Here is a 57671-nt window from a genome sequence, read left to right as displayed (position 1 = left end):
GCCGACGAGCCGGGGCCCTGAGCCGTGCTCGCGCTTCTGGCCGTCCTGGGCGCGGTCGCGGTGCTCCTGGGGTGCGGCGCCGGCGTCGTGCTGGACCGGCTCTGGGCGTCCGGGGTCCATCCCGGGACCGCCGCGGCCTGCTGGTTCGCGGCGCTGGCGGGCACCGTCGCGGCCGTCGCCGGGATGATCGCGGTCGGGCTGCTCTGGCCGCCCACGCCCGGCCACGGGATCGTCGAGTGGCTGCACGGCTGCCTGCCCCACCATCCGGTCGCGGCCCTCGTGCTGGGCGGGCTGGCGAGCGTGCCCGTGGTCTGGCTGTGCTGCGCCAGGGTGGCGGGCGGCGTGCCGCGGCTGCGCCGCGCGCTGCGGCAGCGCCGCGACCACCGCGAGGTCCTGCACATGGTGGCGCGCGAGGACGCCGACCATCCCGACGTCCTGCTGCTCGACCACCCCATCCCGGTCGCCTACTGCCTGCCCTCGCGGTGGCGGCCGATCGTCGTGAGCACCGGCGCCCGCAGGAGGCTGTCGCCCGCGCAGCTGGAGGCCGTCCTCGAACACGAGCGGGCGCACCTGCGCCAGCGTCACCACGCCCTGCTGCTCCTGCTCGACGCGGTGCACGCCCTCCTGCCGTGGCCGCCGACCGTCCGGCGGGCCAGGGCCCGGATCCCCGTCCTGCTGGAGATGGCGGCCGACGACGCGGCGGCCCGTGCCGGCGGGAGCCGGCCGCTGGCCGAGGCCCTGCGGCAGATCGCCACCGCGCCGGAGTTCGCCGGCGCGCTTGCGGCCTCCGGGCAGGGGCCCGGCGCGCTGTCGCGGCGGCTGGCCCGGCTGGAGGGGGCGGCGGGACGGCAGGCGACGGGACGGCCGGGCCGGGCGGTGCGCCCGGTCGCGTGGACGCTGTCCGCCTGCGCGGCGGCGGTGCCGTTCGCCGCGGCGGTGGCCGCCCTCGCGAGGCTGGTCCCGCCCTGCTGAGCGGCCGCCGTCACGGCTGTGACGCAATGTGAGAGTCGTGCACTCAAGTGGCATTTGGGGCCGGAACCTCCTACCCTCCGTAGGAGCCAGTCCCGGGTCTCCTACCGGGCGCCTGCCGGTCGGGGCGGGCGAAACCTGAAAGGACCGTGCATGCTGCCAGGCGCCGACGGCGTGAACTCCCGGCTCCCGCGCCTGTTCAGGGCGGCGGCGACAGGGGCGGCGGTGGCGGCGGCGGTGTTCCTGGCGCCGGCCGCGGCGTCGGCCGCGCCGGAGCCCTCGCGCCGCGAACTGACCGAGCAGCAGCGGCGGCTCACCGACGACGCCGAGCGGATCACCGAGCAGTACAACGGGCTGCGGGTCCGCCTCCAGCAGTCCCAGCGGGCGGCCAGGGCCGCCGCGCAGAACGCCGGCCGCCAGCAGAAGGCGCTGGAGGAACTGCGCGGCCAGGTCGCGACCATGGCCGCCGAGACCTACAAGAACGGCAGCACCGACCCCTCGGCCGCGTTCGCCTCGGCCTCCGACCCGCAGGCGGTGCTCGACCGCTCCGCGACGCTGGACTACTTCGCGCGCCAGAACGGCACCCGCGTCGCCCTCCTCCTCCAGAGCATCCAGGCGGCCCAGCGCGCCCAGAAGTCGGCCACCGACCGCGAGCGGCAGGTACGGCGGCTGGCCGCCGACTCCCAGCGCAAGAAGCAGGAGCTGCAGGACAAGCTGGCCAAGGTCGAGCGGAAGCTGAACATCGGCGCGCCGCTCCCCAAGGCCGGGGCGGCCCCCGCCGTCGCCCCCGACGGCGCGTCGGCCAAGGCCATGGGCGCCGTCAAGGCCGCGCTCAGCCAGCTGGGCGTCCCCTACTCCTGGGGTGGGGGCAGTCCGTCGGGTCCCAGCTACGGCATCGCCCAGGGGGCGAACATCAAGGGCTTCGACTGCTCCGGGCTCACCCTGTACGCCTACGCCCAGGTGGGCATCGGCCTGCCGCACTACACCGGAAGCCAGTTCAACGCGGGCACGCGGGTGTCGCGCGCCGCCCTCAGGCCCGGCGACCTGGTGTTCTTCCACGCCGACCTGCACCACATGGGCATGTACATCGGCAACGGCAAGATGGTCCACGCCCCCCAGACCGGCGACGTCATCAAGGTCAGCCCGATCTCCGGGCGGCCCTTCGCCGGTGGTGTCCGCATCGCCTGACGGCCGCCATGAGAGAGTGGTGACGATGTTGGAGCGCTTCCCCCGTCGCCTCGTCGTCCCCTCGGCCATCGCCCTCGTCGTGGTGCTGCTGCTGGGGCTCGTCGCCGTGCGGGCCCTGATGGTCGCCGGGAAGGTTCCGGGAGGCACCAGGGTCGCGGGCATCGACATCGGCGGGCTCGCGCCGCGGGCGGCGGAGGCGAGGCTGGCCCGGGAACTGGCCGACGACGCCGAACGGCCCATCGCGGTGACGGCCGCGGGCCACCGCTTCACGATCTCGCCGGCGGAGGCCGGCCTGGCGCTGGACGCCCCTGCCACGGTCGCCGCGGCGGGCGGCGGCGCCCCCTCTCCGGCCGACCTTCTGCGGCCGTGGATCGGCGCGCGCACCGTCGAGCCCCGCGTCAAGGCCGACGCGGCCAAGCTGAGCGCCGCGGTCGAGGGCATCGCCAAGGAGGTCGACCGGCCGTTGCGTGAGGGCGGCATCCGGTACGCGGGCCTGCGTCCGGTGGCGGTGGCGCCCCGTCCGGGGAACGAGATCGACCGCGCCGCCGCCCAGCGCGCGATCAAGGAGGCGTTCCTCGACCCCCGCCCGCAGGTCACGGTTTCGCCCCGGCCCACCGCGCCCACGGTGTCCGCGGAACGGGTCCGGCAGATCGCGCAGACCACGGCCAAGGCGGCGGTCGCACGGCCGTTCCTGCTGACCGGCCCGGGCGGGCGCAAGGCGACGGTGCCCCCGGCGGACATCGCGCGCGGGCTCCGCTTCGTCGCCGACGGCCGCGGTTCGCTGCGTCCTCAATTCGACGCGACCGCCGTCGCCAGGGCGGCGGACAAACGCTTCGTCCCGGCCGCCCAGGCGCCCCGCGACGCGACCTACACGGTGAAGAAGGGACGGCTGCAGCTCGTTTCCGCCCGCACCGGCCAGGGCGTGGACGCCGCCGCGCTCGGCCAGGCGATCACCGGCGCGCTCGCCTCCGGCGGGAGCCGCACCGTGCCCGTGCGGGTGGTCACCACCCCGCCGCGGATCACCGACGCGCAGGTCCGCGCGCTGGGGATCAAGGAGAAGATCAGCACGTACACCACGCAGCATCCCTGCTGCGCGCCGCGGGTGACCAACATCCAGACCATCGCCCGCATCGTCGACGGCCACATCGTCCGGCCCGGCGAGATCTTCTCCCTCAACGGCCTGGTCGGCAGGCGCGACCGGGCGCGCGGCTTCGTGCCCGCCCCGATGATCCTCAACGGCCGGTACGTCAACGACGTGGGCGGCGGCGTGTCGCAGTTCGCCACCACCATGTTCAACGCCGTGTTCTTCGGCGGGCTGCAGGACGTGCAGCACACCCCGCACTCGTTCTACATCTCCCGGTATCCGGCGGGGCGGGAGTCGACGGTGTCCTACCCGCAGCCCGACTTCCGGTGGCGCAACGACTCCCCGCACGGCGTGCTGATCAAGACCGCGTACACGAGCACCTCGATCAGCGTCACGTTCTGGAGCACCAAGCGGTACGACATCGAGTCCCAGTCCTCCGGCCGGTACGCCGTGCGCGGTTTCGAGACGACCACCGACTCCGGGCCCAAGTGCATCCCGATGCCCGGCGCCGAGGGCTTCAAGATCGACGTCTGGCGGATCTTCAAGAAGGACGGCCGGGTCGTGCGGCGGCAGAAGTTCCACACCGTCTACCTGCCGGAACCCAAGCTGACCTGCGAGGAGACCCCGGGCCGGTGACCCGGCCGGTGGCCCCGCCGGTGGCCCTGGCACGGGCTCGGATATCGTGATCCGATATCGGTGCGCGTAAGCACGCCAGGTCGTTCCGCTCCGATCCACCAGGGGGCCGCCATGGGACGCTCGCCCGCCGCCACCGGGGGTGCCCCGCCGGAGTTGCGCCGCCGGCTGGGGGTGCCCGACGCGGTCGTCATCGGCCTGGGGGCGATGATCGGCGCGGGCGTCTTCGCCGCACCGGCCCCGGCGGCACGGGCGGCCGGCGCGGGACTGCTGCTCGGCCTGGCGCTGGCCGCGGTGGTCGCGTACTGCAACGCGACGTCCTCGGCGCGGCTGGCCGCCCGCTACCCGGCCTCGGGCGGCACCTACGTCTACGGCCGCGAGCGGCTCGGGGAGTTCTGGGGGTACCTCGCCGGGTGGGCGTTCATCGTCGGCAAGACCGCCTCGTGCGCGGCGATGGCGCTGACCGCCGGCCTCTACCTGTGGCCGGGGCACGCGCACGCGGTGGCGGTCGCCGCCGTGGTGGCGCTGACCGCGGTCGACTACAGGGGCGTGCAGAAGTCGGCCTGGGTCACCCGCGTGATCGTCGCGCTGGTCCTGGCGGTGCTGGCCGCCGTGGTGGTGACCGTGCTCGCGTCCGGTGAGGCGGAGGCGGCCCGGCTGGACCCGTTCGCGGACGCCTCGTTCGGCGGCGTGCTCCAGGCCGCGGGCCTGCTGTTCTTCGCGTTCGCCGGGTACGCGCGCATCGCCACCCTCGGTGAGGAGGTCCGCGATCCCGCGCGCACCATCCCGCGCGCCATCCCGCTGGCGCTGGGCGTGACCCTGGTCGTGTACGCGGCGGTGCTGGTCGCGGTGCTGGCCGTCCTGGGCGCGGACGGTCTGGGACGGGCGACCGCGCCGCTGGCCGAGGCCGTGCGCGCCGCCGGGGTGCCTGAGCTCGCGCCGGTCGTGCGCGCGGGCGCCGTGGCGGCCGCGCTCGGCTCCCTGCTGGCGCTGATCCTCGGAGTGTCCCGCACCACCCTGGCCATGGCCCGCGACCGGCATCTCCCGCACGCGCTGGCCGCCGTCCACCCCCGGTTCGGCGTGCCGCACCGCGCCGAGCCGGCCGTCGGGGCCGTCGTGGCGGTGCTGGCGGCGGTCGCGGACCTCCGGGGCGCGATCGGCTTCTCCTCCTTCGGCGTCCTGGTCTACTACGCCATCGCCAACGCCTCGGCCTGGACCCTCACCCGGGCCGAGGGCCGTCCGGCGCGCGTCATCCCGATCGTGGGGTTGGCCGGGTGCCTGACGCTGGCGTTCGCCCTGCCGGCGTCGTCGGTGCTGACCGGCTCCGCGGTGCTGGGCCTCGGCGCGCTCCTGTACGGCGCTCGCTACCGGCGTTCGCGTCCGGCGCCGGAGGAGGGCGACGGCCGCGGCGGCCGGTGACCTCGATCAGCGGCGGTGGTCGTCGCCGAGCACCTCGCGGGCCAGTTCGGCGAGCGCGGCCCGGTCCTCGGCGAGCGCGGCCCGGCCCGCGTCGGTCGCGCTGTAGACGCGCCGCACCCGGCCCTCGACCACCTGCTGGCCGGAGGTCAGCAGCCCGTCGGCCTCCAGGCGGTGCAGCGTCGGGTAGAGCGTGCCGGGGCTGATCTGGTAGCCGTGCGTGGCCAGCTCGCGGGTCATCCACGCGCCGTGGATCTCGCCCTCGGCCGCGTGGTGCAGGATGTGCAGCCGCACCGCGGCCCGCTGGAACTCCCGCATGCCCGCTCCGTACTCCTCCGGCGCGCGTCGATGACGAACCCGATATCGGGTGTCGATGTTACCCCGCAGCGGCAACGGTGTTTCGGTCGGGAACTAATCCCTAGTAATCCTATCGGGTTTATGCTAATTTCTCCCTTATGTCCCAGGCAGCTGACTTCTTCGGTCGGCGGTATCTCGATCTGTGCCGCCTGTTCGGCGCGCGCTGTCGCTGAACGCTCCTGACAACCGGTCCTCCGGAGCCGCCCAGGCCGTGCGCGTGCACGGCCGGTGATCCGCGCCCGCCGGGGTACACCCCCCGGCGGCGGACCGACTGCCACCGGCGCCCAACGAGAAGGAGATCCATGCCTTTCCGCGACAGCACGGACGTCCCCGCCCGCGACACGGCGGCGGGCGCCTGAGCCGATGCCGATCCATCTGCACTGGTACCTGCCCACCAACGGCGACAACCGCGACATCGTCGGCTCCGGCGACGGCTCGCAGAAGACACTGGCCGCCGTGCGGTCGGGCTTCCGTCCCCCGACCGTCGAGTACCTCGGCGGCATCGCCCGCGCGGCCGAGCAGCTCGGCTTCGAGGCCGTGCTCACCCCGACCGGGACCTGGTGCGAGGACGCCTGGATCACGACCGCCGCGCTGTCGGCCGTCACGACCCGGCTGAAGTTCCTGGTCGCGTTCCGTCCCGGGCTGGTCTCGCCGACCCTGGCCGCCCACCAGGCCGCGACGTTCCAGCGAGTGTCGGGCGGGCGGCTGCTGCTCAACATCGTCACGGGCGGCGACGCGGCCGAGCAGCGCCGCTTCGGCGACCACCTCGACCACGACCGCCGCTACGCGCGGACCGAGGAGTTCCTGACCGTGCTCCGCGGGGTCGGTGGTGCCGCCGAGCCGTTCGACTTCCACGGCGAGTACTACGACATCGAGGGGGCCGCGATCCCGTTCGCGCCCTACGAGCCGCCGGCGATCTTCTTCGGCGGAGCCAGCCCGGCGGCGGAGCGGGTGGCGGCGCGGACGGTCGACACCTACCTCGCCTGGGGGGAGACGCCCGCCCAGATCTCCGAGCGCCTCGACCGGGTGCGCGGCCTGGCCGAGGAGGCGGGGCGCTCGGTGTCCTTCGGGATCCGCTTCCACGTGCTCGGCCGGGACACCGCGGCCGAGGCGTGGGCGGAGGCGGACCGGCTGCTCGACCGGATCGACGAGTCCCGGATCCGGGAGACCCAGCGGACGCTCGCGGCCAGCGAGTCGGTGGGGCAGCGGCGGATGGCCGCGCTGCACGGCGGCGACCGCCGCAACCTGGAGGTCTACCCGAACGTGTGGGCGGGGTACGGCCTGGTCCGCGGGGGCGCCGGCACGGCGATCGTGGGCAGCCACGAGGAGGTCGCGGAACGCATCGAGGAGTACCACGCCCTCGGCATCGACCACTTCATCCTCTCCGGGCAGCCGCATCTGGAGGAGGCGTACCATTTCGCCGAGGGCGCCGCCGCCGAGCTGCGGAGCCGCGGGCTCGTCGCTCCCGCCGGCGCGGGGCCGGGCGCGGCGGAGGGCGGGCGCGGATGAGCGTCGAGATCATGGTGCTGACCACGTCCGACGAGGTCAACGCCGGGCTCCGGGTCTTCCTGCGGGCCATGATCCACCTGCCGTTCCACGCCATCGACGCGACCGAGATCACCGAGCCCGGCCGCTTCCTGGGCGCGCTCGACGGCGGCGAGGTCGTCGGCGGCGCGGACTCCTACACCAGCCGGCTGGTCGTCCCCGGCGGCGCCCGGGTGCCGCACGCGGCCGTCACCCACGTGGGCGTCCTGCCGACGCACCGGCGCCGCGGCATCGTGAGCGCGCTCATGGCGCGGCAGTTGCGGGACGCCGCCGCGCGCGGCGAGGTCGTGGCCTCGCTGCGGGCGACCGAGGCGGTCATCTACGAGCGGTTCGGGTACGGCGTCGCCAGCTCGGCGCGGTCCGCGCGGGTGGCGGTGGCGCGGGCGCGGCTGCGGCCGGAGGTCCCGGCGGGCGGCACGGTCAGGCTGGTCGACCGGGAGGTCACCACCGAGCTGCTGGACGGCGTCCACGCGCGGGCCGGGTGGACCGGCGCGATCGACCGGCCCGCCGGCTGGTGGGAGCTGCGGCGGCGGCTCCGCGAGGCCGACCAGGTGCCGCACTACGCGGTCGTCCACGGCACCGGCGGCGTGGACGACGGGTACGCGCTCTACCAGCCCCGCGACATTGCTGGCCGGCCCGGCGGCTCCGAGCGGACGGTGGGCGTGACCGACTTCGTCGCGCTCGACGACGGCGCCCGCGCGGGCCTGTGGCGCCACCTGCTGTCCCTGGACATGGTCGACACCGTCGAGTTCGACGCGCTGGCCCTGGACGATCCGCTGCCGCTGGCGGTCGTCGACCGGCGCGCCGTCGAGCTGGGGCCGGCCCGCGACGAGACGTGGCTGCGCCTGGTCGACGTCGAGGCGGCGCTGCGGGCGCGCGCGTTCGGCGAGGGCGAGCCGGTGGTGGTCCAGGTGAGCGACCCGCTGCTGCCCGAGAACGACGGCGCCTACGAGATCGGCCCCAAGGGGGTCGCGCGCACGGTCGCGCCCCCGGACCTCGGCGTCGACGTCGCCACGCTGGCGGCCGCGTACCTGGGCGGGACGCGGTGGCGGCAGCTGGCGGCGGCGGGCCGGGTCGACGTCCACGACCCGGGGGCGGTGCGGCGGCTCGACGTGCTGTTCGCGGTCGACGCGCTGCCGTTCTCGGGCACCTTCTTCTGACCCGCCGCCACCGTGGCGAGCGCCGCCGATGACGGCGGTCGCTCCCGTTCCCCCTGCCCTCTTCCATGGAAAGTAGAGATCCGCTGTGACGCAGCCCGACCCGTTGATCCTCTCGGCCTTCACCATGTCGACCGTCTCGCACGGCAACGCCGGCCTGTGGCGGCATCCGGACGACCGGACCGCCGGCTACACGGAGCTGGCCTACTGGCAGGACCTCGCGCGGCGCCTGGACGCGGGCGGGTTCGACCTGCTGTTCATCGCCGACGCCGTGGGCCAGCTCGACGTGTACGGCGGCAGCGCGCGCGAGGCGCTGGCCCGCGCCGTCCAGACGCCGGTGACCGACCCGCTGCTCGCCGTCTCGGCCATGGCGGCCGTGACCGAGCACCTGGGCTTCGGCGTGACGGTGTCGACGACCTACGAGTACCCGTACCTGCTCGCCCGGAAGCTCAGCACGCTCGACCACCTGACCGGGGGCCGGATCGGCTGGAACATCGTCACTTCCCTGCTCGACAGCGCCGCGCGCAACATCCTCGCCCGCGACCGGCAGATCGCGCACGACGAGCGCTATGCGATCGCCCAGGAGTTCCTGGAGGTCGCCTACAAGCTGTGGGAGGGGTCCTGGGAGGACGGCGCGGTGCTCCGCGACCGGGAGGGCGGGATCTTCACCGACCCCGACAAGGTCCACGCCATCGGGCACTCGGGACGGTACTTCTCGGTGCCCGGGGCGCATCTCGTCGAGCCGTCGCCGCAGCGCACGCCGCTGCTGCTGCAGGCCGGGACCTCGCCCGCGGGCCGCGAGTTCGCCGCCCGCAACGCCGAGCTGGTCTTCGTCGCCGATCCCCGGCCCGAGGTGCTGCGCCGCAACGTCGACGACATCCGGAGCCGGGCGGCCGGCCACGGGCGCAGGCCCGAGCACGTCAAGTTCATCACCTCGGTGACCGTGGTCGTGGACGACACCGACCGGGCCGCCGAGGCCAAGGCCCGCGACCTGCGCCGGTTCCGCGACACCCGCGGCGGGCTGGTGCTGCTGTCGGCGCTCAGCGGCGTCGACTGGTCCGAGCACGACCTCGACCGGCCGATCGAGGAGTTTCGACACCGACGCCAGCCGCTCGGTGCTGGCCTCCGTCGCCGACCCGGTCGCCCGGAAGCGGCTCACGCTGCGCGACTACGTGGACGGGCTCAGCGGGTTCGGCGGCGAGGCGCTCGTCGGCGGCGCGGCCACGGTCGCGGACGCGCTGGAGGCGTACGCGGACAAGACCGGTGTCGACGGCTTCAACTTCGTCTACCTGGTGACGCCGGGCAGCTTCGACGACCTGGCCGAGCATCTGATCCCCGAGCTGGTGAAGCGGGGCCGGGCGCGCGAGCGGGGCGGCGCGGCGCCGCGCACCGTCCGCGACGCGCTGTTCGGCACGGGCCCCGGCCTGCCCGGCGACCATCCGGCCACCGCCTTCCGCCGTCGTGCGCAGCTCCAGCACCAGGACCCCGATCAAACGCGCCGCGCTCGCGTGGACCGCCGCGACCGCCGGCACGCCGTTCGACGCCGAGGCCGTGCGGTTCAACGTGCGCCGCTGCACCGACCCGGCCTTCGAGTATTACGACAAGGTCAGCGCGGCCACGATGTCGCGGGTCTACCAGGACCTCAACTCGTTCAAGGTCATCGATGGCCGGGACGGTGCAGCACACCTTCAAGCACCGTTCCTAAGGGCTGTGCCTAAGTTGCTCAGCCGCGCGCCCCGAACGGTCTTGGACGCACTGGTCCCCGGCGTACTCGGGCTCCGGGGCGGCGACACGCATCCTGTGCGTGGTCCGTTCCCGGGAGGCCGGTTCCCTGCGCGACCTGGCCAAGTGGGTCCGACCAGAGGCGACGGGGAGGCCCCAGACCATCACTCCGGTGGAAAGGGGGCCCCGCACGCTGACATCGAACCCGGCGTCCCAGATCGCGCTACTGAAAGTACAGGGGCCAACACAAACCGTCAAGCCGGATCGCTTGATCACCCGCACATTCACGCAACCCACCTCACCGGCGAACAGTTCGCACCCCTTCGTCGACTACCTCCGCCAGATCCCCAACAGCGGCAACGCGGCGTCCGGCTTCTTCAGCCCGGCCGCGCTGAAGAAGCACGGGCAGGACGGGCTCGCCGACCACCCGGTGGGGACCGGCCCGTTCAAATTCCAGGAGCGGGTGCGCGGCGACCACACCACGCTCGTGCGCAACCCGGACTACTGGGGTCCCCGCCCCCGCCTGGACAAGGTGATCTTCAAGCCGATCGGCGACGACCAGAGCCGCGTGTCCGCGCTGCGCAGCGGATCGGTCGACCTCATCAGCCGCGTCCCCCCGGACTCGGTGGCGACGCTGGAGAAGGCCGGCTTCGCGGTCCCGGAGAACAGGAACGTTCCACACGCCATCTACTACCAGTACAACTTCAAGAACCGGTTCCTCCAGGACAAGCGCGTGCGGCAGGCGATCATCCACGCCATCGACCGCAGGCAGCTGGCCGCGAAGATCTACAAGAACCACGCCCAGGCGTCGACCTCGGTCCTCAACCAGGGCAACGAGGCCCACGACCCGTCCGCCGTCGACTACCGGTTCGACCCCGCGGCGGCCAGGAAGCTCATCGCCGACGCCGGCTACCGGCCCGGCCAGATCACGTTCACCATCCTGAGCGACACCACCGGCCAGCCCACGGCCGAGTACATCCAGCAGGGCCTCAAGGCCGTCGGCATCGAGGCCAAGGTCGAGTCCTTCGAGTGGATCACCTACGGGACGCGCACCGCCAACCTCACCCCGGACGACGGCCTCTACCTGGGCGAGTGGGGCTACCTCGCGCCCAACTGGGTCCAGATCGCCTACAACCACAGCGTCGCCGACAAGGGCGGGGACAAGTACTCCGACACCAGCGCGGCCACGAGGAAGGCCATCGAAACGGCCGCGCACAACCCCGACCCGGCCAAGGCGAAGGAACTGTGGCAGGCGGCGGCGCAGACCTGGGCGAAGGACGCCACGTCCTTCCCGCTGCTGTCGTTCAACCGCTACTACGGCATCGCGCCGCGCGTCGGCGGGTTCGTCTGGCCGCGGCAGAACCACTACGACCTCACCAAGGTCTGGGTGGCGGACTGACGATGGCGCGGCACATCCTGTGGCGGCTGGTGAACGTCGTCCCGCTGCTCTTCGTGATCAGCCTGCTGGTGTTCTTCATCGCGCAGGCCGGCCCGGCCGACCCCATCAAGGGCGCGCTCAGCCAGAAGATGTCCCCGGCGCAGATCGAGGAGATCCGGAGCGCCTACGGGCTGGACCGGCCCGCCTGGGCGCAGTACCTCAGCTGGCTCCAGGACATGGTCACCAACGGCGGCGGCCTCTCGCTCAGCGTGCGCAGCCCCGTCTCGGAGATCGTGTTCCCGGCCTTCAAGAACACCCTCATCCTGGGGGCCGCCTCGACGCTGCTGTCGGTGCTCCTCGGCGTGCTGATCGGCTTCGCCTCCGGCATCCGGCACGGCCGGCTCACCGACCGGGCGGCGATGCTTTTCGTCCAGATCGGGAGCAACCTGCCGATCTACTGGTTCGGCCTGATCATCATCTGGATCACCGCCGTCCAGTGGAACCTGCTGCCCGCCGGAGGCATGCACGACCTGCGCGGCGACGGCGGCCCCGGCGACCTGCTGCTGCACCTGGTCGCCCCCGCGTTCGCGGCGTCGCTGGTGTCGATGCTCATCATCGCGCGGTTCGTCCGGGCGGCGGTCATCGAGAGCGAGCAGTCGGACTACATCCGCACCTACCGGTCCCAGGGGTTCGGCCGCGCCGCCATCCTCGGCAAGCACATCGGCCGCAACATCCTGCCGCCCATCGTCAACACCACCGGGCTCACGGTCGGCTCGGTGATCACCGGGGTGGTCTTCGTCGAGACGATCTTCTCCTGGCCCGGCATCGGCGGCGTCCTGCTCAACGCGATCGCCGGCTCGGACTACCCGGTGATCCAGTCCGGCATCCTGCTGGTCGCCGTGACGTTCGTGGTCGTCAACCTGGTCACCGACGTCCTGCTCGACCTGCTGAACCCGCGACTCCGGCACGGTGGCCCATGAGCACCTCCACCCCCGCCGCCGTGATCGCCGACGTCATCGGGCCGACCCCGCCGCGGCTGCGGCGGTCCGCGCTCGCGCGGCTCGTGCGCAACCGGGAGGCGGTGCTCGGGCTCACTGTCCTCGCCGTCGTCGTCGCCGTCTCGGTGCTGGCCCCCTGGCTGGCGCCGCACGACCCGAACGCCGGCGACGCGGGGAACGTCCTGGCGCCGACCGGATCGCCCGGCCACCCGCTCGGGACCGACGAGCAGGGCCGGGACGTGCTGAGCCGCGTCCTGCACGGCGGCCGCGGCGCGCTGGTCGTGGCCGTCGGGTCGGTGGCCGTCGCCCTGGTCGCCGGCACCGCGATCGGGCTCTTCGCCGCGTTCGCGGGACGGCGCACCTCCGGCCTGCTGATGCGGGCCGTCGACCTGATGTTCGCGTTCCCGGTGATCCTGGTGGCGCTCTCGCTCGCCGCGATCATCCGGCCGGGACCGTGGGTGCTGGTCGGCACCGTGATCTTCGCCGCGGTGCCGTACATCACCCGCATCGTGTTCGCCGAGGCCAAGGTCGAGCGCGAGAAGGACTACGTGGAGGCCGCCCGCTCCCTGGGCGCGTCGGAGGCGTCCATCCTGTGGACCGAGGTGCTGCCCAACCTGGTCTCCTCCGTCGTGATCTACGGGACGAGCCTGGTCGGCGTCAACATCGTCTTCACCGCCAGCCTGAGCGCGCTCGGGCTGGGCGTCCAGCCGCCCGACCCGGACTGGGGCCGCATGATCTCCGAGGGCGCCAAGGTCCTCGTGAACGGCAGCCCCGGCGTCGCCACCTTCCCCGCCGTCGCCATCCTGCTGGTCTCGCTGGCCTTCAACTGGCTCGGCGACGGGCTGCGCGACGTCCTCGACCCGTGACGATCCCCGAAGGCCATCAGCTATGAAACCCGTACTCACCGTGCAGGGCCTCGGCGTCGACTTCGCGCTGCCGGGCGCCGTGGTCAACGCGGTCCGCGGCGTCGACCTGGAGATCCGGCCCGGCGAGGTGCTCGCCCTCGTCGGCGAGTCCGGGTCGGGGAAGAGCGTCACGGCCGCCGCCGTCCTCGGCCTGCTGCCGCGCACCGCGCGCGTCACGTCCGGGAGCATCCGGTTCCACGGCACCGAACTGGTCGGCCTCCCCGAGCGGCGGCTCAACCTCCACCGCGGCTCCGGCATCGGAATGATCTTCCAGAACCCGGTGACCTCGCTCGACCCGTCGTTCACCATCGGCACCCAGCTCGGCGACACGGCCCGCCTCCATCTCGACCTCTCGCGGAGCGCGGCGGCCGGCGTCGCGCGGACGTGGCTGGAGCGCGTCGGGATCCACGATCCGGACCGCGTGCTGCGCTCGTACCCGCACGAGCTGAGCGGCGGCATGCGGCAGCGCGTCATGATCGCGCTCGCCGCGCTGTCGGGCCCCGACCTGCTCATCGCCGACGAGCCGACGACCGCGCTCGACGCCACCGTCCAGAAGCAGATCCTGGACCTGCTGCTCGGCCTGTCCGCCGAGACCCGGACGGCGGTCCTGCTGATCACCCACGACTTCGGCGTGGTCGCGCACACCAGCACGCGGGTCGCGGTGATGCGCGAGGGCGCGGTCGTCGAGACGGGGGAGACCGGGCAGGTGCTGAGCGCGCCGTCGCACCCGTACACGCGCACGCTGATCGACTCGGTCCCCGAGATCGGACGGCGCCGCGCCGAGGGGGAGCGGCGGCTGCTGGGCGGCGCGGCCTCCGTGCCGCGCGTCCACGCGACACCGCGCCCGGACGGGCCGAAGACGGCGAAGGGGGAGCCGATCCTCGAACTCCGGGACGTGTCCAAGGAGTTCGTGATCGGCGGCCTCGGCACTGGGCGCCACAAGGCCACGGTCCGCGCCGTCGGCGGGGTGTCCCTGAGCGTCCGGCGGGGCGAGACGTTCGGCCTCATCGGCGAGTCCGGCTCGGGCAAGTCCACTCTCGCCCGGCTCGCCGGGGCCCTGCTGCCGCTGACCGGCGGGTCGGTCTCCTTCGACGGCGCCGACGTCGCCGCCGCCGACGCCGGGGGCCGCCGCGACCTGCGGCGCCGCTTCCAGTACGTGTTCCAGGACGCGGCCACCGCGCTCAACCCGCGCGTCAAGGTGGGCGACCAGATCGCCCGGCCGCTGGTGCGGCTGGGCAAGGCCGCGAACCGGAAGGAGGCCGCCGCGCTGACGGGCCGGGCGTTGGAACTGGTCGGTCTCGACCCGTCCCACGCCGACCGCTACCCCCGCGAGTTCTCCGGCGGGCAGCGCCAGCGCGTGAGCATCGCGCGGGCCGTCGCCCTCGAACCGGACCTGCTGATCCTGGACGAGCCCACCTCCGCCCTCGACGTGTCCACCCAGGCGACCATCCTCAACCTGCTCCTCGACCTGAAGGACGAGCTCGACCTCACCTACCTGTTCATCGGCCACAACCTGGCGGTGATCGAGTTCGTCTGCGACCGGATCGGGGTCATGCGGCAGGGATCGCTGGTCGAGACGTTCCCGGCCGGCGAGCTGTTCGCTCCGGAACGGGACCCGGCCACCCGCGCCCTCCTCGACTCCGTCCTCCCGATCGGCGCCGCCGCCACCAGCACGAAAGGTTCACCATGACGACCACGGACACGACCGCCGCAGTCCCGGCGGCGCGGGCCTACCTGCGGCCGGCCACGGCCACCGACGCCGAGCTCACCGACCGGTTCCAGCCGGTGTTCGACCGGATCGCCGAGGGGAACGTGGCGCGGGAGCGGGACCGGATCCTTCCGCACGAGCAGGTCGGGTGGCTCAAGGAGGCGGGCCTGGGCGCCGTCCGGATCCCGGTCGAGTTCGGCGGGTCCGGCGCGTCGCTGGAGCAGACGTTCGCGCTGCTGGCCTCCCTCGCCGAGGCGGACGCCAACGTCGCCCACATCTGGCGGAACCACCTCGCCTTCGTCGAGGACCGGCTCAACGCCGCGCCGTCGGAGTCCAACGACAGGTGGCTGCGCCGCTTCCTGGACGGCGAGTTCGTCGGCGGCGGCTGGACGGAGGCCAATAACGGGACCTTCGCCGACCTCAAGACCACCGTCCGCGAGGACGGCGACCGGTGGCTGGTCTCCGGCGCCAAGTTCTACGCCACGGGCAGCCTGTACGCCGACTGGCTGGACGTCCTCGGGAAGGGCGACGGGGACGCGGTGCTGACCGCGCTCGTCCGCCGCGACGACCCCGGCGTGGAACTCGTCGACGACTGGAAGGGGTTCGGCCAGCGCACCACGGCGAGCGGCAGCGCCAACTACACCGACGTGCCCGCGGTGGCCGGCGACGTCTTCCCGGCCGGGGAGCGGTTCGTCTACCAGGGGCACTTCTACCAGACCGCGATGCTGTCGGTGCTGGCGGGCATCACGCGCGCCGTCCTGCGCGACGGGACGAGCGCGCTGCGGGCGCGCGGCCGCAACTACCCGCAGGCGCTGGACCCGGTGCCGTCCTCCGACGCCCAGTTGCTCCAGGTCATCGGCCAGGTGTCGGTGGACGCCTTCGCCGCCGGCGCCGCGCTGGCCCGGTCGTCGCGCACCCTCGACCTGGTCGCCGAGGCGCTCGGCACCGGCGACAAGGAGGCCCGGGAGCGCCGCGTCCTGGAGGCCGAGGTCGCCACCGCCCAGGCCCAGCTCGCGATCATCGACGCGGCGCTGCGGGCGACGACGACGGTCTTCGACGCGCTCGGCGCCTCCGGCGTCTCCGAGACCCTGCTGCTCGACCGGCACTGGCGCAACGCCCGGACCCTGGCCTCGCACAACCCGCGGGTCTACAAGGCGCGCATCCTGGGCGACTGGCTGGTCAACGGCACCGACCCGGTCCCGAACCTGGCGGCCGTCGGCCGCGGCGGCCAGGGCGACTGACCCGCGATGCGCGGGCACCCGCCCCGGCCCCGGTGTCCGGCGGACCGCGTCAGGCGGGCCGCGCGACCGCCGGCCCGGCCTCGCCGGGCGTCGGCGCCGCGGCCCTGAAGTGCTCGCGCAGCGTCCCGGTCTCGTACTCGTGACGGAACAGCCCCTTCGCCCGCAGCAGCGGCACGACCTCGTCGACGATCACCTCCAGGCCGTCGACGAGGCGGTCGGGCTGGAGGTTGAAGCCGTCGATCGCACCGGACCGGAACCAGTCCTCGATGTGGTCGGCCAGCTGCTCGGGCGTCCCGACGAACCCCGCGTGCCCGGACCCGGTGTAGCGGGTCTGCCGCAGGTACTCGCGGACGGTCGGCTTGGTGCGGCGGATCTGCTTGATGATCGACTCCCGGAACCCGATGCTCCCGGTGAAGGTCTGCCGGTCGATGGGGCCGGAGAGGACCTCCTCGGGGAAGGGCTCGTCCAGCGGCAGCGTCGAGGCGTCGAAGCCGATCGCCTGGGACAGCCACTGCGTGGAGTAGGCGGCCGGGCCGAGGTCGTGCAGTTCGTCGCTGCGGCGCCGGGCCTCCTCCTCGGTGCTGCCGAGGCTGAGCAGCAGGCCCGGCAGGATCCGGACGTCGTCGGGACTCCGGCCGGACTCCACCGCGTACCCCTTGACCTGCCGGTAGTGCTCGATCGCGCCCTCCTTGGTCAGCTCGGCGGCGAAGACGCCCTCGGCGAACCGCCCGGCGAGCCGCCGTCCCTTCGGGGAGCCGCCCGCCTGCAGCAGGACGGGCCGTCCCTGCGGCGACGGCGGCACCCGCAGCCGGCCGACCAGGTCGAAGAAGTCGCCGTGGTGGGCGACCGTCCGCCCGGTGCGAGCGGACTCCCACAGGGCGAGCACGAGCTCGACGAACTCCTCGGCGCGGTCGTAGCGGTCGTCGCGCGCGGGCACGTCCGGCAGCCCGAAGTTGGCGGCGGACGCCGCGCCCCGGGTGGTGACGATGTTCCAGCCGGCCCGGCCGCGGGAGAGCACGTCCAGGGACAGCAGCCGCTCGGCCAGCTCGAACGGGTCGTTGAACGTGGTGGACGCGGTGACGACCAGGCCGACGTGCTCGGTCGCGGTCGCGACGTGGGCCCAGTTGACCGTGGGCTCCAGCCGGCCGGCGTTGGCGTCGTGGGACGGGTCGCCCAGCGCGGGCCCGTCGGCGAGGAAGATCGCGTCGAGCGTGCCGCGTTCGGCGAGGCGCCCGATGGTGCTCCAGTACCCGGGGTCGACGAACGCGTCGTCCGGCAGCCGCGGCGACTGCCACGCTGCGGGCAGGTAGCCGAGGACCAGGACGTTGACGCCGAGCAGGACATGGCCGGTTCGCGGTGGGGACACGGGCTTCCCTTTCCCTCATAAACTCCACTAAGTCTATCGATAATATCGAGAATTGGAGAGATCCCATGTCAGAGGACTTCGGCGCGCGGATCCACCTCGCCCTGGCGCTGTCCGGCGACCAGGCGCTGACCGTGCTCGCGGACGACGCCCTCCTCGCGCGGCTCGACCGGGCGCCCCTGGCGTTCACCGTCGTCGGCGCCGACCGCCTCGCCGCCCGGGAGGCGGACGGGGAGGCGGACGGCGCGCGCACGATCGACCCGAGCACGGCGACGGCGGTGCTGGCGGGCCGGACGGTCGGCGCGGCCTTTCTCGCCGCCGCGTCGCCGGCGCGCGACCACCCGTACAACCTCGCGCGCCGGATCGCGTCCGCCGGGCACCTCTCGCGCGGGCGCACCGGGCTGGCGGCCGGTTCCGCCGACCCGTTCGTCGCCGACGGCGCCGGCCGGTCGCACGGCGGCGGCCCCGTGCTCACCGCGCGGCCGGGGGCCGCGGCGACGCGGGACCTGGTGCTCGCCGTGCAGAAGCTCGAACAGACCTGGCCGTACGACGCGATCGTCGCCGACCGGGAGCGGCGGATCTTCGCGCGCGGGGACCGCATCCGCCGCGCCGGCCACGACGGCGTCTTCCCGACCGCGGGCCCGCTCACGCTGCCGTCGACGCCCGAGGGCTCGTCCCCGGTCGCGTGGTGGGCGAGCGCCCCGGACGAGCTGGAGGCCGCCGCCGAGGTGGCCGACGTCGTGATCGTCCCGGAGGGGGACGACTGGGCGGCGGGCGCGCGGGCGGCGCTCGACGCGGCCCCGCGCCGCCACTTCACCGACCCGGCGCAGCGCCCGCTGCTGTTCACGGTGATCGACGTCGCGCCCGGCACGGCGGCCGGCGAGCTCCGCACCCGGATCGACGCGGCGGGCGCGGCCGACGGCATCGTGCTGCGCCCGGCGGGCGCGGACCCGGGCGAGGCCATCGGCCTGGCCACCGACCTGGGCGGCGGCGACCGTCCCGACGTCCTGTCACTGCGGGCGCGGCTGGGGCTGCCCCGGACGGCCGACCTCCTGCCGGAGGGCCCCGGAGTGTTCCCCGAACCCGCCCCCCAGACCTGACGCCGCGCCGGGCGGGTCAGCCGGTCCCGGCCAGCGCCGCGAGGCGGCGGGCGAGCAGGGCGGCGGTCTCCCGCAGTTCCGGAGGCTCCAGCACCTCCGCCTCGAAGCCCAGCCGGGTCACGTGCACCGCGAGCCAGTCCAGGTCGAAGCCGCCGAGGACGAGCACGCACCAGCCGTCGCGATCGTCCTCGACCCGCCCCACCTGGGGCGGGACCAGCTCCCGCACCCGGTCGGCCGGGGCGCGCAGCCGCACGCGGGCCAGATGCCGGTACGGCGCCTCGGCCACGGACCGCTGCACGTAGGCGACCGGGTCGGGGTGCTCCCTGGGCCGGAAGCGCCAGGTCGTCGCCGCCGCCTCGCGCATCCGGTCCAGCCGGAAGGTGCGCCAGCCGTCGCGGTCGACGTCCCAGGCCATCAGGTACCAGCGGCGGCCGGTGGCGACCATCCGCACCGGCTCCACCGCGCGCTCGCGCTCCGCGCCGTCGCGGCCCGCGTACCGGAACCGCACCCGCACCGCGTCGCGGCAGGCCCGCGCCAGCGTCACCAGCAGTTCCGGGTCGATCTCCACCCCCGGGCCGACCAGGGTGTCGGTGGCGCCGTGCACCGCCCGCACCTCGGCGCGCAGCCGGGGCGGCATCACCTGGTCGAGCTTGGCGAGCGCCCGCAGCGCCGCCTCGCCCGCCCCCGCGACCGTGCCGCCCGACGCCATCCGCAGCGACACCGCGGTCGCGGTCGCCTCCTCGTCGTCCAGGAGCAGCGGCGGCAGCCGGGTGCCCGCGCCGAGCCGGTAGCCGCCGCCGACGCCCGCCGTCGCGTGCACGGGGTAGCCGAGGGCGCGCAGCCGCTCCACGTCGCGGCGCACCGAGCGGTCGGTGACGCCCAGCTCGGCGGCCAGCTCGGCGGCGGTCCAGGACGGCCGGCGCTGCAGCAGCGCCAGCAGCCGCAGCACCCGCTCGGTGGTCGCCTCGACGGTCACGGGCCCATCGTTCCACAGGTCAACGGAACATCGCGGAACGATCCTGTCCGCTATTGGCGGCAGGCTGGGCCCATGCCCGACCAGGTGCTTCACATCGACCGCGAGCTGATCCACCATGTGGCCGGGGTCCGCCTGCTCCGGGACCTCCACCCGCACACCCACCGACCCGACCGCCGGGAGGCGAGCTGACATGGCCCGCGACGTCCAGATCACCTTCGACTGCGCCGACCCCGCCGGGCTGGCCGCGTTCTGGGCCGAGGCCCTCGGCTACCGGGTGCAGGACCCGCCCCGGGGCTTCGAGTCGTGGGAGCAGGCCCTGGAGGCGATGGGGGTGCCGCCCGAGAACCGCAACGACGCCTCGGCGGTGGTCGACCCTGAGGGCACCGGGCCGCGGCTGTTCTTCCAGAAGGTGCCCGAGGGCAAGCAGGCCAAGAACCGCGTCCACCTCGACGTGCGGGCCGCCCCCGGGCTGGAGGGCGACACGCGGATGGCGGCCCTGGAGACGGAGGCCGAGCGGCTCGCGACGCACGGCGCCGTCCGGATCCGGCGCCACGAGCCCGCGCCCCCGCTCGGCGCCGGCCACATCGTGATGACCGACCCCGAGGGCAACGAGTTCTGCCTCGACTGACCGGCCGGCCGGCGGGCGCGGGTCTCAGACCCAGATGGCGCAGGGCAGGCCGTCGGAGAACACCTCGGGCGGATCGGGCATGCACTCGGCGTCGCCGCGCGCGATGCGGCGGGCGGTCCACGCGGCGGCCGCGGCGTCCAGCACGTCGTCCACCCCGGCGGCGGCCCCGGGCCCGCCGAGGTCGGCGGGTAGCGTGATGCCGTGCGCGGCGAGCAGCGCCATCCGCTGGTGCGCGCCCGCCCATGACTTCTTGCCGGCGACGGGAGGGCGGCCGGAGAGCTCGGCCATCCTGGCGAAGCTCACTTCCGGATGCGCCTCGGCCACGCGGAGCCGGGTCTCGCGGACCCACGCGTCGACCTGCAGGATGCCGGTCCTGAGCGCGTAGGCCTGGGCGGAGATGCCGGTGCCGTTGATCTCGCGGCTCCTGGCGTTCGCGGACGCGAGGTCGGGGGCCGCGAGGGCCTGCCTGACCGGGGTCATGAAGACCGACTGCCACCGGGGCCGGGCCGCTTCGCGGGCGCGCAGGTCGGCCTGCCGCCGGCCGGTGTCGGGCAGGCCGATCGGGATGTCGATCGCGACCACGTCGAGCGGCGCGCGCCCGGCGGCCGCGGCGACCAGGTCACCGATCGCACGGGCGTGATGGGCGGCCGGCGCGCCCCCGCCGAGCACGATGCCGAGCCAGCCGTTCCTGCACGCGTCCACGCCCAGCACGCGAACGTCGTCCATTCCCCCATCGTGTCAAGGAAAGGGCGCGACCGGTCCCGGCCGATCTTGGCAGGATGGTCCGGGGCGAACGACGACCGACCGGGGGAAGAGGCACGATGACGGCGACCGTCACGCTGGTCGTGGTGTCCGGCGCGCTGCGCGGGGAGGAGTTCGCGTTCGGCGAGCGGGACACGTGCGTCATGGGGCGCGCGGCGGACTGCTCGCCGCGGCTGCCCAACGACCGGGAGCACCGCACGATCTCCCGGCACCACTGCCTGCTCGACATCAACCCGCCGGACGTCCGCGTCCGCGACTTCGGCAGCCGCAACGGCACCTTCGTCAACGGCGTCAAGATCGGGCAGCGGGCGGAGGGGCTGACTCCCGAGGAAGGCGCCGGCGGCCACTACCCCGAGCACGACCTGCGCGACGGCGACGAGATCGAGCTCGGCGACACCGTCATGCGCGTCCGGATCGACGTCCCCGAGCCCGCGCCGGGCGAACCGCCCCGGAGGCGCGAGACGCTCGAACTGGACGAGCCGCGCGGGGCGCGCGGCGCGGGATGCGCCGTGTGCGGGCGTTCCACCGCGGAGCGCCTGTGCGGAGCCTGCCGGGACGATCCCGGCATCGTCGTCCGCCACCTGCTGGACGAGGCCGGCGACGACCCCGAGCTCGCCGCGCTCGACGGCTGCACCCTGGTCGGCGAACTGGGCCGGGGCGGCATGGGCGCCGTCTTCCGCGCCCGCGACCCGCAGGGCGCCGACCTGGCCCTCAAGGTGATGCTGCCCCGGGTCGCCGCCAGTGCCGCCGCGCGCCGGCGGTTCCTCCGCGAGGTCGAGCTGACCGGGAGCCTGCGCCACCCCAACATCGCCCGCCTGCACGCCTACGGCAGCGCGGACGACATCTTCTTCTTCACCATGGAGTACTGCGCGGACGGCAGCATCGACCGGTTCGGGGCGGGGGCCCTTCCCTTGGACGACGCGGTCGGCCACATCCTGCAGGCGCTGGACGGCCTCGACCACGCGCACCGGCAGGGCGTCGTCCACCGCGACCTCAGCCCGCAGAACATCCTGCTGCACGGCGGGGTCGCCAAGCTGTGCGACTTCGGCCTGGCCAAGGCGTTCGACCAGGCCGGTCTGAGCGGCCTCACCCGGACGGGCAGCGCGGCGGGCAAGCCGCGGTTCATGCCGCGCCAGCAGGTCGTCAACTTCAAGAACGCGGGGCCCGATGTCGACGTGTGGTCGATGGCCGCCAGCCTCTACTGGCTGCTCACGGGCTACACCCCGCGCGACTTCTCGGTCCTGAAGGACCCGTGGCAGATCGTCCTGCAGGACCCGGCGGTGCCCGTCCGCGACCGGGCGCCCGGCGTCCCGAAGGCCCTCGCCGAGGTGGTCGACCACGCCCTTCGGGAACGCCCCGCCATCGGCTTCTCCACCGCCGCCGACTTCCGCGAGGCTCTCGGCAAGGCCCTCTGACCCGCGACGGTCGTCAGTCGTGGCCGCCCTCCTGGACGGGCCGGCACGGGATCACGGCCCGGACGCTGAATCCGCCGCCGGGCAGGGCGCCGGCCACGAGATCGCCATCGAGCATCCGCATCCGTTCGCGCAGGCCGTTCAACCCTCGTCCCCCCGCCGGGAGCGGTTTCCGCGGCTTCGGCGCGGTGCCGGAAGGGCCTTCGGTGGTCACCTCGATCTCGATGTGCTCGTCGCCGTGCCGGAGTTCCACCGCGGTCGGCCGCCCGGTCGCGTGCTTGATCGCGTTGGTGAGCGCCTCCTGAACCACCCGGTAGGCGGCCAGTTCCACGTCCACGGCCCGCGGCCGGGGTTCGCCATGCTCGGTCCACGCGACGGGCTGGCCGGACAGCCGGGCCTGTTCGACGAGGTCTCCCACCTTGCCCAGGGCGGGCGCCCGCCCGCCGCCCGCCGCCGACACGCTGGTCGCCTCCAGCACCCCGAGCAGCGAGCGCAGCTCCGCCAGCGCCCGCCGCCCGGTGCCGCTGATGGCCGCGAGCCCCTCGGCGGCGCGGTCGGGCGCGGTGCGGACGAGGAACTGCGCCGCGTCCGCCTGGACGACCATGGCGGTGACGCGGTGGATCACGACATCGTGCAGCTCGCGGGCGATGCGGGCCCGCTCGGCGTTCGTGGCCACCTCCGTGGGCGTCGTGCTCATGGGGGACCTCCGTCGCTACGGCCGCGGCCGTTCGGCGGCCACACGCAAGGTTAGGAAGACGGGCTCGTCCGCGGGTCACCCGCTGATGGACGGTTTTCTTAGCTCTCGCGGGGGATGCGCGGCCGGGGAGCAGGAGATCAGCAGGCGGGGGCCGGGACGGTGCCGCGCGAGGTCGTCGGGAGGAACTCCAGCCGGAACGAGGAGGCGCGCGGCAGCAGGATGGCCGTCCCGTTGCGCCGCGTCCAGGCCCGGGACAGGAAGACGTACTGGTCCCCGGACCGGATCACCAGCTTCAGCCCGTCGTACCGGAACCGGTAGGCCGACGCGGGCTCCGCGCAGCGGACCTCCCGGACGCCCGGCGCGGTGATCCGCAGGCTCTTCTCGCTGTAGATCACCACGTCCGGGTAGTCGGCCAGGTTCGCCACGTACCGGCGGGCCCGGCCCTCGCCGACGGCGGACGAGTAGAGCTGCGCCGCCCAGAACAGGCTCAGCGAGACCAGCGTGAACACCACGATCCACTCGACGACCGCGGCCGGGCCCTCCGGGCGGCGGTGCAGGTGGTTGGCGTACGCCAGGAGCAGCACCCCGCCCCCCAATGCCAGCGGCGGCACGACCAGGAAGCGGGTCAGCGGCGTCGTGGTGAAGGCGCTCACCAGGCCGGCCGAGGCGAGCACCAGCCCGGCGGCCGCCATGCAGACGCGCAGCACGCGCATCAGCCGGGGCCGCGGCCCCGCCGTCAGCCGGGCGCGGAGCTCGGTGTGCGCCCAGAAGACGACGAGCGCGCCGCAGGCCGTCACCGTCAGCGGCGCGAACAGCGCGTCCAGGCTGCGGAGCAGGTAGTCGGTCGTGGTCAGCCCGAGGGCGGTCGAGTGCACGCCGAAGTAGTTGAAGAACCAGTAGGCGTGCGACCACCCGAAGTAGTAGAGCAGCGCGGTGAGCAGGGTGGTCGGCCCGACGACGGCCCCCAGCGAGGTGCCGAACCGCCGCAGCCCGGACGCCTGGGGCGTCTCCGGCGGAGGGGCGCCCGTCGCCGTCACGAACTCGGCTCGCCGCTGGGCGCGACCGGGGGATCGGTGGGGGGATCGGTGTCGGTGACCGGCGGCGACCCGTCCGGTGACGGCCCCTCGCTGCACAGCTCGTCGCCTTCTCCGGGCCGCCCGCCGGTGATCAGGGTCACGGTCTCTCCCGGCTGGACCGTCTCTCCCTCGGGCGGGTCGGTCTCCAGGTAGATGCAGTCGGGGTACTGCTGGTTGGGGCCAGGCCGGGCCACCACGGTGACGCAGGTGTCCGATCGTCCGGCGGCACGGCACTTGTCCCGGAAATAGGCCCTTGCGAACGCCAGGACTTGCTCGATCGGTTTCCCGTTGAGGTTGATGTCCGGCATCTTGAAGGGCGCGCCGGGCGCGTTGCCGCCGCCTCCCGACCCGCCGCCGCCCCCGCCTCCGGCGCCGCCGGCCTCACCGCCGGGCGCGCCCGGGGCCTGCCCGCCGCCCCTTCCGCCCGGTTCGGTCGACAGCGCACCGCCACCGTCACCGCAGGCGGACGCGGTGAACGAGAGCGTGAGCACAAGAATGAGAATCGGTGGCAGCGCTCGCACGGTCGCCATGCCGGCCTCCCCGTTCGCCCGCGGATCGGGCCCCCGTAGGGATAATCCGCTCGGCGAACCGCGCTGACCAGACGCGGATGTGATCGAGGGGTGACCGTTAGTGGTCACCCCTCGCGCGGGGCGGGGGTCAGGCGACCGAGCCGGCGGTGATGAGGGGCAGCTCGTCCACCGTGACCAGTCCCGGCGCGGCGGCGACGACCGCGGGGATCGCGTTGACGGCGGGGTTGGCGGTGTGGGCGTTGCGGTCGACGGCGTCGTCGGGGTCGAGGTACTCCACCCGCATCCGGACGCCGGGCACGCCCACGATCTCCACGCGGTGCCCCTCCTCGATGGGCCAGTTCGGCTCCATGGCGTCGCCGAGCCGCCACAGCAGGCCGATCTCGATGAGCGTCCGGCCGCCGACGATGCCCTTCCAGATTCCGTTGATCCCGCACACCGTGCCCTGGGGGAGCCGCATCCAGCCCAGGTCGATGTCCTCGGCGGCGACGCCGAACTGCGGGTCGTAGCGCACCTCGTCCAGTTCCACGCCGAGGGCCTTGGCGACGACCTCGACGGCGTCCATGAACACCAGCTGGCGCTCGCGGGCCAGGTCGCCGATGCCGGGGGTGTCGGGGGCCTTCCCGAAACCGAGCGCCGACCAGGTCTCCTCCGAGGCGTAGTGGGAGCAGTCCGAGGCCTCGAAGATGGAGATCCGCTCCACCTCCCGGCAGGCGGAGGCGGCGGTGAGCGCGATCGCGCCGATCAGCCCCGGGCTGATGCCCGTGCCGTAGAGCGAGGCGCCGCCGCGCCGGGCGGCGGAGTGCAGCCGCTCCATCTCCGCGTCGCCGTAGGAGTGGCCGGTGATGAAGTTCGCCGTGGAGATGACGTTGATGCCCGCTTCCAGCAGGCGCACCATCGCGTCGATGTCCCAGAGCAGGGGCATGTACAGGACCACGTCGGGCTTGAGGGCGACGATGTCGTCGATCTCCGCGGTCGCGGTGATGCCGAGCGGGCCGGTGCCGAGCAGCTCGCCGACGTCCTTGCCCGCCTTCTCGGGGCTCCACGCGAAGCAGCCGGCCAGCTCCAGCTCGGGGTGCTTGAGCACGGCCCGCACCGCGGCCTTGGCCACGCCGCCCGTCGTCCACTGAACCACACGGATCGCCATGCCGATTCTCCTTCGCCTCGCGCCCGCCGGAGCCGCCGGCATCCGGCCTCCGGGCGAGCGTAAGCCGAAAATCTGACCTCGGTCAACATTTTGTGGCCCGGTGACATGGGTATTCTGTGGGCTGTGGAGAGCGATACGCCGACGGCTCGTCCTGGGGGCCGTGCTGACCACGGTCAGCGCCGTGCCAACCTGACCCAGTCCCGGTCCCGCGAGACGAAGCGCTCGCTGGCGCAGGCGGCGATCGCGCTGTGGCGGACCAAGGGCTTCGCCGACACCACCGTCGCCGACATCTGCCAGGCCGCCGGGGTCTCCAAGGCGCTGTTCTACTTCTACTTCCCGCGCAAGGAGGACGCCCTGCTGGAGGCCGGGGTGGTCTCCACGCGGGAGGCGCGCACGACGATGCGGGAGCTGCTCGGCGGGCCCTACGACCTGGCGGAGGTGATCGTCGAGATCCTGGCCGCGCTGGAGCGGAGGATGAGCCGCAGCCCCCGGGACCTCATCATCGAGACCATCCTGGAGGGCCACCGGGCGGAGCACCGGGCCCTGGCCGAGGGCCGCTCGGACGAGCACCACGCGACCAGGTTCATGTTCCTGGAACTCCTGGAGCGCGCCGCCGCGGACGGCAGGCTGCCGCCCGGCCTGGACGTCCTGCACGTGGCGCGGGTCGCCCAGTCGCTCATGGAGACCGGTGCCCGGCACTGGGCGGTCGGCGAGTACGGCGACCGCGGCTTCGCCGAGGTGGTGAGCCGCGACATCCTGGCGTACCTGGCCGGCTGCGGCGTCGCGCTGGAGACGCCGCGATCTTGACCGGGCGCCCGCCCCGGTGCTAGGCAGATGCCCAGCAGAGATCGACAGGGAGGCTGTGCCATGGACGACCTCGAAGCGATCAAGCAGTTGAAGGCGCGCTACTTCCGGACGATGGACACCAAGGACTGGGCCGGGATGCGGCAGGTCTTCACCGACGACGTGACCATCGACACGACCGATTCGGGCGGCGGCGTCATCACGGGGGCCGACGCGTTCATCGCCTTCCTCCAGGAGGTGCTGGGCGACCGGCCCACGGTGCACGCCGGCCACATGCCGGAGATCGAGCTGACCTCGCCGACCACGGCGACGGGCATCTGGGCGATGAAGGACATGCTCCGCTGGCCGGACGGCAGCGAGATGCACGGCTACGGCCACTACCACGAGACCTACGTCAAGGCCGGCGGCGTCTGGCGCATCTCCTCCTCCAAGGTCACCCGCCTGCGGGTGGACGACGTCCCGGCCCCCGCTAGCCGGTGAGGCCGAAACCGGCGCTGGTCAGGAGCGGGGCGAGGGTGTCGATCGTGATCGCGAAGGACGCTCGCTCGGAGCGGGCCGGGGCGGACAGGACGCCGATCACCTCGCCGACCTCGTTGAGCAGCGGGCCGCCGGCGCTTCCGGGCGGCACGCGCAGTCCCACGCGGTAGAGGTTCAGGTCCTGCTCCGGGAACGACTCGAAGGCGTCGACGACCCCGGAGACGAGAGACCCGCCGGAGACGATGTGGACCGGGTCGCCGATGCGGACGAGCTTGGCGTGGCCGAGCCGGAGCGGCGGCGACGGCACGGGCTCGGCCAGCTGGAGCAGGGCCGCGTTCAGGTGGGGGGAGTCGGGCGTGAACACGTGCCCGACCTGGAGCGGGACGCCGGTGCCCGTCTCGACGGCCTGTCCGTCCTGGGCAGGGCGGCCGGTGAGCACGAGGCGGTCGGAGATCAGGAAACCGCCGCCGCCTGAGGGCACCCGCAGGAGCGCGGGCCCGATCCGCCGCAGGAACTCCTCCGGCCGGGCCGGGTCGAGGACGGCGGTCCCCAGCCGTTCCGCGTTGGCGGCGAGCGTGCGGCGGTACTCGGCGGCGGCGCCGGTCTCGGCCAGGCAGTGCAGGTGGCGGCGCACGTCGTCGGGCCCGGCCGGCGGCTCGTCCAGCTCGGCCAGGGCTTCGAGGGCGCGGACGTGGTCGCCGGCGGCGTGGTGCCCGCGGAACCGCAGGAGCGGGTCGGCCTCCAGGGCGGCGACCCTGGCCAGGACGCTGTTCCACAGCGTGACCTTCGCCAGCCCGGGGCGTACGCGTTCGAGGTGGTCGGCCAGGCGGGTCCGCAGGTGCTCCCCTTCGGCGGGGTCGGCCGGTTCTGCCCGCTCGTCCTGACCGGCCTGGCCGGCCAGGTACTCCTCCGCCTTGGCGGCGAGGTCGAGCAGCGGCGCCCGCGCCGACAGCAGCTCGGTCTCCAGCTCCGTGGCGGCCGGGCTGTAGATCTCGGCGAGCACCCGCTCGGTGCCGGGATCCAGGCGGGCCCGGGACGTGCGGTGGCCCTCCAGCCGCCCGCGGAACTCCCTGAACAGCGGCTCGGCGTCGCCGCGGCGGGCCTCCCCGACCAGTGCGGTCAGCTCCTCACGCAGCTCCGCCAGCCGGCGGCGCCGGGCCTCCCGTTCGACCTGCCGCCGGTGCCGCTCGGTCATCCGCGCGATCTCGCCGGGGGAGAGCAGGGTCGTGTCGGCCACCTTGATGGAGTTGCGGTTGCCGGTCAGCCGGTCCCTGGCCGTGACCTCCAGGACGCAGCTGCTGTCGATGGCGAAGGTCACCTCGATCTCCGGCTCGCCCTTGGGGGCGGGCGCGATGTCGCCCAGCTGGAACTCCCCGATCTTCGACGCGGGGCGCAGGTCCCCGTTGTAGATCTGGATGAGCACCACGTCCTGGTCGTCCCGGGTGGTGGTGTAGGTGCCCTGCCGCTGGGTCGGGATGGAGGTGTTGGCCTCGATGAGCGAGGAGAACTCCTCTTCGCCCGGCGACGGCGCGACGAGCAGGCCGAGCGCCAGCGGCGTCACGTCGATGAGCACCTGTCTGCCGTGGACGCCGCTGAGCACGGCGGCCTGGAAGGCGGCGCCGACGGCCACCGCGGTCCGCGGATCGGCCAGCACCTTCCGGCGCAGCCCGAAGACGTCCTCGACCACCCCCGCGACCTGCGGTGCGAGCATCGGCCCGCCGACCAGCACCAGATGCTCGGGACGGTCCAGGAGGGACTTCTTGAGCCGCTCGCAGGTCTCGCGGAGGGTCCGCAGGGGGCCGGCGAGGATCTCGGCCAGCTCGTCCCGGCCCAGTTCCAGGCGGAAGCCGGGGTCGCCGTTGAAACCCGGCAGCGGGTAGGCGGCGTACGGCTGGTCCGAGAGGCTGATCTTCAGGTACTCGACCGCGATCTCGAACCGCAGCCGCTCCTTGCCCTTCTCCGGCACCCGGACGCCGTCGCGCGCGAGCCGCCGCTCCACGGCCTCGGCGATGACGGCGTCGAAGTCCTTGCCCCCGAACCCGTTGTCGCCGGTCACCTGGTGGACCTCGTAGACGTCGTCCTCGACCGACAGCGCGCTGAGGTCGAGCGTCCCGGCGCCGAGGTCGACCACCACGACCTCGCCGGTCAGCCGCCGCTGGCGGGCCGCGGCGATGCAGGCGGCGGTCGGCTCGTGGATGAGCCGTTCCAGCTCCACCCCGGCGATCCGGCAGGCGTTGCGGGTGGCCTGCTTCTGGTTGTTGCGGAAGAAGGCGGGGATGGTCAGGATCGCCCGGGGGCGCGTCAGCCGCGGGTCGTGCTCGTCGGCCAGCCAGTCCAGCCACTCGCTCCGGACCTCGCCGAGCTCGGCGCGGGCCAGCTCGCCCGCCCGTTCCAGGACGCGCTCGGCCAGGAAGTCCTCCACCATGCGCCGGGCATGGGCGATCAGGCGGGCCGCCACCTCCTCGGTCCGGTAGACGCGGTCGCGCATCCGGTACTTGGTGGCCCCGCCGATGCGCCGCTTGGCGGCGCCGATGAAGCCCTTCACCCAGCCCGCGAGGACCTCCTCCCCGGACACGCCGACCCGCTCGTTGCCGTCCTCGTCGACGGTGAGGGTCGAGGCGAAGAACGGGCGGCCCTTCCAGCGGCAGAGCACCGGCTCCCCGGTCTCGCCGTCGTAGATCGCGACGGCGCAGGTCGTGGTGCCCAGGTCCAGCGCCCAGATGCGGGCGTAGCGGGCGTCGACCTCCTCGCGCGCCCGGGCCAGCCAGGCCGCGGCGCCGTCCTCGAACGGCCCGCGGCCCTGGGCGCCGAGCGTCTCCAGGGCCCGCCGGACCTCGGCCTCCAGGTGCGGGGGCAGCAGGGAGCCGTCACTCAGCCGCCGGAGCTCCTCGAAGCCCGCGGTGGCCCGCCCCTTGCGCTCGACCGCGCGCAGGCACAGCTCGGCCAGCCGTTCGGTGGCGCCCGAACGGCGCAGCGCCTCGATGAGCCGGTCGTCCTCGACCGCGTCGTCCCCGAGGCTCGCGATCAGGCAGCGGGCCGCCTCGGCGGGCCGGCCGGCGCGCAGGTAGAGGTCGGCCGCCGCCTCCAGCGCGCCCGCCTCCGCGTGCAGTTCGGCCGCTCCCACGACGTCCCCGCCCGCCTCGCGCGCGTCGGCGCGGGCCCGCCAGCCGCCGGGGTCGTCCCGGAGGACGCGCTCGGCGTCGCCGGGCCGCCCGGCCTTGAGGTAGAGGCCGTGCGCCCGGTAGAGATCGGCGGCCCGCTCGGCCTGCTCGGCGGCGGCGAACAGCTCGCCCGCGCTCTCCTCGAAGCGGCTCCACTCCTGGTGGACCGCCTCCGTGGCCTCTTCGGACGCGGCCCGCTCGGCTTGTCCGGCGAAGTGCCGGCGGCCGGTCATGACGACGGCCTCGCGCCGGGCGGAGGAGTCCCGGAGCCGCCCGGCGATCTCCTCGGCGGGCTCGGTCACCTCCTCCAGGCGGGCGACCACGGCCCGCGCGCGCCGGGCCGCCTCGGTGTACTCCGCCCGTCCGACCAGCGCGTCGATCTCGGGCCAGGACGCCGCGGCGAGCCGTCCGAGCCGGTCGGGCCGATCAAGGGGGCAGGTGGCCAGGGCCTCGTGGAGACGCCCCAGCCGCTCGTGGCATTCGCTCTCCCGGTCCCGCAGCCCGGCGGCCCGGAAGTGCGGCAGCGCCTCCTCGTGCTCGCCGCGGTCGAACAGCAGCTCGCCCGCGCGTCCCTCCAGGGCGGGCAGGGCCTCGTCGCCCTCGCGGCGGGCCAGCGCGATCCCGGCCCGGACATCGTCGACGCGCGGCGACCGCAGGCAACCGTCCAGCGCCTGGCGGCGCCGCGCGGCCGTGTCCGCGAGGTGGACGGCCCGCTCGCCGTGGCCGAGAAAGGCGTGCACCTCGAACAGATCGGGCAGCGAGGACTCGGGCAGTCCGGCGAAGAACGCCGTCCACAGCTGCTCGTCCCGGCCGAGGGGCGCGCTCTTCAGATGGGCGCGCAGCGCGGCGGCGAGGGTCTCCCGGTCGAGGACGTCCAGTTCCCGCCAGCGGTCGAGCCGGGTCACCAGCCGGTCGGCGTCGCCCTGCGCGCCCAGCAGCGAGGCCGTCCCGTCGCGGGCCTGCCGCGCCGTGTCCGCCAGGCCGAGCCGGGTCGCCAGCTCGAACGTCACGGTCAGGACGTCGAGATCGCGGCCGGACGCGAACCCCGCCAGCAGATCCCGCTGCTCTTGGGGGAAGGCCGGAGCGTGGACCTCGCCGGGGAAGCGGGCGTCGTAGTCGCTGAACAGGCGGCGCGCCAGCGACGGCTGCTCGCGCAGCGCCTCGATCAGGAGGCGGCCGTAGTCGCGGGCCGCCTTCTCCAGCCGCTTGCCGGTCGGTGCCGCGCCCGCGAACGCCGCCTCCAGCCGGCGGAGACGCCGCTCCCCACCCCAGTCGAGCAACGGCATCGCTCTGCCTCCCAGGCACCCCGACAGACCGGTCGCCAACATGCTAGAGAGACCTGCCGGTCAAACCTAAGTATTTGCGTACAGATCGACATCCCGGATGATCGAGCGCGGCCGGGGCGGAGCGCGGTGGCCGCCCGGTTTAGTGCGGGCGGGGGTGCGGTATCCCGCAATTAGGGGCGGACTTTCGCATGCGCGCGGGTCTGTCCGAAAAGGCGCCCGCTCAGGGCGTGAACCGCGGCCGCCGCGCGGCGGACCGCAGAAGGCTTGGGGCAGCACGCCCCGGGGAGCGCCGCCGAACTCAATCCGGAAACGGGGGATCACTGATGGCGGACACGAACCGAGGCGTGGTCTACGAGGGGCCGGGCAGGGTCGAGGTCGAGGACCTGGAGTTCCCGAAGCTGGAACTGGACGAGCAGAACCACCGCAAGCTCGAGCACGGCGCGATCCTCAAGACCATCGCCACCAACATCTGCGGATCCGACCAGCACATGGTGCGCGGCCGGACCACCGCGCCCGCCGGCCTCTCGCTCGGCCACGAGATCACCGGCGAGGTCGTCGAGACGGGACGGGACGTCGAGTTCATCAAGAAGGGCGATCTCGTCAGCGTCCCGTTCAACATCGCCTGCGGCCGCTGCCGCAACTGCAAGGAGCGCAACACCGGGGTCTGCGAGAACGTCAACCCCGCCCGGGCCGGCGCCGCCTACGGCTACGTCGACATGGGCGGCTGGCACGGCGGCCAGGCGCAGTACGTGACCGTCCCCTACGCCGACTGGAACCTCCTGAAGCTCCCGGGCGACCGGGACCGGACCATGGCGAAGATCAAGGATCTCGCCATGCTGTCGGACATCTTCCCCACCGGCTACCACGGCGCGTACACGGCCGGGGTGACCACCGGGTCGACGGTGTACGTGGCGGGCGCCGGGCCGGTCGGGCTGGCCTGCGCCACCGCCTGCTTCCTGCTCGGCGCGGCGGTGGTGATCGTGGGCGACATGAACGCCGAGCGGCTCGCGCAGGCCCGCAGCTTCGGGTGCGAGACGGTCGACCTGTCCCAGCACGACGACCTCGGCGAGCAGATCGCGCAGATCCTCGGCACCCCCGAGGTGGACGCCGCCGTCGACTGCGTCGGCTTCGAGGCCCGCGGCCACGGCCGGGAGGCCGGCGGAGAGCGGCCGGCCACCGTCCTGAACTCGCTGATGGACGTCACGCGGGCGGCGGGCGGCCTGGGCATCCCGGGCCTGTACGTCACGGGCGACCCCGGCGGCGTGGACGAGAACGCCAAGATCGGGCAGCTGGGCATCCGGTTCGGCCTGGGCTGGGCGAAGTCGCTCACCTTCGCCACCGGCCAGTGCCCGGTCATGCGGTACAACCGGCAGCTGATGATGGCGATCCTGAACGACCGGGTGGAGATCGCCAAGAACGTCAACGCCACCGTCATACCGCTGGAGGAGGCCCCGGCGGGCTACCAGGAGTTCGACAAGGGGGCGGCGCGCAAGTACGTGATCGACCCGAACAACCTGGTGGGCGCCGGAGTCTGAGGACCACTCCGCCCGGCCCCGTCCCGCCCCGGCGGGCCGGGGCCGCGGCGTACCGGGCGCGGGCGACCCCTCAGGAGAGGGCGGCGAGCTTGCGCTCCAGGACCGCGCGCTCGCGCTCGTTGCCGCACAGCCGCACGGCCCGCTCCAGCTCGGCGCGGGCCTCGCCGGTACGACCCAGGCGGGTGAGCAGCTCCCCGCGGACGCTCGGCAGCAGGTGCGAGTCCGGCAGCGTCCCGGCGTCCGCCAGCCCGTCCACGATCGGCAGCGCCGCCGCCGGGCCCTGGGCCATGGACACCGCCACCGCCCGGTTCAGGTCGACCACCGGGGACGGCGCGAGCCGGCCGAGCGCCTCGTAGATGAGCACGACGCGCTCCCAGTTCGTCTCCTCGACGGACGGGGCGACGGCATGGCATTCGGCGATCGCCGCCTGCAGGCCGTAGGCGCCCAGGCCCCGGCCGGCCTTCTCCGCGCGGGTCAGCGCGGCCCGTCCCCGGCCGATCGCGGAGCGGTCCCAGCGGCCGCGGTCCTGGTGCTCCAGCAGGACGGGCTCGCCGTCCGGCCCGGTGCGGGCGGGGAACCGCGCCGCGGTCAGCTCCAGCAGCGCCAGCAGGCCGTGGACCTCCGGCTCGTCCGGCATCAGCCGGGCCAGCACCCGGGCCAGGCGCTGCGCCTCGCCCGCGAGGTCGAACCTGATCAGATCGCCCCCGGAGCTGGCCGTGGACCCCTCGGTGAAGATCACGTAGATCACGTTGAGCACCGAGCCGAGCCGCGCGGCCCGCTCCCGCGCCGGCGGCACCCCGAACGGCACCCGGGCCGCCCCGAGCGTCTTCTTCGCCCGGGTGATCCGGGCCTGCACGGTGGCGGTCGGGACCAGGCACGCCCTGGCGATCTCGTCACTGGTCAGACCGCCGACCACGCGCAGCGTCAGCGCCACCCGCGCCTCCCGCGACAGCACGGGATGGCAGGAGACGAACATGAGCGCGAGCATGTCGTCGTCGATCTGGTCCGGATCCCACAGCACGTCCTCGTCCTCCCGGGCCGGGTCGGGCGGGCTCCCCGAGACGGCGCCCCCCTCACCCAGGTTCTGGGCGAGGGCGGCGTACCTGTCGTCGCGGGCGGAGCGCCGCCGGAACGCGTCGATCGCGCGCCGCCGGCCCACGGTGAGCAGCCACCCCGCCGGGTGGCGGGGGACGCCGTCGCGCGGCCAGTTCACGAGCGCCTCGGCCAGCGCCTCCTGGGCGAGGTCCTCGGCGAGCGCGAAGTCGCCGGTGTAGCGCGCGAGCGCGCCGACGATCCGCGCGGACTCGATCCGCCAGACCGCGGCGACGGCCTCACGGCCGGTGGGGTCGGCCATCTCCGGGCGCCCCGCTCAGAGCTGCCCGGTGGACTCGCGCCACGCGCGCTCCTTCTTGATCCACTCGTTGTCCTGCGGGAACTCGTCGATCGTGGTGACGCGGCGGATCTCGGTCTTGAAGCCCGGACCGGTGATCGGCTGCCGCTTGGCCCACTCGACGGCCTCCTCCTTGGACGCCACGTTGAGGAGGTAGAACCCGCCGAACAGCTCCTTGGTCTCGCCGTACGGGCCGTCGGTGACCACGGGCGGCTCGGCGGAGTAGTCGACGACCACGCCCTCCTCGGCGTCGTCGAGCCCCTCGGCGGCCAGCAGCACGCCGGCCCGGATCAGCTCCTCGTTGAACCTGCCCATGGTCTCGATCATCTCGTTGAAGTCGACGTCCCCCATGCCCTGGTAGGCCTCGTCGGTGGCGCGCATGATCAGCATGTACTTCATCGTTCGATCTCCTGGCTCGTCCGGGCCCCGCTCCGGGAACCCTCTCACCCCAAGGTCGAACGGGAGGTTCACGGGATCGACACGGCCGCGGATCTTTTTCCGAGAACTTTCAGCGAGCGGCCGCCCCCTCCTCGTCCTCCTTCCCGGACTCGGGCAAGGCCGGACTGTCTCCCTTGGTGAGGACGTTCCTCACTACGGCCGGGCGAGCACGGGAGCGCGATGATGACGGGTGTGGCGTCGGAGCGGGCGGACTTCGGCCGGCTGGCCGACCGGTTCCGGCCGGATCTCGTCCAGGAGACCTATCTGCGGGCTTGGCGGTCCCTTGACGAGTTCGAGGGGCGGGCCTCGCTGCGCAACTGGCTGTACCGGATCGCCACCAACGCGTGCCTCAACGCGATCGAGTCGCGCGGCCGGCGGCCCCCGCCGACCGGGCTGGGCGGCCCGCGCCGTCCTGCTGCTGTGCGAGGTCCTCGGCTGGCGCGCCGCGGAGGCCGCCGAGCTGCTCGGCAGCAGCGACGCCGCCGTCCACAGCATGCTGCAGCGGGCCCGCGCCCGGCTGGCCAAGGCCGCCGGATCCGCCGAGGAGGTCGGCGAACCCGACGATCCGCACGAGCGCGACCTGCTCGACCGCTACGTCGCCGCGTTCGAGAACGCGGACCTGCCCGCGCTGCTGGGCCTGCTCACCGGCGACGCCGTCCGCGAGGTGGCGCCCGAGCCCGTGGAGCTGGCCGGACGCGAGGCGATCGGCCGCTTCCTGGCCACCGAGTGCCCCGCCTTCGGCACCTGCCGGATGGTCCGCACCGCCTACCAGGGCCGCCCGGCGTTCGCCACCTACCTGCGGGAGGAGGACGGCACCCACCGCGCCTACTCCGTCGAGGTCCTGACGATCACCCCGGACGGCATCGCCCGGATCGTGACCCACCAGCGCCCGGACCTGTTCCCGACGCCGGGCCTGCCGCTCTCCCGAGGCGGAAGTTCGATCAGAACCTAGCCGGGAGCCCTCCCGTCCAAGTCATGGGATGGTCTGTCACGCCCGGCCGACCGGCGCGAGCGGACCCGGGACGCGAGGAGCCCTCCGATGGCCAAGCCGAGATCGCGAATCGTCATGACCGTGGCGTGGTGGGCCTGGATGCCCCTCGCCGCCTGGCTCTTCTGGGCGCTCCTCCACACCGTGTTCGGGGGCGTGGGGACGTGGGAGCAGTGGTGGCGCCTCACCGTCGTCCGCTCCTGGTGGCTGCCGGGCGGCGACCTCGGGCACCCCACGTTCCTGTTCTGGCTGTGGGTGGCGATCGGCCTCATCGGCACCGCCGTCATCATGGGCGGCGGCCTGGAGGACCTCTACGTCGACACGGTGCCGGGCGGCGTCCCCGCCGCGGTCGCCGCCGGGGTCGCCGCCGCGGTCGTCCTCGCCTACCCGCTGCCGGTGGCGCTGTGGGACAACGACAAGGACGCCGGCCGGCACTACGGCACCGGGACGGTGTTCCACGACACCAAGGGCACCGCGCCGCCGTCGTCGCTCGGCTACCTGCTGGACGGCGCCCGCCCCGCCACCGCGGACTGCGACGCCCGCGGCCTCCACGACGTCCCCTCCTGCGTCAAGCACGACCAGCTGGAGGGGATCCGCTCCTTCGAGGGCCGCACGTCCAGCTTCGCGTCCGCGGACGCGATGATGGAGCACGCCGCGTCCCCGGCCCCCAAGGTCGACGCCTGGGAGCCGTCCATCACCTACTTCTACGGCTCCGCCCCCGGCCAGATGGGGGTCTGGAGCGCGATCCTGGACGGCTCGGGCAAGGCGACCCCCGCCTACGGCATCGCCACCTGGGACGGCAAGACCAACAACGTGCAGGTCGGCTGCCGCTTCAACGTCGGGCCGGACAACCGGTTCGACCGCGCCTTCGCCGGGCAGCGCGGCAACAGCCTGCGCAACCTGCTGGCCGAGAAGTACCCCGACTACCGCTACGACGACTCCGACGTCTGGGGCTACTGCAAGGGCAGCCGCCCCGTCATCGTGGTGGCCGTCAGCAGGCAGAAGGCGATCGGGCACCGCACGGTCGACACCGCCGCCGGCGTCCTGATCCTGGAGGGCGGGCCCAAGGGCGTCGCCCACCGGCACCAGGCCGACGTGAAGGCCGGGGAACTGCCCGGCCCCGTCTACCCCGACAGCCTGGTCGAGCGGCAGACGGACGCGACCGCCTGGGCGGCCGGCCGCAAGTGGAAGCAGCGCGCCTCGTTCGGGTTCAAGCCCACCAGCGACGACGTCCAGGCGGGCAACACCTCCGAGTACCTGCTGCGCGGCCCGGACCGGCGCCTGTACTTCGTGACGCCGCTGTCCCCGAACGCCTCCAAGTCGCAGGCGTTCATCGCCTACGCCGTCACGCCGGCGGACGTGGTCTCCTCCGGCCGCCTCAACCGCATGGACGTGTACGTGCTGCCCGACGGCGACCGCCGCGTCGCCAACCTCAACACCCTGGTCGGCCAGGCGACCAACGCCGTCCGCTCCACCGACCCCACCTTCCTGAACACCAAGGGGGAGCTGGAGGAGTTCACGCCGCTCGGGGGCGACATGTGGCGCGTGTTCGGCGTCCGCCGCGGCATCACCGAGTTCTACGTCGACCTGTCGGCCACGGGCCGTACCGCGCCCAAGACGGTGGCGGTCGCGGGAACCCCGCCCGCCGGACGGGCACCGGCCCCCGCCTCCGGCGCGTCGCCGTGCGCCAAGCAGCCGCGGCAGATGAACGAGCGGGAGATCGCCGACTGCATGACGGCCCTCGCCGAAGAACTGCGCGACAGGGACAGGCCCTAGCCCTGGCGGGGACATGCCGCACGACGGCGCGGACTGACCAGTGCATTCACGGCATTCATCCGCGGCGCACACATAAAATCTTTTGCTCGGCTAAAGGATGCGCTAGAGTGGCCACTGGTGTGCCGGGAAGTCTGGTCGGCGATACAGGAGAAGTGTCGCCAACTGGAGGTCGGATGACTGCCCGGAACCAATTCCTCGCGGCGCGTCATCCGGCGCCCCTGGCCGGTACGGCCGCGAACCCCTTCGGTCTTCGTGTCGCCGCGCTCAGCGCGGCCTTCCCGGATAGCGGCACCGCCCCGGGCGGCCGCGTGCGCCCCTCCGTTCGCTGAGGCGCGCTTCTTCCTTCCTTTCACGGCGTGATCCCCGCCCGCCGGACAGTGCTCCTTTCCGCATGGCCTCGACACGAAGGCGCTATTCGCATGGGCGATTTCCTTGCTGTCGCATTCGGTTATCCGACCGCGTTTCTCACTTTCTCGCTGGTGGTCGTCGCCGGTTACTGGGTGCTCGTCCTGACCGGGGGGCTGGGGCTCGACGCCCTCGACGCCGACGCCGATACAGGGGCCGGCGCCGACGTCGGGGGCGGCGGTCCCGGGGGTCTTCTCGCGGCGGGCGGGCTCGGCGGGGTGCCGGTCTCGGTCGCCCTGTCGCTGCTGCTGGCCATCGCGTGGTTCGGCAGCCTCGTGGGCTCGGTGCTGGTCGGCGGCGTCGGCGGAGGAGTGGTCCGGGCCGTCCTCGGAGGGGCGGTCCTCCTCGGCGCCCTGGCCTTCGCCTGGCTGTGCACCAGGCTGCTCGTCCTGCCGCTGCGGCGTGTCTTCCGTACTCAGGCGCCGCCGTCACTGCGCGACTTCGTGGGCCGGGCCTGCGTCATCCGCACCGGGCGGGTCGGGACCGGATTCGGCCAGGCGGAGGTCACGGCCGAGGACGGCTCGACGGCGCTGGTGCAGGTCCGGGTGCCCAGCTCCGACCTGCCCGTGGCGGGCGCGGCGGGCAGCGCCCGGCTGGGCCGCGGCAGCACCGCACTGATCTTCGACTACGACGCGGCGGAGGGGGTCTTCCTGGTGATGCCGTACGAGCAGTACGGGCTCCCGGGCGATCCGGCCCCCTGAACCGCCGACCCGAACCCCGCGTTGTTCCCCATCCCCCCTAGTAGACAGGGACTCCAGATGGACGCCATCACCATCGGGGCCGGCGTGATCTTCGCGCTGGTCCTGCTCGTCGCCCTCGGCCTGCTGCTGATGGTCACCCGCCTGTTCCGCAAGGTCGAGCAGGGCCGGGCGCTGATCATCTCCAAGCTCCGGAAGGTCGACGTCACCTTCACCGGCGCGATCGTGCTGCCGGTGCTGCACAAGGCCGAGATCATGGACATCTCGGTGAAGACGATCGAGATCGAGCGGACCGGCCGGGACGGGCTGATCTGCCGCGACAACATCCGCGCCGACATCCGCATCACCTTCTTCGTCCGGGTCAACAAGACCGCCGAGGACGTCAAGAAGGTCGCCGGCGCGATCGGGACGGCCCGCGCCAGCAGCCAGGAGACGCTGCAGGAGCTGTTCGCGGCCAAGTTCTCCGAGGCGCTCAAGACGGTCGGCAAGCACCTGGACTTCGAGGACCTCTACACGCGGCGCGACGAGTTCCGCGACCACATCATCCAGGTGATCGGGACGGACCTGAACGGCTACAGCCTGGAGGACGCGGCGATCGACCACCTGGAGCAGACGTCGCTGCTGTCGCTGGACAAGTCCAACGTGCTGGACGCGCAGGGCATCCGGAAGATCACCGAGCTGACCGCGCTCCAGCACGTGCGGACCAACGAGCACGCCCGCAACGAGGAGAAGGAGATCGCCCGGCAGAACGTGGAGGCGCGCGAGGCGATCCTGGAGCTGGAGCGCCGCCAGGCCGACGCCGAGCTGAAGCAGCAGCGCGAGATCGAGACCGTGCGGGCGCGCGAGCAGGCCGAGATCGAGCGGGTGCAGGCGGAGGAGCGGCTGCGGGCGCAGTCCGCGCACCTGCGCACCGACGAGCAGCTGGGCGTGCAGACCGAGAACCGCAACCGCGAGGTGGCGGTCGCGGAGAAGAACCGTGAGCGGGTCATCGCGATCGAGACCGAGCGGATCGAGAAGGACCGGCTCCTGGAGGTCATCGCCCGGGAGCGGGAGACCGAGCTGACCCGGATCGCCGCGGACAAGGAGGTCGAGGCGGAGAAGCGCACGATCGCCGAGGTGGTCCGGGAGCGGATCGCGGTGGAGCGGACCGTCGCCGAGCAGGAGGAGCACATCAAGCGGCTGCGCGCGGTCGAGGAGGCCGAGCGCGAGCGCCAGGCGATCATCATCCGGGCGGAGGCCGAGGCGCAGGAGAACCTCGTCAAGGACATCAAGGCGGCGGAAGCGGGCGAGGCGGCCGCCGCGCACCGGGCCCGGGAGGAGCTGACGCTGGCGGAGGCGCGGCGGCAGGCGGCCGAGATGGAGGCCGAGGCGAAGGTCCGGCTGGCCGACGGGCTGCGCGCGGAGGCGGCCGCCGCCGGGCTGGCCGAGGTCCAGGTGCGGGAGCGGGACGCCGAGGCGATCGAGAAGGTCGGGCGCGCCGAGGCCGCGGTGGCGCGGGAGAAGGCGCTGGTGGAGGCGGCGGCGATCCGGGAGAACCTCAAGGCCGAGGCCGAGGGGCTCACCGAGAAGGCCGGCGCGATGGCGGCGCTGGACGACGCCACCCGGCTGCACGAGGAGTACCGGCTGCGGCTGGAGGCGGAGAAGGACGTGCGGCTCGCCGGGATCGAGGTGCAGCGGCAGGTCGCCGAGGCCCAGGCCGCCGTGCTGGCCGCTGGGCTGGAGGGCGCCGACATCGACATCGTCGGCGGCGACAGCGTGTTCTTCGACCGGCTGGTCGGCTCGATCTCCCTGGGCAAGAGCGTCGACGGGTTCGTGGAGAGCTCCGACGTCGCCCGGTCCCTGGCCGGGCCGTGGCTGGACGGCTCGGCGCGGTTCACCGACGACCTGTCGCGGCTGCTCGGCTCGCTCGGCACCGGGGGCGTGCGCGACCTGACGCTGTCGGCGCTGCTGGCCCGGCTGATCAGGGACGGCGGGCCGGAGTCGGCGCAGCTGGGCGAGCTGCTGGAGACCGCCCGGCGGCTGGGCGTCGCCGACGCGCCCCTCACCGCACCGGCCGGCGTGCCGGTCGAGATGCCCGCCGAACCGCCGGTCGTGGCCGCGGCCAACCACGTGGTCAGCACCGTCAAGCACTGACCGGCACACGGACCGGCACACGGACCGGCACCGTCACCGAACGAACGTCGCAGGGAGGATGGGCGTGAGCCAGCGCGTCGACGACACCACCGGGGAGAGGGCCGGTCAGGAGACCTCGCTCGATCACGGCACCTACGAAGTGCTGCGAGCCAGGCTGGCCGAGCACGCCGCCGAGCTGGCGGGCCGTGCCGCGGCGCTCGACACCCGGCGGCTGGAGGTCTTCGGCGGCTCGGGGCTGCGGCTGCTGGGCACCGGGCGGATCCGGACCGAGCGTCCCATCGTGCCCCGCGACATCGTCGCGGTCGGAGGGGCGCTGCTGTTCGGCGGCAACCCGTCCGGCGGGGCGGCCGGGCCCGAGGCGGGCGTGGACGACGTCTTCTCCGTGCACGGTCTCGCCCCTGCTCCCGCAGCCGACGCCGGCGCCGGGCCGGGCTTCACGCCCGTGCCCGGCGCCCTGCCCGGACTGCTGCGCGACCCCGCGTTCGAGCGGGACTTCGCCGAGATGTACCGCTACTACCGGCAGGCCCGCCTGCTGCGGCTGCGGCGGGTGGAGGGCGGGCTGCTGGCGGTCTTCCAGACCGGCCCCCGCCTGGACGACGTCCGCGTGCTCCGCTGGAACGCGGGGACCGGCGACCAGGTCGGCTACGTCGACAACCAGGGCGAGCGCGAGAACGTCCTGCCCGCGCCGCATGACTTCACCTGGACCGAGACGACCCGCGCGGACCATGTCGACGGCCATATCGCCATCCAGGACGCGGTGCTCGTCAGCACGGTCGGCGGAAGCCTCACCGTCGCGTTCAAGGACGACCCGGACGCCGGATCCGGCGACGACGCCGCCTACCGGGAGCCCCTGGACGAGCGGCTGCAGAGCCTGGCCGATGCCGACGTCCACCACGCCCGGGTGGGCGCGCTGGTCCTGTTGCGCGTCCGCCCGTACAAGGAGAGGGCCTGGCGGCATCTGGTCGTCAACACCCGCGCCGGGACCGTCACCCGTCTGGACGGCATCGAGCCGGCGTGCCGGCGGCTGCCCGACGACCAGGGCATCGTCTTCCCCGGCGGCTACCTCCTCGACACCGGGGCCGCCAAGACCTTCGACCTCGACACGACCGGCCTGGAGTACGAGAGCGTCGTCCGCTCGCCGAACGGCGAGGACGTGCTGTACGTCTTCCACTCCCGTGAGGACGGGCGGTCGCTGCTGCTGTCGTACAACGTGATCCGGAAGGAGGTCGCCGCCCCCATCGTCTGCCACGGGCACGGCCTGTTCGAGGACGGCACGCTGGTGGTGCTGCGGGCGTTCTCGGGCGAGGCCGCCCGCGTCCATCCCGTGCAGGTGTGGCGGACCCCGTTCGAGTCGGACGCGCACGCCGCGTCCCGCCCGGTGGGGACCGGCCCGCTGGAGCGCGTGGGCAACGCCGACCTGGTCCGCGGCATCTCCGGCTGCCTGTCGGTGGTGCGGATGGTCGAGGAGATGGCGCCGTCCACGGCGATGTTCGAGGCGCTCATCGCCGCCTGCGTGCGGGCCGCCGACCTGCACCACTGGCTGGGCGAGGACGAGCTCGGCGACCTGCTGGCGCCGCTCGGGCGGGTGCGGGCGGCGGCCGGGCAGGTGCTGGCCGAGCACGAGAACGTCCGCGCCCTCCGCCGCCAGGCCGCCGAGGCGGTGGACGGGGCGGCCGAAACGGTCGCCGGGCTCGTCCGCGAGGCCCGCGATCGGCCCCTGGACGCGGCGGACGCCTGGATCGGCCGCCTGTCGGACCTGCGCCGCGCCCAAGGGCACCTGGAGACGCTGCGCGAGACGCGGTACGCCGACCGCGCCCGCATCGACGGGCTGGCCGGGGAACTCGCCGCGGCGCAGGACGACACCGGCCGCCGCACCGTGGAGTTCCTGGGCCGGGACGGCGCGTTCGACGGCTACCGGACCGAGATCGACCGGCTCGCCGGCGAGGCCGGGGCCATCGAGTCCACCGCCGGCGCCGGGCCCGTGGGCGACCGCATCGCGGCGCAGGCCGAGGGCCTGGAGATCGTCACCGCGGCGGTCGGCGACCTGGACGCCGCCGACCCCGCCGCCCGCACCGCGATCCTGGAACGGGTCGGGGAGGTGATGGGCGGGCTCAACCGCGCCCGCGCCGTCCTGGACGCGCGCCGCCGCGAGCTGCTGGACCGCGAGGGCCGTGCCGCGTTCGCCGCCGAGTTCGCGCTGCTCGACCAGTCGGTCACCGCGGCCCTGGCCGTCTCCGACGACCCCGAGCGCTGCGACGAGCAGCTCGGCCGGCTGCTGCTCCAGCTTGAGGGCATGCAGGCCCGGTTCGGCGAGTTCGACGACTTCCTGGAGCGGTTGGAGGACAGGCGGACCGACGTCTACGAGGCGTTCTCCACGCGCAGGCAGGCGCTGCTGGACGAGCGGGCCCGCCACGCCGGCCGCCTGGCCGAGTCGGCCGCGCGGATCCTGCCCGCGGTGCAGCGCAAGACCGCCTCCCTGACCTCGCAGGACGAGGTCAACACCTACTTCGCCACCGACGCGATGGTGAACCGCCTGCGCGCGGTGGCCACGGAGCTGCGCGACCTCGGCGAGCACGTCCGCGCCGGGGAGCTGGAGGGCCGGATCCGGGCCGCCCGCCAGGAGGCCGGGCGGGCCCTGCGCGACCGGCTCGACCTGTACGCCGACGGCGGCGAGACCATCCGCCTGGGCGGCCACCGCTTCGCCGTCAACACCCGCCCGGCCGAGCTGACCCTCGTCCCGCACGGCGACACCCTCGCGTTCGCCGTGACCGGCACCGACTACCGCGCCCCCGTCGACGGTGAGGCGTTCCAGGAGACCCGGCCGTTCTGGGACCAGCACCTGGTCTCGGAGACCCCGCAGGTGTACCGGGCCGAGTACCTGGCGGCCTCGCTCCTCCTGGACGCCCAGACCTCCGCCCCCTCGCTCCAGGCCCTGCACGAGGCCGCCGCAGAGGACGCCCTGGACGAGGTCGTGCGGAGGGCGGCGACCGAGCGCTACGACGAAGGCTACGAACGGGGTGTCCACGACCACGACGCGACGCTGCTGCTCACCGAGCTGCTGCGGTTGCACGCCGGGGCGGGCCTGCTGCGCTACCCGTCCGCCGCCCGCGCCGCCGCGCAGCTGTTCTGGGCGTACGGCACCGCCGAGCCCGCGCGCACGGCCTGGACGACCCGCGCCCGCTCGCTGGCCCGCGCCCGCGACGCGTTCGGCCGCACCACCGGCCCGGACGAGCTGTGCGGGGAACTCGCCGCCGGCGTGGCCGCCTTCTGCGAGCGGACCGGCGTCCCCGCCGACCCGCTCGCCGGGGAGTACCTGTTCGAGGAACTGGCGGCGGCCCCGCCCGGGTTCGCCGCCGGCGCGAACGCGCGGACGCTGCTCCGCGACCTGCGCGCCGCGCTCGGCGACGCCGCGGGCGAGGTCGAGCGCGACCTCGCCGCCCTCGGCGACGGCCCGGACACGCTCGCCGCCCGCCACCAGCTCGCCCGCGCCTGGCTCGCCTCGTCCACCGCGGCCGACCCCGACCTTCCCGAGGCCGTCGCGCTCCTGGTCACCGGGACCTCCCTCGCCCGCCACGACGTCACCGCCGACCTGACCGCCGCCGTGGACGGCCTCCTGGGCGCCCACCCCCGCCTCACCGGCTCGCGGAGCCTGGAGCTGCGCCTGGACGAGACCCTCGCGCGGATCCGCGACTTCCGCGCCGTCCGCGTCCCCGCCTTCGCCGCCTACCAGCGCGCCCGCACCGAGCTCGTCGCCGCCGAGCGGAGCCGCCTGCGGCTGGCCGAGCACGCGCCGGGGGTGCTGAGCTCGTTCGTCCGCAACCGGCTGGTCGACGAGGTCTACCTGCCGCTGATCGGCGACAACCTCGCCAAGCAGCTCGGCGCCGCCGGGGACGGCGCGCACACCGACCGCATGGGCCTGCTGCTGCTGATCTCCCCGCCCGGATACGGCAAGACGACCCTCATGGAGTACGTCGCCGAGCGCCTCGGCCTGCTCCTGGTCAAGATCGACGGCCCGGCCCTCGGGCACGCGGTCACCTCGCTCGACCCGGCCGAGGCGCCGAGCGCCACCGCCCGCCAGGAGGTCGAGAAGATCAACCTGGCGCTCGAACTCGGCTCCAACGTCATGCTCTACCTCGACGACATCCAGCACACCTCGCCCGAACTGCTGCAGAAGTTCATCCCGCTGTGCGACGCGCAGCGCCGCGTCGAGGGCGTCCGCGACGGCCGCGGCCGCACCTACGACCTGCGCGGCAAGCGCTTCGCGGTCGTGATGGCCGGCAACCCCTACACCGAGTCCGGCACCCCGTTCCACGTCCCCGGCATGCTCGCCAACCGCGCCGACGTCTGGAACCTGGGCGACGTCCTGACAGGCAAGGACGACCTGTTCGCCGCCAGCTACGTGGAGAACGCGCTCACCTCCAACCCCGTCCTGGCGCCGCTGGCCGCCCGCGACCCCGGCGACCTGGACCTGCTGGTCCGGCTCGCGGGCGGCGACCAGACCGTACGGCCCGACCGGCTCGCCCACCCCTACTCCCGGGACGAGCTCGACCGGATCTCGGCGGTGCTGCGCGGGCTGCTGCGCGCCCGCGAGGTCGTCCTGGCGGTCAACCGGGCCTACATCGCCTCCGCCGCCCAGGCGGACGCCTCCCGTACCGAACCCCCGTTCCGGCTCCAGGGCTCCTACCGCGACATGAACAAGCTCGCCGGACGGATCCTGCCGGTGATGAACGAGGACGAGCTCGACGCCGTCATCGACGACCATTACGCGGCCGAGGCCCAGACCCTCACCTCCGGCGCCGAGGCCAACCTGCTCAAGCTCGCCGAGCTCCGCGGCCGGCTGACCCCGGCGCGGGCCGCCCGCTGGACGGAGGTCAAGGCGGCCCACCGGCGCGAGCGGGTTCTGGGCGGCGCCGGGGACGACCCCGCGGCCCGCGCCGTCGCGGCCCTGGGCCTGCTCGCCGAGCGCGTCGGCGCCGTGGAGGGCGCCATCAACCAGGCCGCGCACCGGTTCGGCAACGGCCACGGCCCCGTCCGCATCCCACCCGAATGACGATCACCGGCGGAAACACAACTGGAACCGGGACGAAACCGGGCATTTCTAGCCTCCGGGCATCCCCTGGAAAGGATCTTGGATGCTCTCGTACCGTTCCGTCGCCGCGTTCACCGCGGGCGCCCTGCTGGCCGGGGCCGCGGCCACCGCGACGCCCGCCGCCGCGGCAGGGCCTCCCGGGCGGCCCGCCGTGCAGGTCGCCGGGCTCGGCGTGACCGACCTGCGCGCGCTGCTGACCCAGCGCAAGACCACCTCCGTCCAGCTCGTCCGCGAGTACCTGCGCCGCATCGACGCCTACGACGGCCCGCGGGGCGAGCGGCCGGGCCTCAGCGCCGTCATCAACGTCAACGGGCGCGCCCTGGGCGAGGCCGCCCGGCTGGACGCCGAGCGCCGCGCCGGACGGGTGCGCGGCCCGCTGCACGGCGTCCCGGTGGTCGTCAAGGACAACTTCGACACCGCCGACATGCCCACCACCAGCGGCTCGGCGGCGCTGCGGGAGCTGCGCCCGCCCGACGACTCCGAACAGATCCGGCGGCTGCGGCAGGCCGGGGCGATCGTGCTGGCCAAGACCAACATGCACGAGTACGCCATGAACATCTACACGATCAGCTCGCTGGGCGGGCAGACCCGCAACCCCTACGACCCGTCCCGCCACCCGGGCGGGTCCAGCGGCGGCACCGGGGCGGCGGTCGCGGCCTCCTACGCCCCGGTCGGCCTGGGCTCGGACACCTGCGGGTCGATCCGCATCCCGGCCGCCCACAACAACCTGGTCGGGCTCCGGCCCACGATGGGCCTGTCCAGCCGGGACGGCATCGCGCCGCTGTCCGGGACCCAGGACGTGGGCGGCCCGATCGGCATGTCGGTCCGCGACGTCGCGCTGGTGCTGGAGGCGACCGCCGGATACGACCCCGACGACCAGGTGACCAAGGCGTCGATCGGCCGCGTCCCCCGCGACTACGAGAAGACGCTGCGCAAGAGCGCGCTCAAGGGCAAGCGGATCGGGGTGTTCACCGACTACTTCGCGACCGCCACCTCCGACGAGCAGGCCACCGCCGCGCTGGTGCGCGCCGCGATCGCCGACATGACCGGGCTGGGGGCCAGGGCCGTGGAGCTGGGCCCGCAACCGGAGATCATGACGGCGGCGGCCGGCGCCAACCGGGTGCGGGACGAGTTCGAACGCGACCTCAACGCCTATCTGGCCTCGTCCGCGCGGGGCCGCCCCGCCCACCTGGCGGCGCTGGAACCGCCCTACGACCAGCTCACGCTGGCCGACATCGCCACGTCCGGGGAGGTCACCCCCAGCGTGCTGTCGACACTGCGCGCCTGGGTGAACAGCCCCGCGCTGCCCAACCCCTCCTACACCGAGAAGCTGCGGCAGCGGGACGTCCTGCGGCAGGGCCTCACCGACCTGATGAAGGCCCACCGCCTGGACGCCGTCGTCTACCCGACCATCGGCAGCCCGCCCACCAAGATCGGGACCACGCAGTCGTACCTCAACTGCCGCCTGGCCGGGTACAGCGGCTTCCCGGCCCTGAGCGTGCCCGCCGGGTTCACCGCCGGAGGGCTGCCGGTGGGGGTCGAGCTGCTGGGCCTTCCGTTCAGCGAGCCGGCCCTGCTGGGCATGGGACACGCCTACGAGCAGGCCACCCGGCACCGCACGCCGCCCGCGGGCACGCCCGCCCTCCCCGCGGCCGGGTAGCCCGTTCACGCTCCACCTTGGAACGCGAGACAGGGACGTCCTGGCGCCCCGCCGGCTGAGCGGGGTCCGGGCAGCGTGAGGACCCGCGGGACGCGGTCGAGGTTGTCCGGACGGTGCAGGACCATGATCCATGCCGCGGCCGGGGCCAGCGCGTGGAGCGAGCCCAGCAGGTGCCGCTCGGAGGCGGTGTCGAGCGCCGAGGTCGCCTCGTCCAGGAACAGCACCGCCGGCCGGCACCACAGGGCCCGCGCGAGATTGACGAGCTGGCGGTGCCCGTGGCCGAGGTCGCCCAGCCGGGTGGACGGGGCGGGCGGGGCCACGCACGCGGCGTCGAACACCCGGCGGACGTGGGCGTGCAGGCAGGGGTCGCCGGGATGCCAGGGGGCGACGAACTCGGCCAGGCCGAGCGGCAGCCGGGGGACGTCGCCCGCGAGGTACTGGACGAGGTCCCGGGTCCGCGCCGACATGCCGTCCGGCGGGCGGCCCGCGATCATGACGCGGCCGGCGGACGGTTCGCGGTAGCCCGACAGGGTTTCCAGCAGCGTGCTCTTGCCCGCCCCCGACGGGCCGCGGATGGCGACGGCGTCCCCGGCCCCGGCCGTCAGCGAGAAGCCCGTGATCAGGTCGGGGCGGTCGCCGACGCGGATCGCGACGCCGTCCGCCACCAGCCCGGAGGCGGCCGCGGTCTCGCCCGTGCCCGACAGCATCGTGCGGTAGAGGCTTCGCGGGGTGTCGGGGACCTCGGCGCGCAGGCGTCGCCATCGGGGGAGGGCTCCGGTCCGTCCCAGCAGGGCGGCCAGCCGGGCGAACTGGCTGAGCAGGGAGTCGGCCTGCCGCAGCGATTCGACCAACCCGGCGGTCTGCCGCGAGCAGGTGAAGGCGACGAACACGAGGAGACCGCTGTCGACGAGGCCGCCGCGGTAGGCGACGGCCCCCCAGAGGGCGGTGAGGAGGACGCACAGGCCCGCCGCGTCGGCACTGATCAGCATGCGCATGTGCAGCATCTGCCAGCGGTGCAGGGCGGCGGCACGGCGGTCGGCGAGCACGTCGAAACGCCGGGACAGGGCCGTGCGTACCGGCGTGGAGAGCCGGTGGCCCGCGCAGCCGGTCGCCGCCGCGCCGAACGCGAGCACCGGTGCGCGCACGGCGGCGGCGAGATCGCTGCCCGCGATCCTGGGCCGCCTCGTGCGCAGGAGCAGGACGAGCAGCCAGACCGTGAGCAGCAGCAGGACGGGCGCCGCCCGCGGCGCGCCGGCGAGCACGATCACGGCCGCCGCGCAGAACTGCACGACACACGTGACGACCTGGAGGTACAACCCGGGGACCTGGCTCTCCAGCACGAAGAAGTCACGGGACAGCCGGCCGATCACCGCCGTCCTGCGCTGGTGCGGCGGCGCGGCGAGAAGCGCGCGGGCGAACGCGTCGTGCAGCCGTCCGGCCGGACGCAGCGGCGGGAAGGAGACCGCGGCTTGGGCGAGGGCCGCCGCGGCGACACCGGTCGCGGTCACCGCGCAGAGCACGCCGAAGGTGTGCGAGGCGCCGCCCGGCTCGATCAGCGCGGCGAACACCAGGTCGGCGGCGACCGCGACGGCGGTGGCCACGAGCAGGCAGAACCCGCCCCTGACACCGAACAGGGCCAGCCCGTTGCGGAGGAGGTCGGCGGGGCGGGGCGGTGTCGAGGGCGCCTCCTCGAACGAGTCGTCCTGCGTGGTCTGCGCCATGTCAGGGACCGGCGCGGGCTCGTCGGCGGACGGGGCGTGACGGGCGGCGGCTCCGGCGGCGGCGTCGCGCAGCCGGGCGAGGAGTTCCGCGCCGAGGACGTCCTCGGCCTCGTCGAGCGAGGTCAGGAGCTCGTCGCGGTTCACCAGCGCGAGGCGGCCCCGCCGGACGAGCAGGAACCGGTCGGCGTACGCGGCCAGTTCCAGCCTCGTGGAGACGAACAGCGTCGTTCGGTCGCCCGGGGCGAGGACCGCCGAAGCCACCGACCGGGCGGACTCCGGATCCAGCGGGGCGAAGATGTCGTCCAGCAGCAGTACGTCCGGTTCGCAGCAGAGAGCCTGGGCGAGCGACAGCCGGGCGACCTGCCCTTCCGAGAGCCGCGTCTCGGTCGTGCTGAGACGGGTGGCGTCGCGTCCGGGACGGTCGGCGAGGAGGGGCAGGAGGCCGCTCATCCGCAGGGCGCGCAGGTACGCTTCCGGCTCGACGGGGCGCCAGAGGGTGACGGACTCGGCGAACGACCCGTCGAAGAGCGGCTGGCCGCGTGCCGCGAGGACGGCCGTCCCACCGCAGGCGACGGCGAAGCGCATCGGCGGCCGGGTGCCTCCCTCCGCCGCGCTCGCGATGTCTTCGAGCAGGGTCGTCTTGCCGCCGCCCGGCAGGCCGACGACCATGATCCGCTCGCCGGGCCGGACCGTCAGCGACGGCCCCTCGTCCGGCCGGAGCAGCACGGTGCCGGGGGCGGCGGGGGCCTGGGACGGGTCCGGGCGTCCCGGGACGGGTGCGAACAGCGCGTCGATCGCGTGCGCGGCGCGGGCGGCGTCGTGCAGGGAGCCGTAGGTCGTGGCGCTCTCCGTGCCCACGGCGACCAGCATGCGGACGATGAGCAGCGCCGACAGCGCCGTGCCGCCGTCGAGACCGCCGCCGCCCAGCAGCAGCACGCCGACGGTCGTGAGCGACACCAGCGGGCCCAGCCCGTTCTGCAGGGTCCTGCTCACCACCGTGGCCCGTGCCCGCTCGCGCATCGTCACGAGCTGCCCGAGCCGGACCTTGTGCACCGCCAGCAGGAACTGCCCTTCGAGGAACTGCCGCCGCAGGGACTGCCAGGAGCAGGCCAGCAGCTCGACGAGCCGGGCCCGTTCGCGGTCCTGGCCGACGTAGGTGAAATCGACCCTGGCCTCCGCGGTGACCGCGACGTGCAGCGCCGCGAGGACGAGGGCCGCCACCGCCACGACGGCCAGCGCGAGCACGCTGGTCCAGAGCACCAGGCAGACCAGCAGCACCACCGCCAGCACGCCGTTCACGGCCAGCTCGGCGACGAGCGCGAGCTGCGAGAGGAACTGCGGATAGGTCACCAGGTACGTGGCCGCCGGACGATCCTCGCCGCCGCCGCCGTCCGGCCCGGCCGCCGCGTCCACCGACTGTAGCCCGTGGAAGACGAGCCGCTGCGTCAGCAGCTCCAGGTAGAGGATGAGATGGCGCAGCCGCCACACCGACACCCAGCGCAGCAGCGCCTCACCCGCCGCCGCCACCGTCAGGACGACCGCGAACCTGACCGCCGACCCCTGGTCGCCGCGGTGGAACGCGGCGACCAGGCGGTCCAGCGACCAGGGCAGCACCGGCGTGACCAGCAGCAGCGGCCCGGACACCGCCAGGTACGCCAGCACCTTGCGGCGGGAGGTCCACAGCGCCGCACGCCACAGCCCGCGGCCCCGGTACCTGCCGGCCAGCTCGTCGGCGGCGGCGCGCACGTCCAGTCCGGCCGCCGCGGCCTCGTCCGGCGACAGCCCGGCGGGCCCGCAGCGGATCCGCCGGTACGCCGACAGGAAGCCCGCGGCGGCCGTCGCCCTCACGGGCCGCCCGTCACGGCCCGCAGGTTGCGGCTGACCAGGTCGGAGCCGGGGTGGACGTCCGCCAGCTCGCGCAGCCTGGCCGCGACCTGGACGGTGGACAGCGGCGGTGAGCCGTTCGCGTCGATCTCCAGGGCGAGCAGCGCGGCCTCGGCCCGCTGCTCGCCGGTGAGCGCCCGCTCGTCCAGCCGTGCCAGCCAGCCGCGCGCGGCCCGGTGCTCGCCGACCTCGATCAGCTCGCGGGACGCGGCCAGCGCGTGCTCGGGCGCGCCCGGGTCCTTGGCGGCCGCTTCCTGGTAGTGGGCGGCGGCCCGCGCGTGGTCGCCCGCCACCGCGTGCAGGTATCCCAGCAGGGCGGGGATCTCGGCGATCGCCGCCGAGCAGCCGTCCGCCGCCCGCGCCGCGGCGAGCGCCTCGTCGTGCCTGCCCCGTTCGGCCAGGAACAGGGCGAGGTCGAGCCAGTACTCGGCGAACCGGGGATCGGTCTCGGCGGCCTGCCGCAGCGCGGACTCCGCCTCGGCCTCACGGCCGCCCGAGGCCGCGCAGACCCTCCCCAGGTTGTTCAGCAGCACCGAGTGATGCTCGCTCGCCTCCAGGCCGCCGGCCACGAGCCGCCGGACGCTGTCGCGCAGCAGTGCGATGGCGCCCTCGCCGTCCCCTTCCTTGTGCAGCACCAGTGCCAGGCCGTTGCGGTTCAGCACCCGTTCCCTGACGATCTCGTCGGAGTCCGGCAGAGGGGAAAGCGCCCGCCATCCCGATTCCAGCAGGTCCGCGGCGGCGCCGACGTCCCGCCACGCCCTCGGGTGGTGCCGCGTGTAGAGCATGGCCAGGCCGTAGGCACCGCGCGCGTGCTGCACGCCGCCCTCACGCATCGCGGCGCGGAACAGCAGTTCGGCCTCACTTGTGCGGTTCTGGAGGAAGAAGGCGCTCGCCATCATGTTGGCCGCCGCACCCGACGGCGCGACGGCGCCGTCCAGGACGGCCTGGGCGAGCCAGAGCCCCGTCCAGGAGTCACCGCAGGACAGGTAGCGCCCCAGCCTGCGGCAGAGCCAGGACCAGTCCGCTTCGCCACGCAGCCCGGCACGGACCCGCGCCATGTCGGCGGCGACCTCCGCGTCCCCGGGGTGCTCCTCCGAGGTGCCGGCTCCCCGCGTTCCCTCCGTCCGCAGGACGACGGGGCCGTAGCGGGAGAGGACGCCGAAGAAGTCGGCGTCGGCCGGGGAGAGCGGCCCGGCCGTGACGACCTCGACCGGGCCGGAGCGCCGGTCGTTCAGCAGCCAGGCGACCGCCCGGAACTCGCGCCGCCCGCGCAGCCGCGTCGGGAAGCGAAGCTGCGACTTGAGACGCTGGCGATCGCCGGGCCAGGTCCCGTCGGGCGTGGTGTGCAGGACGGGGCGCAGCGGCCTGGCCACGGCCGCCACCTCGTCCTCGGTCAGGATTCGGCGGATGAACTCCCGCGCGGCGGCGAACGGAACGTCGCCTCCGGCCGGGATCACAAGATCGTCGGGCACTGCCCGTTTCCTTTCGGCTTTCCGGCGCATGGGCAGGATCCGCGTGGCACGGGCACCGGGAGCGAAGTCCCGGTGCCCGTGCCGGCGGATCAGCGGTTCGGGTCCGCGCAGTGGTTGTAGCCGTACATCAGCGACATCGGCACGGCCGGAAGCCGCAGCGGGTTCTTGAGAAGCGTCATCGGTGCGTTCACCTCCTCGCACGACCAGACCCCGCTCAGTGCGAGGCTCTGCTCATGGGGCGCCACATCCGATGCGGCAGCCGCCACACCGAATGGCGCACCCGATGACGCGGGCCATGGCATGCCCGGTGGCGGCCTCAGAGGGCGTCGGCGAGGCGCTCGCGGAACCGGCTCTCCAGTTCGGCGATCGTGCGGAGGTCGGCCAGGACGCCGGGGCGCGGCCGCCTGCCTCTGGCGATGCTGAGCGCGTTGTAGTGCAGAGTGCGGACAAGCGCCGTCCACGCCGGGACGAGTATCGACTCCGTCCAGGCGCCCACCTGCTCCAGGCCCGCGGAGACCTTGGCGCACCGCGGGGACTGGAGTGAGGCGGCGACCATCTTGCGATTCCGGGCGGCCACCCAGAAATCGTTCTTGTGCGCGTACGTGGCCGACTCGGACAGGCCGGATTCCAGCCATTCGGCCAGGACCGTGAAAGCGTCCGGGCCGGTGGCCCAGCCGTGCGCGGCGACCTCGGGATCGGTGATCCGGCCCTGGACGGTGCGGTGGCACATGAGGCGGCCGAACTCGGCGGCGCCGGCGTCCGCGACCTCGGCGCCGGCGACCTCCAGCCATTGCCACGGGCGGCCGTCCGACCAGGACGGACGGTCCCGGCGGTCGCCCAGGGCCCAGCGTTCGCGGCTGGTCTGCTGCGGGCCGAGCGGCGGCGGCGACCAGGCGAGCGAGCCGATGCCCGTGGACGGGAACGGCCCCGCGAACCCCGGGTGGTGGCGCCCGGCGCCGTCGGTCCAGGTGAAGGGGTCGTCGACCTGGAAGGTTCCGGACGGTCCGTCGGACGAGCCGTCGGACGGGCGCACCAGGAACCAGTGCGGCGCGGTGTCGGAGCCGCCGGCCCCGATCCAGTCGAGATGGGCCGAGCAGCCGGTCACGACGGCGACCCCGCGCGCCTCCGCGTGCCGGGCCATCGCCTCGCCCGCGGCTCGCGGCTCGGTGGCGCCCCGGCGTCGCAGGTCGATGCGGTAGAGGACGCCGTCGCCCACCAGAGGGGTGTGGTGGTGCAGGAACTCGACGAGAGAGCCTGCGCGGCGCACGCCGAGGAACAGTTGCGTGCCCATGGCCAGTTCTTCGGGAACCCCGACTGAACGGAGCAGGCCGGCGGTCGCCGTGCCGTAGCAGGAGAGCAGGTCCCCCCGGACCGGTCCGGTGAGCGTCAGCCTGTCCACGGATCCTCCCAGGAGATGACGAGGGGACGGGCGAGCCAGTCGGGCGGTCCTTCGCAGGCGAGCGCGCCCGCGTAGCCGTCGGGCATCGGCAGTTCGCGCCAGTGGACGCCGTCGAGGGTCCCGGCGTCCGCCTGAGCGAGCGCGGTCGGGGACCGGAAACCCGCGAGCCCCCGGCCGGTGGCCTTGCAGCGTGCCTCGCGGATCGCCCAGGTCCTGGTGAACTGGGCCCGGCCCTCGCCGGGGGGCAACGCGCTGATGCGCGCCCACTCCTCGGCGTGCAGCCAGCGGCGCCCGATGCGTTCCCAGCCGTGCCGGGGCTCTTCCTGGACGTCCAGGCCGAGGGGACCGGGCGTGCCCAGCGCGATCGCGAGGAGGTCGCCGCTGTGCGAGATGTTGAAGTCCACGTTCCAGCGATCGCCGTTGGGATGCGCCAGGTAGGGGCGTCCCGCACGGCCGCGGCGCAGCGTGCGGGGGGCGTCCAGGCCCAGCCGGTCGGCGGCGGTCTGCAGGATCTCGGCCGTGGCGGCGGTGCCGGTGGCCACGAGGACGATCGCCGCCGTCCGCTCGACGGGCATGAACGTGCTCAGGCGGCGGCCCACGCGGACGCGGCCGGACGCGGTAGTAACACTCTGAGGGGGCGACCCCTCAGACTCCCCGGCAAGAGCACGACTGACCATCACCCTCCACTCCGCTGGCGCTCCGCTCCGGGCGCCGGTCAGTCCTCCTGCGGGCACAGCGCCAGGACCTTCGCCACGTGCTCGTATTCGGTGACGTCGAAGGGCAGGTCGATCACGACCGTGCGGACGTCCAACTCCCGGTAGGCGCGCAGCGCCGCCGCGACGGTCTCGTACGAGCCGACCAGCTTCGGGCAGTCGATGCCGATCCGGCCGGCCCCGTACCACAGGCACTCGTCGCGGCGAGGCGCCTCGGCGGCCAGCGACAGGTTCGCCCGGTGCTGGGAGGAGGTGATCTGCCGCTCGAAGACCTTGCGGGTCAGCGCGTCGCGCCGGGTCCCGGCGTGGTGCCGGTGCGCCGTCTCCCACGCCTCCTCGTCGGTGTCCCGGGCGACGATCCCGACGAGCATGGCGAGCCCGCCCTCCAGCCCGCCCGCCGCCAGCCGGTCCCGCTCCTCGGCGAGGTCGGCGCGGGGCTTGGCCATGACGAGGGCCCGGTCCAGCCGGGGCAGCAGCGCCGCGATCCCGTCCGACCGGGACCCGGGGGCCAGGACGCGCGGCGCCAGCGCCGGGTCGGGCACCGGTTCGGGAGGCGCGATCCGGATCCGGTACCGGGAGCCGGTGTACGGTTCGCCGCGCAGGACGCCGCCCAGCGCGCCGACGAAGTCGGCCATGCGCTCGTACTTGCCGCCGGGATCGGGCTCCAGGCCGAGGGCCTCCAGCTCGCCCGTCTTGGCGCCCGCGACCACGTTGAGGTTGACCCGCCTGCCGTACAGGTGGACGAGCCCGGCGAGGGCCCGCGCCGCGACGGCCGGGTGCGTCAGCGCCGGGTTCACCGCCACGATCGGTTCCAGGGTCGTGCTGCGGGACAGGACGAGCTGCCCGGCGACCCACGGGTCCAGGGACTGCCAGAAGTCGTAGATGAGCATCGCGGCCGCGCCCAGCCGCTCGGCCGCCCGGCAGTGGTCGGCCACGACCTCGGCGTACTTGTCGCCGGGGCCGGGGGCGCCGGCGAAGACGTCGCCGTGCGCCGGGCAGATGGTGAACGTCTCCATCGCGCCTTCGCCTTCCCTCTCTCAGCCGCGGCCCAGCGGCCCCGCGGCGGGGAACGAGCACGCGGCGGCGTCGAGCAGCCCGAGCTTCCCGTTCGCCCGCAGCAGCCGCCGGTTGCCGTACATCAGGCTCGCCGACCGCAGATCCCGGAACACCCGCTCCAGGACGAGGCCGCCGCCCGCCTGGTAGCCCAGTCCCAGGCCCGCGACCTCCATCAGCTCGTCGACGGCGGCGAAGGCGTGCTCGGACACGGCCACCTTCACGTTGTTGATCATGATCTGGAAGGACGGCCGGTCCCGCTCCGCGCCGTCGTGCAGCTCGTACTCGCGCAGCCCCGCGACCGCCATCGCCTCGGCGACGTCCAGATGGCGGCGGGCGACGGCGACCCGGTCGAGCACGTCGTCGTCGCGCCGCAGCCGGGGGCCGCCCGCGGCGGGGCGGCGCAGGTGGCCCACCACGTGCCGGACGGCCTCGCGGGCCGCCCCCGTCCAGGCCGCCGCCCAGCCCAGATGGCCGAGCGGCGCCATCGTCCTGGACGCCAGCCGCGCGAACCCGCCCGGCGGCTCGATCAGATGGTCGGCGGGGACCTCCGCGTCGATGGACATCGACACGTTGCACGTGCCGCGCATGCCCAGCATCGCCAGCGGCGCCACGACCTTGGGGGACGCGAGCGCGCGGGGGCAGTACACCAGCACCACGTCATCGGGGGCGGAGTCCTCGGACCGGCGCATGGTGACCAGGAACGCGTCCGCCCGCGCCCCGCCCGACACCACGGGCGCGTCCCGGTGGAAGCGCAGCATCCCGTCCCGGTCGTCCAGGGCGGCGGTGGCGGTCATCATGTGCCCGCCCTTGGCCGCCTCGGTGGTGATCGAGCCGAGCAGCGCCTGCTCGGCGGCGACGGCGCGCAGCACCCTCGACCGGAGCGGCTCGGCGGCGTACCCGTCGATCACCGCCACCTGCTGGCAGTGCATCACCCACAGCACCGCGAGCCCGAGGCACTGCCCGCCCAGCTCGCCCGCCACCTTCATGAACGCCGCGGTGCCCGCACCGGCGCCGCCGTACTCGGCCGGCACCGTGTACGACATCAGCCCGTGCTCGCGCAGCAGGCCGATGCCGAGGCCGTCGGGATCGCCCGTGGTGTCGATGAGCCCGGCCAGATCGGACAGCCGGCCGGTCAGCGCGGCGAGGTCGGGCCCGCCGGTCACGGCCGCGCGCCCTCGGCCGCGTGCGCCGACACCACGGCCCAGATCGTGTCGGCGGTGGCGAAGACCTCGTCGGTGAACGCCTCGTCGGGAAAGGTGAAGTCGAACGCCTCCTCCAGGTCCATCACCAGGTCGACGGCCCGCATCGAGTTGAGGCCGAGCGTGCGCAGGTTGACGTCCGGGGCGATCTGGTCGACCGTCTCCACCGCTCCGAGGTGGCCCAGCAGCACCCGCAGGAAGTCATCGTGCCTGTCCGTCATCGCATCTCCGCTCTGTCACCTCTGTCACCGGTGAGCCCGCCGTCCGGCCGGGCGGCCGGGAGTTCGCCGTACCGCAGGTCCAGGCGCAGCGCCGACCGCACGCCCCGGGCGTCCACGCTGACCTCCGCGGGCGCGGTCCGGCCGAGGAACGCCACCAGGCTCGCGGTGAGCCCGTAG

44 protein-coding genes and 2 pseudogenes (2 of these 46 only partly in view) are annotated in these 57671 nt (G+C 74.1%); 27 read left to right on the top strand and 19 right to left on the bottom strand.

Annotation, left to right across the window (positions count from 1 at the left end):
- The 5 genes from ACZ466_RS11765 to ACZ466_RS11745 all read left to right on the top strand — a co-directional run.
- On the top strand, positions 1–21 hold the final stretch of the coding sequence (locus tag ACZ466_RS11765) for a BlaI/MecI/CopY family transcriptional regulator (RefSeq protein WP_378279724.1). Its footprint begins 360 nt before the window's first position; only the last 21 of its 381 coding nucleotides appear in the window; the start codon falls outside the window, past its left edge; it ends in the stop codon at positions 19–21.
- Positions 22–24: 3 nt separating this feature from the next.
- Positions 25–972, top strand: coding sequence for a M56 family metallopeptidase (locus tag ACZ466_RS11760; RefSeq protein ID WP_378279722.1), 948 nt, complete (start codon positions 25–27; stop codon positions 970–972).
- A 150-nt stretch (positions 973–1122) separates the two neighbouring features.
- Positions 1123–2157 carry a C40 family peptidase gene (locus ACZ466_RS11755; RefSeq protein WP_378279719.1) on the top strand — a complete coding sequence of 345 codons (1035 nt, stop codon included), beginning with the start codon at positions 1123–1125 and terminating at the stop codon, positions 2155–2157.
- A gap of 25 nt (positions 2158–2182) precedes the next feature.
- On the top strand, positions 2183–3877 hold the full coding sequence (locus ACZ466_RS11750) for a VanW family protein (protein ID WP_378279950.1): 1695 nt from the start codon (positions 2183–2185) through the stop codon (positions 3875–3877).
- A gap of 111 nt (positions 3878–3988) precedes the next feature.
- Entirely contained in the window at positions 3989–5293 is a 1305-nt protein-coding gene (locus ACZ466_RS11745; RefSeq protein WP_378279717.1) for an APC family permease, read from the top strand.
- Positions 5294–5299: 6 nt separating this feature from the next.
- On the opposite strand, the gene ACZ466_RS11740 is transcribed toward ACZ466_RS11745, so the two are convergent.
- Positions 5300–5608 carry a PadR family transcriptional regulator gene (locus tag ACZ466_RS11740; RefSeq protein ID WP_378279716.1) on the bottom strand — a complete coding sequence of 103 codons (309 nt, stop codon included), beginning with the start codon at positions 5606–5608 and terminating at the stop codon, positions 5300–5302.
- Between the two features lie 402 nt (positions 5609–6010).
- Between ACZ466_RS11740 and ACZ466_RS11735 the strand changes: the two genes are divergently transcribed.
- The 8 genes from ACZ466_RS11735 to ACZ466_RS11700 all read left to right on the top strand — a co-directional run bounded on the left by ACZ466_RS11735 (position 6011) and on the right by ACZ466_RS11700 (position 16301).
- Positions 6011–7156, top strand: coding sequence for an LLM class flavin-dependent oxidoreductase (locus ACZ466_RS11735; protein WP_378279714.1), 1146 nt, complete (start codon positions 6011–6013; stop codon positions 7154–7156).
- On the top strand, positions 7153–8352 hold the full coding sequence (locus tag ACZ466_RS11730; RefSeq protein ID WP_378279712.1) for a GNAT family N-acetyltransferase: 1200 nt from the start codon (positions 7153–7155) through the stop codon (positions 8350–8352). Before ACZ466_RS11735 ends, ACZ466_RS11730 begins: the two co-directional genes overlap by 4 nt.
- Positions 8353–8437: 85 nt before the next feature.
- Entirely contained in the window at positions 8438–10054 is a 1617-nt protein-coding gene (locus tag ACZ466_RS11725) for an NtaA/DmoA family FMN-dependent monooxygenase (protein WP_378279710.1), read from the top strand.
- Between the two features lie 285 nt (positions 10055–10339).
- On the top strand, positions 10340–11470 hold the full coding sequence (locus ACZ466_RS11720; RefSeq protein WP_378279708.1) for an ABC transporter substrate-binding protein: 1131 nt from the start codon (positions 10340–10342) through the stop codon (positions 11468–11470).
- Positions 11471–11472: 2 nt separating this feature from the next.
- Positions 11473–12429: an ABC transporter permease gene (locus ACZ466_RS11715; protein ID WP_378279706.1), complete on the top strand. Its 957-nt coding sequence runs from the start codon at positions 11473–11475 to the stop codon at positions 12427–12429.
- Entirely contained in the window at positions 12426–13313 is an 888-nt protein-coding gene (locus tag ACZ466_RS11710; protein ID WP_378279704.1) for an ABC transporter permease, read from the top strand. Before ACZ466_RS11715 ends, ACZ466_RS11710 begins: the two co-directional genes overlap by 4 nt.
- A gap of 22 nt (positions 13314–13335) precedes the next feature.
- Complete coding sequence (locus tag ACZ466_RS11705) at positions 13336–15042, top strand: dipeptide ABC transporter ATP-binding protein (protein ID WP_378279703.1); 1707 nt, start codon at positions 13336–13338, stop codon at positions 15040–15042.
- Complete coding sequence (locus ACZ466_RS11700) at positions 15039–16301, top strand: acyl-CoA dehydrogenase family protein (RefSeq protein WP_378279701.1); 1263 nt, start codon at positions 15039–15041, stop codon at positions 16299–16301. The genes ACZ466_RS11705 and ACZ466_RS11700 overlap by 4 nt, the downstream gene beginning before the upstream one ends.
- 49 nt (positions 16302–16350) lie before the next feature.
- Here ACZ466_RS11700 and ACZ466_RS11695 read toward each other — a convergent pair whose 3' ends face one another.
- The gene (locus tag ACZ466_RS11695) at positions 16351–17667 is read right to left on the bottom strand and encodes an NtaA/DmoA family FMN-dependent monooxygenase (protein WP_378279699.1); all 1317 of its coding nucleotides are present in this window, start codon (positions 17665–17667) and stop codon (positions 16351–16353) included.
- A gap of 65 nt (positions 17668–17732) precedes the next feature.
- Here ACZ466_RS11695 and ACZ466_RS11690 point away from each other — a divergent pair, with 65 nt between their 5' ends.
- Positions 17733–18764, top strand: coding sequence for an LLM class flavin-dependent oxidoreductase (locus ACZ466_RS11690; protein WP_378279697.1), 1032 nt, complete (start codon positions 17733–17735; stop codon positions 18762–18764).
- 16 nt (positions 18765–18780) lie between these two features.
- Here the strand turns inward: ACZ466_RS11690 and ACZ466_RS11685 are convergent, their stop codons facing one another.
- Positions 18781–19740: a helix-turn-helix transcriptional regulator gene (locus ACZ466_RS11685; protein WP_378279695.1), complete on the bottom strand. Its 960-nt coding sequence runs from the start codon at positions 19738–19740 to the stop codon at positions 18781–18783.
- Positions 19741–19930: 190 nt separating this feature from the next.
- Here ACZ466_RS11685 and ACZ466_RS11680 point away from each other — a divergent pair, with 190 nt between their 5' ends.
- The gene (locus ACZ466_RS11680; RefSeq protein ID WP_378279693.1) at positions 19931–20368 is read left to right on the top strand and encodes a VOC family protein; all 438 of its coding nucleotides are present in this window, start codon (positions 19931–19933) and stop codon (positions 20366–20368) included.
- A 24-nt stretch (positions 20369–20392) separates the two neighbouring features.
- On the opposite strand, the gene ACZ466_RS11675 is transcribed toward ACZ466_RS11680, so the two are convergent.
- Entirely contained in the window at positions 20393–21094 is a 702-nt protein-coding gene (locus tag ACZ466_RS11675) for a DUF429 domain-containing protein (RefSeq protein ID WP_378279691.1), read from the bottom strand.
- Positions 21095–21189: 95 nt separating this feature from the next.
- Between ACZ466_RS11675 and ACZ466_RS11670 the strand changes: the two genes are divergently transcribed.
- On the top strand, positions 21190–22545 hold the full coding sequence (locus ACZ466_RS11670; RefSeq protein ID WP_378279689.1) for a protein kinase domain-containing protein: 1356 nt from the start codon (positions 21190–21192) through the stop codon (positions 22543–22545).
- Between the two features lie 13 nt (positions 22546–22558).
- Here ACZ466_RS11670 and ACZ466_RS11665 read toward each other — a convergent pair whose 3' ends face one another.
- From ACZ466_RS11665 to ACZ466_RS11650, 4 genes are all read right to left on the bottom strand, one after another.
- Positions 22559–23239: a sensor histidine kinase gene (locus ACZ466_RS11665; protein ID WP_378279687.1), complete on the bottom strand. Its 681-nt coding sequence runs from the start codon at positions 23237–23239 to the stop codon at positions 22559–22561.
- Between the two features lie 137 nt (positions 23240–23376).
- Positions 23377–24276: a hypothetical protein gene (locus ACZ466_RS11660; RefSeq protein ID WP_378279685.1), complete on the bottom strand. Its 900-nt coding sequence runs from the start codon at positions 24274–24276 to the stop codon at positions 23377–23379.
- Positions 24273–24845, bottom strand: a complete 573-nt coding sequence (locus tag ACZ466_RS11655) for a PASTA domain-containing protein (protein ID WP_378279683.1) — start codon at positions 24843–24845, stop codon at positions 24273–24275. The genes ACZ466_RS11660 and ACZ466_RS11655 overlap by 4 nt, the downstream gene beginning before the upstream one ends.
- Positions 24846–24972: 127 nt before the next feature.
- Positions 24973–25989, bottom strand: coding sequence for an NAD(P)H-dependent amine dehydrogenase family protein (locus ACZ466_RS11650; protein WP_378279681.1), 1017 nt, complete (start codon positions 25987–25989; stop codon positions 24973–24975).
- A 123-nt stretch (positions 25990–26112) separates the two neighbouring features.
- On the opposite strand from ACZ466_RS11650, the gene ACZ466_RS11645 reads away from it, so the two are divergent.
- Entirely contained in the window at positions 26113–26796 is a 684-nt protein-coding gene (locus ACZ466_RS11645; protein WP_378279679.1) for a TetR/AcrR family transcriptional regulator, read from the top strand.
- A gap of 60 nt (positions 26797–26856) precedes the next feature.
- The gene (locus tag ACZ466_RS11640; RefSeq protein ID WP_378279677.1) at positions 26857–27273 is read left to right on the top strand and encodes a nuclear transport factor 2 family protein; all 417 of its coding nucleotides are present in this window, start codon (positions 26857–26859) and stop codon (positions 27271–27273) included.
- Here ACZ466_RS11640 and ACZ466_RS11635 read toward each other — a convergent pair.
- Positions 27263–31717 (bottom strand): Hsp70 family protein, encoded by a 4455-nt coding sequence (locus ACZ466_RS11635; RefSeq protein WP_378279675.1) that lies wholly within the window; start codon positions 31715–31717, stop codon positions 27263–27265. The two genes, ACZ466_RS11640 and ACZ466_RS11635, sit on opposite strands and share 11 nt — an antisense overlap.
- Positions 31718–32040: 323 nt before the next feature.
- On the opposite strand from ACZ466_RS11635, the gene fdhA reads away from it, so the two are divergent.
- Positions 32041–33252 (top strand): formaldehyde dehydrogenase, glutathione-independent, encoded by a 1212-nt coding sequence (gene fdhA / locus ACZ466_RS11630; protein WP_378279673.1) that lies wholly within the window; start codon positions 32041–32043, stop codon positions 33250–33252.
- Positions 33253–33322: 70 nt separating this feature from the next.
- Here fdhA and ACZ466_RS11625 read toward each other — a convergent pair whose 3' ends face one another.
- Together ACZ466_RS11625 and ACZ466_RS11620 are read right to left on the bottom strand one after the other, a co-directional pair.
- Complete coding sequence (locus ACZ466_RS11625) at positions 33323–34606, bottom strand: RNA polymerase sigma factor (RefSeq protein WP_378279671.1); 1284 nt, start codon at positions 34604–34606, stop codon at positions 33323–33325.
- A 15-nt stretch (positions 34607–34621) separates the two neighbouring features.
- The gene (locus ACZ466_RS11620; protein ID WP_378279669.1) at positions 34622–35041 is read right to left on the bottom strand and encodes a YciI family protein; all 420 of its coding nucleotides are present in this window, start codon (positions 35039–35041) and stop codon (positions 34622–34624) included.
- Between the two features lie 219 nt (positions 35042–35260).
- Here ACZ466_RS11620 and ACZ466_RS11615 point away from each other — a divergent pair.
- From ACZ466_RS11615 to ACZ466_RS11580, 8 genes and pseudogenes are all read left to right on the top strand, one after another.
- Positions 35261–35398, top strand: a pseudogene (locus ACZ466_RS11615) (RNA polymerase subunit sigma-70); the annotation flags it as partial.
- Positions 35364–35546: pseudogene (locus ACZ466_RS11610) on the top strand (hypothetical protein); the annotation flags it as partial. The pseudogenes ACZ466_RS11615 and ACZ466_RS11610, both read left to right, overlap by 35 nt.
- Positions 35547–35573: 27 nt before the next feature.
- Entirely contained in the window at positions 35574–36032 is a 459-nt protein-coding gene (locus ACZ466_RS11605; protein WP_378279954.1) for a nuclear transport factor 2 family protein, read from the top strand.
- An 87-nt stretch (positions 36033–36119) separates the two neighbouring features.
- Complete coding sequence (locus ACZ466_RS11600; RefSeq protein WP_378279667.1) at positions 36120–37844, top strand: hypothetical protein; 1725 nt, start codon at positions 36120–36122, stop codon at positions 37842–37844.
- Between the two features lie 479 nt (positions 37845–38323).
- Positions 38324–38950 (top strand): hypothetical protein, encoded by a 627-nt coding sequence (locus tag ACZ466_RS11595; protein ID WP_378279665.1) that lies wholly within the window; start codon positions 38324–38326, stop codon positions 38948–38950.
- Between the two features lie 57 nt (positions 38951–39007).
- Entirely contained in the window at positions 39008–41080 is a 2073-nt protein-coding gene (locus ACZ466_RS11590; protein WP_378279663.1) for an SPFH domain-containing protein, read from the top strand.
- 64 nt (positions 41081–41144) lie between these two features.
- Positions 41145–46130, top strand: coding sequence for a DNA repair ATPase (locus ACZ466_RS11585; protein ID WP_378279661.1), 4986 nt, complete (start codon positions 41145–41147; stop codon positions 46128–46130).
- A gap of 82 nt (positions 46131–46212) precedes the next feature.
- A complete protein-coding gene (locus tag ACZ466_RS11580) occupies positions 46213–47829 on the top strand; it encodes an amidase (protein ID WP_378279659.1) in 1617 nt (538 codons plus the stop codon).
- Positions 47830–47834: 5 nt separating this feature from the next.
- On the opposite strand, the gene ACZ466_RS11575 is transcribed toward ACZ466_RS11580, so the two are convergent.
- The 8 genes from ACZ466_RS11575 to ACZ466_RS11540 form a co-directional block, all read right to left on the bottom strand.
- Positions 47835–51398, bottom strand: a complete 3564-nt coding sequence (locus ACZ466_RS11575) for an ATP-binding cassette domain-containing protein (RefSeq protein ID WP_378279657.1) — start codon at positions 51396–51398, stop codon at positions 47835–47837.
- Positions 51395–52906, bottom strand: coding sequence for a tetratricopeptide repeat protein (locus tag ACZ466_RS11570; protein WP_378279656.1), 1512 nt, complete (start codon positions 52904–52906; stop codon positions 51395–51397). The genes ACZ466_RS11575 and ACZ466_RS11570 overlap by 4 nt, the downstream gene beginning before the upstream one ends.
- A gap of 316 nt (positions 52907–53222) precedes the next feature.
- Entirely contained in the window at positions 53223–54305 is a 1083-nt protein-coding gene (locus tag ACZ466_RS11565; RefSeq protein ID WP_378279654.1) for a hypothetical protein, read from the bottom strand.
- Positions 54293–54880, bottom strand: coding sequence for a 4'-phosphopantetheinyl transferase family protein (locus ACZ466_RS11560; RefSeq protein WP_378279652.1), 588 nt, complete (start codon positions 54878–54880; stop codon positions 54293–54295). Before ACZ466_RS11560 ends, ACZ466_RS11565 begins: the two co-directional genes overlap by 13 nt.
- A gap of 140 nt (positions 54881–55020) precedes the next feature.
- Complete coding sequence (locus ACZ466_RS11555) at positions 55021–56034, bottom strand: LLM class flavin-dependent oxidoreductase (protein ID WP_378279650.1); 1014 nt, start codon at positions 56032–56034, stop codon at positions 55021–55023.
- Positions 56035–56055: 21 nt separating this feature from the next.
- Positions 56056–57237 (bottom strand): acyl-CoA dehydrogenase family protein, encoded by a 1182-nt coding sequence (locus ACZ466_RS11550; RefSeq protein WP_378279648.1) that lies wholly within the window; start codon positions 57235–57237, stop codon positions 56056–56058.
- Positions 57234–57494 (bottom strand): phosphopantetheine-binding protein, encoded by a 261-nt coding sequence (locus tag ACZ466_RS11545; RefSeq protein ID WP_378279646.1) that lies wholly within the window; start codon positions 57492–57494, stop codon positions 57234–57236. Before ACZ466_RS11545 ends, ACZ466_RS11550 begins: the two co-directional genes overlap by 4 nt.
- Positions 57491–57671: the 3' end of a type III PLP-dependent enzyme domain-containing protein gene (locus tag ACZ466_RS11540; RefSeq protein WP_378279644.1), read on the bottom strand. 1115 nt of this gene lie beyond the right edge of the window; only the last 181 of its 1296 coding nucleotides appear in the window; its start codon lies beyond the right edge, outside the window; its stop codon occupies positions 57491–57493. The genes ACZ466_RS11545 and ACZ466_RS11540 overlap by 4 nt, the downstream gene beginning before the upstream one ends.

The organism is Actinomadura rugatobispora (assembly GCF_055379765.1).
This window is presented reverse-complemented; position numbering and strand designations above follow the sequence as displayed.

What these genes read in the sequence shown, in the direction of transcription:
- ACZ466_RS11755 (WP_378279719.1), top strand. Translation starts at nt 1,123, where the DNA reads ATGCTGCCAGGCGCCGACGGCGTGAACTCCCGGCTCCCGCGCCTGTTC.
- ACZ466_RS11750 (WP_378279950.1), top strand. Translation starts at nt 2,183, where the DNA reads ATGTTGGAGCGCTTCCCCCGTCGCCTCGTCGTCCCCTCGGCCATCGCC.
- ACZ466_RS11745 (WP_378279717.1), top strand. Translation starts at nt 3,989, where the DNA reads ATGGGACGCTCGCCCGCCGCCACCGGGGGTGCCCCGCCGGAGTTGCGC.
- ACZ466_RS11740 (WP_378279716.1), bottom strand. Translation starts at nt 5,608, where the DNA reads ATGCGGGAGTTCCAGCGGGCCGCGGTGCGGCTGCACATCCTGCACCAC.
- ACZ466_RS11735 (WP_378279714.1), top strand. Translation starts at nt 6,011, where the DNA reads ATGCCGATCCATCTGCACTGGTACCTGCCCACCAACGGCGACAACCGC.
- ACZ466_RS11730 (WP_378279712.1), top strand. Translation starts at nt 7,153, where the DNA reads ATGAGCGTCGAGATCATGGTGCTGACCACGTCCGACGAGGTCAACGCC.
- ACZ466_RS11715 (WP_378279706.1), top strand. Translation starts at nt 11,473, where the DNA reads ATGGCGCGGCACATCCTGTGGCGGCTGGTGAACGTCGTCCCGCTGCTC.
- ACZ466_RS11710 (WP_378279704.1), top strand. Translation starts at nt 12,426, where the DNA reads ATGAGCACCTCCACCCCCGCCGCCGTGATCGCCGACGTCATCGGGCCG.
- ACZ466_RS11705 (WP_378279703.1), top strand. Translation starts at nt 13,336, where the DNA reads ATGAAACCCGTACTCACCGTGCAGGGCCTCGGCGTCGACTTCGCGCTG.
- ACZ466_RS11700 (WP_378279701.1), top strand. Translation starts at nt 15,039, where the DNA reads ATGACGACCACGGACACGACCGCCGCAGTCCCGGCGGCGCGGGCCTAC.
- ACZ466_RS11690 (WP_378279697.1), top strand. Translation starts at nt 17,733, where the DNA reads ATGTCAGAGGACTTCGGCGCGCGGATCCACCTCGCCCTGGCGCTGTCC.
- ACZ466_RS11680 (WP_378279693.1), top strand. Translation starts at nt 19,931, where the DNA reads ATGGCCCGCGACGTCCAGATCACCTTCGACTGCGCCGACCCCGCCGGG.
- ACZ466_RS11675 (WP_378279691.1), bottom strand. Translation starts at nt 21,094, where the DNA reads ATGGACGACGTTCGCGTGCTGGGCGTGGACGCGTGCAGGAACGGCTGG.
- ACZ466_RS11670 (WP_378279689.1), top strand. Translation starts at nt 21,190, where the DNA reads ATGACGGCGACCGTCACGCTGGTCGTGGTGTCCGGCGCGCTGCGCGGG.
- ACZ466_RS11665 (WP_378279687.1), bottom strand. Translation starts at nt 23,239, where the DNA reads ATGAGCACGACGCCCACGGAGGTGGCCACGAACGCCGAGCGGGCCCGC.
- ACZ466_RS11655 (WP_378279683.1), bottom strand. Translation starts at nt 24,845, where the DNA reads ATGGCGACCGTGCGAGCGCTGCCACCGATTCTCATTCTTGTGCTCACG.
- ACZ466_RS11650 (WP_378279681.1), bottom strand. Translation starts at nt 25,989, where the DNA reads ATGGCGATCCGTGTGGTTCAGTGGACGACGGGCGGCGTGGCCAAGGCC.
- ACZ466_RS11640 (WP_378279677.1), top strand. Translation starts at nt 26,857, where the DNA reads ATGGACGACCTCGAAGCGATCAAGCAGTTGAAGGCGCGCTACTTCCGG.
- ACZ466_RS11635 (WP_378279675.1), bottom strand. Translation starts at nt 31,717, where the DNA reads ATGCCGTTGCTCGACTGGGGTGGGGAGCGGCGTCTCCGCCGGCTGGAG.
- fdhA (WP_378279673.1), top strand. Translation starts at nt 32,041, where the DNA reads ATGGCGGACACGAACCGAGGCGTGGTCTACGAGGGGCCGGGCAGGGTC.
- ACZ466_RS11625 (WP_378279671.1), bottom strand. Translation starts at nt 34,606, where the DNA reads ATGGCCGACCCCACCGGCCGTGAGGCCGTCGCCGCGGTCTGGCGGATC.
- ACZ466_RS11620 (WP_378279669.1), bottom strand. Translation starts at nt 35,041, where the DNA reads ATGAAGTACATGCTGATCATGCGCGCCACCGACGAGGCCTACCAGGGC.
- ACZ466_RS11605 (WP_378279954.1), top strand. Translation starts at nt 35,574, where the DNA reads ATGCTGCAGCGGGCCCGCGCCCGGCTGGCCAAGGCCGCCGGATCCGCC.
- ACZ466_RS11600 (WP_378279667.1), top strand. Translation starts at nt 36,120, where the DNA reads ATGGCCAAGCCGAGATCGCGAATCGTCATGACCGTGGCGTGGTGGGCC.
- ACZ466_RS11590 (WP_378279663.1), top strand. Translation starts at nt 39,008, where the DNA reads ATGGACGCCATCACCATCGGGGCCGGCGTGATCTTCGCGCTGGTCCTG.
- ACZ466_RS11580 (WP_378279659.1), top strand. Translation starts at nt 46,213, where the DNA reads ATGCTCTCGTACCGTTCCGTCGCCGCGTTCACCGCGGGCGCCCTGCTG.
- ACZ466_RS11560 (WP_378279652.1), bottom strand. Translation starts at nt 54,880, where the DNA reads ATGCCCGTCGAGCGGACGGCGGCGATCGTCCTCGTGGCCACCGGCACC.
- ACZ466_RS11555 (WP_378279650.1), bottom strand. Translation starts at nt 56,034, where the DNA reads ATGGAGACGTTCACCATCTGCCCGGCGCACGGCGACGTCTTCGCCGGC.
- ACZ466_RS11545 (WP_378279646.1), bottom strand. Translation starts at nt 57,494, where the DNA reads ATGACGGACAGGCACGATGACTTCCTGCGGGTGCTGCTGGGCCACCTC.